Genomic DNA, 57671 nt, shown 5'->3' with positions numbered 1-57671 from the left:
TGGAGAAGCGCATCGACGACATCGCCGAGTTCACCGAGCTCGGCGACTACCTCGCGATGCCGCTGCGCACCTACTCCACGGGTATGCGCGTGCGCCTCGCACTGGGCGTCGTCACCTCGATCGACCCCGAGATCCTCATTCTCGACGAAGGACTCGGCGCGGTCGACGCGTCCTTCATGAACAAGGCCCGCGACCGGCTCAAGGACCTCGTCAAGCGCTCGGGAATCCTCGTGTTCGCCAGCCACTCCGACGAGCTGCTGCTCGAACTGTGCGACCAGGCCATGTGGATGGACGAGGGCAGGGTGCGCCAGCACGGCCGCCTGCGCGAGGTCCTCACCGGCTACAAGGGCAAGGACCCGTTCCAGAACGTCAGCCGCGAGGTGCTGGAACGCCTCGGCCAGGCCAACCCCGAGGACCTCGCCAAGCCCTCCGACGGCGCCGGCAACGGGCAGGCCACCGGCACGTCCGCCGCCACGGCTCCGGCGAACGGCGGCTGACATGGGCGCCCTCCCCGAAGGCGCGGTCGCCGCCGTCGTCGTCACCCGCAACCGCCGAGACCTGCTGGCGGAGTCGCTGAAGGTCGTCGAATCGCAGACGCGGGCCGTCGACCACCTGATCGTCGTCGATAACGGCCCCGAGGAGGAGTCGGCACGCGACGTCGTGGAGGCGTACTCGCGGCCCGTCACGTACCTGCCGTCGTACCGCAACCTCGGCGGCGCGGGTGGGTTCGCGCTGGGCATGCTGCACGCGCTGGCGCTGGGCGCCGAGTGGGTGTGGCTCGCCGACGACGACGGCAGGCCCGCCGACGAGCACGTCCTGGAGACGCTGCTCGGCGAGGCGGAGCGGCGAGAGCTCGCCGAGGTGTCGCCGATGGTCGTCAACATCGACGAACCCGAGAAGCTGGCGTTCCCGTTGCGGCGCGGTCTGACGTGGAAGCGCACCTCCGCCGAGCTCGGCGAGGACTTCCTGCCGGGTATCGCCTCACTGATGAACGGTGCGCTGTTCCGCGCCTCGACCCTCGAGGTGACCGGGGTGCCCGACCTGCGGTTGTTCTTCCGCGGCGACGAGGTGGAGCTGCACCGGCGACTCGCACGGTCGGGGCTGCCGTTCGGCACCTCGCTGCGGGCGGCCTACCTGCACCCGAACGGGTCGGACGAGTTCAAGCCCATGCTCGGGGGCCGGTTCCACGCGCAGGACCCGGAGAACGAGGTCAAGCGCTACTACACCTACCGCAACCGCGGGTTCCTGCTGTCCCAGCCGGGGATGCGCAAGATCGGCGCACTGGAGATCGCCCGGTTCGGCCTGTACTTCGTGGGCGTGAAGCGCGATCCGAAGGCGTTCGTCGAGTGGCTGCGCCTCGTCCGCCAGGGCCGCAAGGAACGCTTCTACCGCTACTGAACGCCCCCAAGGGAACTTTGGTGGCGTTGAACACAGCCACGCGCCAGCGTGCCGTTGAGGGGTGGTGGTCGGGCCGGCGGGCGGGCGCCCCCGATCTTCCCCTCGCGCGGGCCGGCGCCGTCCGTCACCACTCGGCGAAGCCGCCGTCCTCGTGGCGCCAGATCGGGGAGCGCCACCGATGCCCGGTCTCCGCGGCCTTCGCCACGGCGGCCTCGTCGATCTCGACGCCCAGGCCCGGCGCGGTCGGCCGCTGGACGTAGCCGTCGGCGAACGCGAACACCGCCGGATCGGCCAGGTAGTCCAACAGGTCCGAACCCTGGTTGTAGTGAATACCCAGGCTCGTCTCCTGGATGAGCGCGTTCGGGCTCGCGAAGTCGACTTGCAGGCTGGCCGCGAGTGCCACCGGGCCGAGCGGGCAATGCGGTGCGAGCGCGACGCCGTATGCCTCGGCGAACGCCGCGATCCGCCGGCATTCGGAGATGCCGCCCGCGTGCGACAGGTCCGGCTGAACCACGGCGACGCCCTGCGGCAGAACGTCACGGAAGTCCCACCGCGAGAACAGCCGCTCCCCCGTGGCGATGGGAATGGTCGTCGACGCGCAGATCTTTCCGATGTCCGCCGACAGCTCCGGCACCACCGGTTCCTCGACGAACATCGGCTGCAACGGTTCCAGTTCCCGGCACAGTACCCGCGCCACGGCGGGCGAGATCCGGCCGTGGAAGTCGACGGCGACGTCCCGGTCCGGCCCCATGACCTCGCGCACCGCCGCAACCCGGTCGACGGCTGCCTGGATCTGCGCGGTCGTCTCCAACGGCCGCATCCGCCCGGTGGCGTTCATCTTCACGGCGGTCAGACCGGCCTCGACCTGCCTGGCGGCTTCCTCACCGACCTCGGTGGGCTCGTCGCCGCCGATCCAGCAGTAGATCCGCATCGTGTCGCGCACGGCCCCGCCCAGCAGCTCGTGCACCGGCACGTCGAGCGACTTGCCGCGGATGTCCCACAACGCCTGGTCGATGCCCGCTACCGCGCTGGACAGGATCGGGCCACCGCGGTAGAAGCCGCCCTTCGTCAGCACCTGCCAGTGATCCTCGATGCGTGTGGGGTCGGCGCCGATCAGGTAGTCCGACATCTCGTCGACCGCCGCCGCGACGGTGTGCGCGCGGCCCTCGACGACCGGTTCTCCCCAGCCGACGATGCCGTCATCGGTCTCCACTCGCAGGAACAGCCAGCGAGGCTCGATCAGGTACGTCGTGATGCTGGTGATCTTCACGGGCGACTTCTCCTGTTCGGTGGTGGGTAAGAGCGGCCGGATCAGCCGCGGTGGCCATGTCAGCCGCGGTGGCCGAGGTCCGCGGCGATGGCCGTCGCCGCGGCGCCGAGCCGGGGAACCAGCCCACGGAGCGCGTCGACGTCGGGGGACGCCTGGATCGTGGTGATCGAGACGGCCGCATCGACGCCGGACGACCGGGGCACGGGGATACCGATGCAGTGCACGAGTGGTTCGAACTCGCCCAGATCGGTGGCGTAGCCGCGGTCGGCGGTCGCGCGCAGCTCGGCGAGCAGCTCCTCGCGGGTCGTGATGGTCTCGTCGGTGTGCTGTTCGAACCCGCACCGGGCGATCAGCCGGTCCCGTAGCTCGGGCTCGAGGCCGGCGAGGATCGCCTTGCTCACCGACGACGTGTGCAGTGGCACGGCACGCCCGACGCGCGACCACATCCGCATCGTCGCCGGGTGTTCGATCTTGTCGACGTAGACGATCGCGTCGTCGATGAGCTGCGCCAGGTGCACCGTCGCGCCGACGTCCTCGGCCAGTTCCAGCAGGTGGCCGTGCGCCGCGCCGTGCAGATCCACGTTGTCGAGCGCCTGCTGGCCGAGCTCGGCCAGCCGCAGGCCGAGGCGATACTTCCCGTCACCGCCGCGTGCGATCAGCCCGTCGGTGAGCAGCGGCTGGATCATGCGCAACGCCGTGGAGGAGTGCACGCCCACGGCATCGGCGAGCGCGGACAGCGACCGCGGACCGTCGGCCAGCTGGTGCAGCACGAGTACTGCCTTGGCAACCGTTGTCGACATCTCACTCCTTGACCTTCGACCGCGCAGCGTACAGACTGATGCAGAATTTACAAGGCATTTGCATATATTGCAATTCGCGGACTCACCAGAGGTACGGCGATGAGCTCGACGAAGCCCCCGCAGGGCGGGGCCTCTGACAGCAGCGCCGCCGGCAGCACTCCCGAAAGCGGAGCGCTGCTCGGCGACGCCCTGCGGAGCACTCGGATCGTCGCGATCCTGCGCGGACGCTCCGGTGAGCACGTCGACGCGGTCGTGGACACGCTCGTCGACGCCGGCGTGCGCTGTCTGGAGATCACGATGAACACGCCCGGCGCACTCGCCGCCGTCCGTGGCGCCGTGGAGCGGCACGGCACGTCCGCCGAGGTGGGCGTGGGCACGGTGCGCACGCCGGAGCACGTGGATCGTGCCGCCGAGGCAGGCGCGGAGTTCGTCGTCGCACCCGACACCGACGCCGACGTGGCGGCCCGTGTCCGCACGTACGGACTCGGCTACTTTCCCGGCGCGTTCACCGCCACCGAGGTCACCACCGCCGCGAAACTCGGCGCGACGGCCGTCAAGATCTTCCCCGCGAGCCTGACCGGGCCCGGCTACATCCGCGAACTCCGCGCCCCACTCGACGACATCGAGCTGCTGCCCACCGGCGGCGTGACGCTGGATCTCGTGCGCCCGTACCTCGACGCCGGGGCGTGCGGACTCGGCATCGGCGGTCCACTGCTGGGCGATGCCCTCGACGGTGGCGACCTGGGCGAACTGCGCAGGCGCGCCCACGCCTTCCTGGCCGAAACCGGGGCCGCCGCATGAGCGGGCTGGTCACCCTCGGCGAGGCGATGGCCATGCTGACGTCGCCGATCGTCGGACCGCTGCGGCATGCGCCGAACCTGACCCTCGGAGTCGCCGGCGCCGAAGCGACCGTCGCGATCGGCGTGACCCGCCTCGGAAGCCGGGCCACGTGGATCGGGCGCGTCGGCGACGACGAGTTCGGCAGGCTCATCCGCATGACCCTCGCCGGTCAGCAGCTGCCCGCCGAGCACGTGCTGACCGACGACCACGCGCCGACCGCGCTCATGGTCAAGGAGCGGCGGACCGGAACGCGGACTCGCGTCTCCTACTACCGCACCAGCTCCGCAGGGTCCCGGCTGCGGCCCGCCGACGTCGACGAGACCGCGGTCCGCCGGGCAGGCGCACTCCACCTGACCGGCATCACGCCCGCACTGAGCGAGTCCGCCCGCGACGCCGCGTTCGCCGCGGCCGAGACGGCCCGCGACGCCGACGTTCCGATCTCCTTGGACCTCAACTACCGCCGCGCGCTGTGGACTCCCGACGAGGCCACCGCGACGCTGCGCCCCCTGACATCGGCAGCCACCGTCGTGTTCGCCACCGAGGACGAGGCGCGACTGCTCGTCGACGGCTCCGACCCGGCGCAGCTCGCCGGCGCGCTGGCCGAGCTCGGACCGCGCGAGGTCGTGATCAAACGCGGAGGGGACGGCGCGGTGGCCCTGATCGATGGGGAGATCGTCACGGTTGCGCCGCGGCCCACCACCGTCGTCGACCCGGTGGGCGCGGGCGATTCCTTCGCGGCCGCATACCTGGCCGCCCGGCTCCGCGGCGACCGGATACGGCAGCGACTGGACGACGCGGCCGCCGCCGGAGCACTGACCGTCGCGGTCGCAGGCGACTGGGAAGGCCTCCCCGACCGCGGTGAGCTCGCCGCAGACACCAGCGACGTCACCCGCTGACAGACCGCGCCGACCTGCGCGCCCGAGTCCGAACAGCACGGCCGACCGCAGGTGATCACCGACGGCGCACTCGTCGAACCCCGGGCACCCGAATTCACTCAATGTTGAGAAAAGGAAACCGATGGAAGAGATAACACCGGCCTACGGAGTGGGCCCGCTGCTGGCGATCGCGGCCGGCGCCGTCGCACTGCTGCTGTTGCTGATCATCAAGTTCCGGGTGCACGCGCTCATCGCGCTCGTGCTGGTCAGCGTGCTGACCGCGGTGGCCACCCGGATCCCGCTCGACGAGCTCGTCGACACGTTGATGGGCGGTTTCGGTACCACGCTTGCCGAAGTCGGCCTGCTCGTCGGCCTCGGCGCGATGATCGGCCGCCTACTGGAAGTGACCGGAGGCGCGGACGTCCTGGCCAATTCGCTGGTCAACCGGTTCGGCGCGAAACGAGCCCCGCTGGCTCTCGGCGTCGCCGCCCTGTTCTTCGGGTTCCCGATCTTCCTCGACGCCGCGTTCGTGGTGTTCGTCCCGATCATCTTCAGCGTCGCCACCCGCTTCGGCGGTTCGGTGCTGCTCTACGCGCTGCCGCCGCTCGGCGCGTTCGCCGTGATGCACGCGTTCGTCCCGCCGCACCCCGGCCCGGTCTCGGCAGCCGAGTTCCTCGACGCCGACATGGGCCTCGTGCTGCTCGTCGGCCTGGTGATCGCGGTGCCCACCTGGTATCTCGCAGGCTACGTCGGCGGCAAGATGATCGGACGCCGCGTGGACCTGGCCGTGCCGGCCCTCTCCCTCGCCGGTGCGTCAGGAACCAGCTCGGGCACCGGTGACTCGGCCGGCGGGGACTCGGCCGGTGGAGACACGGCAACCGGGGATCTGCCCTATCCGAGGTTCCGCACGGTCATCGCGATCCTCTTGCTGCCGATGGTGTTGATCTTCCTCGACACCGGCCTGAACACCCTCGGCACCGCAGGCGTCATCGACGCCGACGCGACCTGGGTGCAGGCACTGCGGGTTCTCGGCGCAACCCCGATCGCGCTGCTCGTCACGGCACTCGTCAGCCTCGTGGTGCTCGGCCGCGGTCGTTCCCGCGCCTCGGTGGAGAACATCGTCAACGGAGCGCTGGCGCCTGTCTGCGCGATCATCCTGATCACCGGCGCGGGTGGCATGTTCGGTGAGGTGCTCTACGTCAGCGGCATCGGCCAGGCGCTGGCAGAAACGCTCAAGGACCTCGGCATCCCCCTCATCCTCGCGGCGTTCCTGATCTCCACCGGACTGCGCGTGGCCCAGGGTTCGGCCACGGTCGCGCTGACCACCACAGCCGGCCTCATCGCGCCGACCCTCGCCGCGACCGAAGGCGTGACACCGTTGTACCGCGCCCTGCTGGTGATCACGCTCGCCTGTGGCGCCACCGTGCTCTCGCACGTCAACGACTCCGGGTTCTGGCTGGTCGGCCGCTACCTGGGCATGGACGTCAAAACCACACTCAAGACGTGGACGGTGCTGGAGACACTGATCGGCGTCATCGGATTCGGCCTCGTGCTGGTGCTGAGCATCTTCGCTTAGATCAATTCCCGAACAGCACCGAGCGCCGCCCCGTAGCCGGACCGCGCGCGTGGCCCGGCGGTGCGACCGCATCGCCGGGCCACGCGGCTACAAATACGGTTCGAGTTGGGTGTAGAGCTGGGAGACGATGCGGGCGTTGTCGGCGGGTGCGTACGTGGCCCATTTCTGACCGTCCTCGGCGGCGCGTTGCGTGCCGAGGTGCCTGCCGTCCTCGTTGTCGAACCACATCACGGGCTCGAGTTTGACCGGCTTGCCGCCGTCGCCGGGGACGAACGCGGTGATGAACCCGACGCGGTCCATCTTCTTCTCGAACAGGCGGGCCACGGCGCGTTCCTGTGACGCGGTCTGCGACGAGCGGGGCGCCTGGACACCACCGAAGGGGTCGTATCCGTCCGCGGAGCGTGGTGTGCGCGCGGCGGGCACGGGCACCGTGATCGATTGGCCGGGGGCGGGTTTCGTCAGCGGCAGCAGGTCGACCAGTTCCGCGACGAAGTTCGTGGGCCGCACCTCGGTGAACGTCAGCATGTTGGAGTCCTGGCGCACCAGGACGGCGAACTGGCCGTCGGAGACCGCCCGCGCGTAGATCTCCTCGTCGTCGGAGAGCTGCCCGGCCAGCGCCACGCTCAGCGGCGCACGCATGAACGCCTCGAAGACCGTTTCGGCGTCCGGCTCGAGCCTGCCGCTGCGAGCCAGGCCGCGGGCCTCGAGGTCGCGGTACACGGCCTCGCGCACCTGGTTGCGCTGGGTGTGCGTCGTGCCCATGTGCGGGATCTCGAACGGGAACGGCGACCTTCCGAGCTTGTACTGCTCGAGCAGGATGTCCACTGCCACCAGCGACAGTGAGAACGATTGCGCCATCTCTCCCCCGGTTCTACTCCACCTGCGGCGAGCACGTTAGCAGCCCACCCGGCCCTGCGGAGTCACTCCTGAGGAAGCAGTGACCCCCGCCGATCCGCTGTGGGCGAACCGCCTTGCCGAGACCGGCCGGAGGTGGTGAAGGTGGGATATGGCCGAAACCAAGCCCGCACTCGTGCTGCACCTCGTCAGCGGCGGCGAACCACTGGTGTTCCCGCTGCACGCCGACGCCGTGGACGAGGTGACCAGCCAGGTGAACCTGTACCTCGACCACGGGTCGGTGCAGAGCATCCGCGACGCCGACGACCGCACCGTGCACGTCAATTTCGCCCACGTGGCCGCCGCGTACGTCGACGACCTTCAACGTTCCGGCAAGGTGTTCGGCATGCGGTGACGTCGAGCGCGCGGTGACCCCGCGAAGGTCGGACGGTGCAGGCCGAACACCGCGCGTGCGCGGATCAGAGCTCGTAGAGGCGCTTCCAGTTCTCGCGGCTGGTCAGCTCCGGCATAGCGCGCTTGTACTGCGCCTGCACGGCCTGCCCCTCCTTACGGAGGCGGCTGATCACCTGAACGGCCCGCTTGCCGAGGTCCACCATGCGGTCCTTGTCGTAGGACCGCACCCGCACGCCCTCCTGCGAGGCGTCGGTGACGACGGCCGTCTTGAACAGCGCGACGTGCCACCAGTGCGCCTCGTCGGCCGGGATGGCGCCCAGGTTGAACCGGTGCTTGCCGAGCGCACGGTTCAGGATCCGCTTGACCAGCACCGCACGCTGCATGCTCGGCCGCGGCCCGGTGTTGTTGATGACGATGTCGTTCGACGGGATGCCCGGCACGTTCGTCGGGTCGTGCCGCTTCGTCTCCGGGTACTGCGCGCGGATCTCCCGGATCTCCTTCATCGCGGCGACGCCGCCGTCGTGCAGGATCTCCGGGCCTTCGAGGAAGTCCTCGACGGCCTTGATGAGCGTCGCCGTGAGGCCGTACTGCATGCCCAGCAGGTAGCGCACCACCTGCGCCATCAGCACCCGCGAGAGCAGGTTCACGTCGAACGGGCTGTGCAGCGCCGCCGTGATGATGGAGTTACGCAGGTTGAAGTAGCGGTGCCACTCGTCCCAGTCCTTCCAGTGGAAGTCGGCGTGCCACACGCCCGCGCCGGGCAGCGTCACCGTGGGGAACCCGGCGGCGCGGGCGCGGTAGCTGTACTCGGCGTCGTCCCACTGGAAGAAGAACGGCATCGGGTAGCCGATCCGCTGCACGATCTCGGACGGGATGAGGCACGACCACCAGCCGTTGTAGCCCGCGTCCAGCCGGCGTTCCTGGCGGGTCGGCTTGCCGGTCTTCTTGTCGACACCCAGCAGGTCGGCGGTCTCCGGGCTGTGTGGCACCGGCACACCGGGCTGCAGGGCGTTCAGCTGCGCGTACTCGGCACCGACGTGCAGCTGGTTGGGGTGCAGCAGGTTCAGCATCTGGCCGCCGACGATCATCGGGTTGGCGGCCTTGTTGGAGAACGCGGTCAGCCGGATCACGATGTCCGGCTCGAGCAGCACGTCGTCGTCCATGAACAGCACGTTCGCGTGCTCACCCGCGGCCTGTCCCGCCACCTCGTACAGGCCGCGGGTGAAGCCCCCCGCACCACCGAGGTTGGGCTGCTTGACGTACCTGAGCTTGTCGCCCAGTTCGGCGGCGACCTCGGCGAACCCGTCCCGCGAGTCGACCGTGTCCGTGCCCTGGTCGGCGACGTAGATCGCGTCGAGCGTCTCCAGCGCGGGCAGCGAGTCGGCGAGAGTGCGCAGGTTCGACAAACAGTCGTCGGCGCGGTTCATCGTGCAGATCGTGACCGCGGTCGGACGAACGGTCTCGGGCGCGTCGACGGTCCAGCGCACCGCCGAGACCGTGAGCCGCTCCATGGCGTCGGTCTCCAGATCGAGCCACAGCCCGCCGCCGTCGACGAACTTGTCGAGCTTCGCCTCGAGCGTCACCGTGCGCTGCACGACGTCGGTCATGGACTCGGCGGCGACGGTGCGGGTGTCGCCCTCCACGTCCGAGGCGCGCACCCTCAGAGTTCCGGAACCGCTCACGACGGCCTCGACGGTCACCGACCGCACCGTCGTCCAGCGCTGCCAGTACGACGCGGGGAACCGGCCGAAGTACGTGTTGCCCGTGGCCCTGGCCGACGGCTCGAGGGTCACCGTCTCGCGGTCACGCGACGCGACACCCTCGACCACGTCCAGGTACAGGTCCTTGCTGACGATCGCGGACGGCCCCTCGAACAGGCCGCGCTGAGCGAGCAGTCGCCCCGACGCCGGGGTATGGGCCTGCAGCAGCGAGCCGGCCGTCGCCTCGGTCGTCACTGTTGCGTCACCGGACATGAGGGGCGTCCTCCAAGTAGTACAGGGCCACCGGATTTGCGGTTCGTGGTGTTCACATTGCGGAATCGACGCCTCACCGGCGTCACTCCAACGCGCGAACGCCAGTAAGGTACAGGCCGCCCCTCACCGGTTCGCACCAGGCTTCATCAGCTGCGGGATTCACGAAACACGACCCATTTCAACATCACGAAATTGATCACCGTGGCGGTGCCCTGCGCGATGACCCACGCGGCCGCGACGCGCCACCGGAAGTCGTCGGACAGCATCGCGAGCATCAGGGCGTTCGTTCCGACGTTGACGAAGAACGTCGTGGTGTAGAGCGCGGCGAACCCGCCGATCTGGCCCACCCCGCCCTTTTGGGCCGCGGTGAACGTGAAGCGGCGGTTAAGGAAATATGCGGTCGTGGTGCCGGCGACGAAACTGAGCGCCTTCGCCAAATGCACCCAGGTGCCGCCCTGCAGCAACAACCAGTACAGACCGGAGTCGACCAGCGCACAGAACCCGCCGATGAGAACGAACCGGGCGATCTGCGACACCAGACCGGGCGATGCCGACTTCGCCACCTCGCCGGCGGGAGATTCCATCGTTGTCACCGCTGCACCTTTGTTCTGCCGACCTGCCGTGTTCTGCGGACCTGTCGTGTTCTGCCGACCCACTGTTCCACCGGCATGCGTTCTGCCCGCGTTCCGGCCGTGAGTTCTACGGCCGCACCGATTCCGGGTGCGTGGTTATCGAGTGTAGGGATCGGACATTGTGGCACCGGAGACAGGCCATATCTCGAGATGGTTACCCTGGCTCGAGTGAGCACACCCACTCCCGAACGGCACATCGAACGGCGCACCCTGGCCGGGTGGGGCAGGACGGCCCCGACCACGGCGAACGTGCTGGCCACACCCGACGTCGAGGTGATCGCGCGTGCGGTCGCGCAGGCGGGTGAGCGCGGGGTCATCGCGCGCGGCCTCGGCAGGTCGTACGGCGACCCGGCGCAGAACGCGGGCGGCCTCGTCGTCGACATGACCTCCCTGGACCGCATCCACTCGATCGACCCCGACAGCGCGATCGTCGACGTCGACGCGGGCGTCAGCCTCGACGCGCTGATGAAGGCCGCCCTGCCGTACGGCCTGTGGGTACCGGTCCTGCCGGGCACGCGACAGGTGACGATCGGCGGCGCGATCGCCAACGACATCCACGGCAAGAACCACCACAGCGCGGGCAGCTTCGGCAACCACGTCGTGTCGCTCGACCTGGTGGCCGCCGACGGCCGCGTGCGCACCCTCAGCCCTGACGGCCCCGAGGCCGACCTGTTCTGGGCCACCGTCGCTGGCATCGGCCTGACCGGCATCATCGTGCGCGCCCGCGTCCGCATGACGCGCACGGAGACGGCGTACTTCATCGTCGACAACGACCGCACCGACGACCTCGACGGCACGCTCGAGCTGATCAGCGACGGTTCCGACGAGCACTACACGTACTCGTCGGTCTGGTTCGACACGATCTCGAAGGGCCGCCAGCTCGGCCGGGGCGCGTTCGCCCGCGGGTCGCTGGCCAAGCTGGACGACCTCCCGCCGAAACTGCGCAGCGAACCGTTGAAGTTCTCGGCGCCGCAGCTGCTGACCGTGCCGGACGTCTTCCCGAACGGGCTGATGAACAAGCTGTCACTGAGCGCGATCGGCGAGTTCTACTACCGGTCCACGCCGAAGCAGGGCCGCGGCGCGATCCAGAACATCACGGCCTTCTACCACATGCTCGACCTGGTCGGAGAGTGGAACCGCGGCTACGGCAGCAACGGCTTCCTGCAGTACCAGTTCAGCACGCCGCTCGGCGCGAACGACGGGCTGCGGCGGATCGTCGAGAAGGTGGCGCACTCGGGCCATTACTCGGCGTTGAACGTGTTCAAGCGGATGGGCGAGGGCAACCCGGCGCCGTTGTCGTTCCCGCACCCGGGCTGGATGGTGTGCCTCGACTTCCCGATCAAGCCGGGTCTGGCGCAGCTGTGCAACGAGCTCGATGCGATGGTCCTCGAGCTGGGCGGCCGTCTGTACACGGCGAAGGACTCGCGGACCACGGCCGAGACGTTCCACCGCATGTACCCGCGTATCGACGAGTGGAAGAAGTTCCGCCACTCCGTCGACCCCTACGGCATCTTCATCTCCGACATGGCCAGGAGGCTGGAACTGTGATCGACGCGGTGGGTAACCCCCAGTCGCTGCTGCTGCTCGGCGGCACCTCGGACATCGCGCTGGCGATCGCCGAGAAGTACCTGGCCCAACGGCCGCTGCGGGTCGTCCTGGCGGCCCGGCCGTCGCCCCGCCTCGACGAGGCCGCCCAACGCCTGCGCAGCGCGGGCGCCGAGGTCGAAACCGTCGACTTCGACGCCGGCGACACCGACTCGCACCCGCTGGTGATCGACAAGGCGTTCTCGGGCGGCGACATCGACGTGACGGTCGTGGCGTTCGGTCTGCTCGGTGACGCCGAGGAGGCGTGGCAGGACCACGCGCAGGCCGTCGAGATGGCGACCGTCAATTACACGGCCCCGGTTTCCGTCGGAGTGGCCCTGGCCGAACGCCTCAAGCAGCAGGGTCACGGCTCGGTGATCGCGCTGTCGTCGGTCGCAGGCGAGCGGGTGCGCCGGTCCAACTTCGTCTACGGCTCCACGAAGGCCGGGTTCGACGGCTTCTATCTGGGTCTCGGCGAGGCGCTCGCACCGTACGGCGTGCGGGTGACCGTGGTGCGCCCCGGCCAGGTGCGCACGAAGATGACCGAGGGCATGGACAAGGCCCCGCTGGAGCAGACGGCGGAATCGGTGGCCGACATCGCCGTCGACGCCGCACGTCGCGGCAAGGACCTCGTGTGGGCCCCGGGCACGTTCCGCTGGGTCATGTCGGCGCTGCGGCACGTGCCGCGCCCGATCTTCCGCAAACTGCCGATCTGACGACCGGATCGCGATTCGACACAGCAGCGGCTCCGCCACCACGGTGGCGGAGCCGCTGTTTCGATCAGGGCCGTTCGGCTACTGCGTGACCCAGTAGCCGTAGCTGGTGTACTCCGGGTACGGGCTGAGCAACGGCCGGACGGGTTCGAGGGTGATCTCGGCGTCCGGCCTCGTCACGAACTCGCCGGGAATGTCGAACGAGCGGGTGCGCCAGGCGTCGCGGTTCGGGCCGAGATCCCAGACGCCGACCGCACGCCCGTCGACGCGCACGCGCACGAACTGTTCGATGCCGTTGACCATCACCCGGCTGGTCAGCTTCGCGTCCTCGCCGGGTTTCAGGTTGCCGATGCGGAACGTTTCGCCGCCCAGGATGTACCGGCTGCTGTCGATGACGCCTTCCTGCCGCCGCAGGTCGGTGTAGGGCTGCACGCCGGGCTGTTCCATCTGCGGCGCGTAGCCGTGGGCTTCTTCGGAGTCGAGCGATCCGACGTTCACGTGGTCCCGCACGTCCCCGCGGACCGGCGGGGCGTCGCCGGTGCCCGCGAGACTCCAGTTGGCCTTGCGCACGTTCAGCTCGTCGAACGGGACGATGCTCCAGCCGGAACTGTCGCGCGGCACGTTCAGTTCGAACGTCATCTCCGGGTGCGGTGAGAACACGCCGGTGTCGACGAACGAGTGCATCGCCGCGCCCGGCCACTGTTCGTACACGGCGAAGTAGTCGGGCCGCTCCCCCTCAGGCATGGCGCGCAGCTTCTCGTACAGCGCACCGGGCCCGTGGTTGCTGGCTTCGGCGAACCCGTTCGTGGTCAGGCCGATCGTGTCGACGACCTTGCGCTCGCTGTAGTACGCGACCGCGCCGACGTCCTTGACGCCGACGACGGCGTCGGGCGGCAGGTTGCCGCGCAGCCACGCGGCGACGGAGATGTTCGTGTCCCGGATCGTCGCTGCCTCCCAGCCGAACCGCCACGCCCACTGCGGCAGCGCCATCAGGGAGAACAGCAGTGCGACCGCGGGCAGCAGGTGCAGCGCCGCCTGCCGGAACCGGCCGCGCGCGACGAGACGTGACACGGCGTACAGGCCGATGACCGTGACGACGATGTAGATGGGCAGGAACGGCTGGAAGTACCGCAGCTCGTGGATGAGCGCCGTCGACAGCGTCGACACCGACAGCACGATGCCCGCGAACGCCACCGCCAGCGCCACGGCCAGCGAGCGCCACCGGCGGTGTTTGACCAGCAGGTACGCCAGGCCGAGCACGAACACGATCAGCATGCCGGGGAAGGCGTAGTTCTGGCCCGACATGCCGTTGAAGAAGCCGACGGCGCCGCGCAGGTTCTCGGTGGCGCGTTGGACGAAGTCCCCGATGTAGAACGTGGGCCGGTCGGACATCAGCGACTTCGACTGCACGCCGTTTGCGGAGAACGTGCCGGTGGCGATCCAGTAGAACAGGTACTGGGCGATCGGGGCGATCAACGGCAGCAGCGCCCACAGCGCCGCTCGGGGGCGTCGCGTCTCGCCTGCGCGCCTGCCACCCAGCGTGGTCCACAGCATCGCGCCGATCAGCGCGATCGCCAGCACCATCCCTTCCGGGCGCACCAGCGCGAGCAGCACGCCCACGACCGGCGTCCAGCGGAACCGCCCGTCGGGACGCTCCACCACGAACAGGTACACGGCCGCGACGGCGAGCAGGGCGGTGAGTCCGACCTCCATGCCGCTGGCAGCGCCCCACATCAGCGGGCCGGACGCGGCGGTGAGCACGCCTGCCCACACGCCGACCGCGCGTCCCACGAGCCGCCGCCCCAGGTGGTACGTCAAGCCTGTGGCGAACGCGGTGCACGCGATACCGGTGGTGACGGCGTAACCGAGCAGTCCGTTGCCGCTGAAGCCGAGCAACCATCCGACGGCCAGCACGAACGAGTACAGGATGCTGCTGGCGCCCGTGCTGATCGGGTCGCCCGGGTTGAACCGGAACACCTCGCCGCTGCCGAGCTGCTTGCCGTACTGGAGGTGGATGTAGACGTCGTCGAGCGGGGCGATGAACGTGCCCTGGTTCCACACCAGGTCGACCACGACGAACACCACGGCGACGAGCGCCGCGACGGCGCCGAGCAACCAGGCGATCGGGTCCCGTCGGGACAGCACCCGCCGAAGCCGTCCCGCCCCGCTGCCCGCCGCGGCGCGGTCGGTCGAGGCGCCGACCTCCGCGTCGTCGCTGGTCGGGCCGCCGTCGCTCTGCGCGGTCATGGATGCGTCCGCCTCGTGTGTCGTCGTCATCGCTCCTACCCGTTCGGCCAGGGACAAGCTACCGGGTCTGCGCGAAAACGAAACGTCTGCGTCAACGGATGCGCACCAGCGTGAAGTGGCCGACGCCCCTGGCATCGGAATGCACGGTCCAGGTGTCCGGGCCTCGTCCCGGCCCGGAGGAGTACAGCAGCCGGTACTCCGGTGCGAGTGGTTCACGATCGCGGTCGAACCACAGGTAGTTCGCTTCGAGGAGCGCCGAACCGATGGTGCCGGATTCGGACAGGCGCTCCTCCAGCAGTCCAGGGATGCGCCCGCGGTCGGAGAACACGTCGACGATGCGGCACTCGCAGAAGTACGCCAACGTGCCGATCTCGCCGGGTGAGCGCACCGGGGCATCGCCCACGCGGCGCCCCAGTTCGGTGCCGACGCGGGCGTAGTCCTCGGCGCTCGCCCAGTTGCCGAAGATCGTCGGCGACCGCCACGGCACGCCCCGCTGGGCCTGGACCACGGCGGTGGTGGCGACGACGGCGGCGATCACGCCGAGCAGGCCGATCGCGACGACCGGGTTCGCCCGCCTGCCGACATGACGGGCACCGCTCCGCGTTCCGTCGGGACCCGACTCCCGATCACGGCCGTGCTCGCCGTCGGCGGACGCCCCGCGGCGCTGCCCCCACCAGGCACCGAGCGCGAGGACCGCGCACATGGCCAAAGCGGTCAACGGCGGGACGTAGTACCAGTGATACGGCCCGACGCCGAGCAGTACGTAGGCGAGGTAGTACGCCATCCCGCCTGCGCCGAGGGCCGCGGCGGCACCCAGCGCGGGAGGCTCGGGGACGGCGATTCGGGCCGCCACGGCGGCGAGCGACGCGATCACGCCCATCCCGGCAGGCACGACGGCCAACAGGACGGCGACTGTCGCTCCGTCGAGATACATGCCGATGCCGCTGGCGTAGGTCCACGGGTCGAACAGCCCGTCCTGCGACTGCTTGATGACCAGCGTGTCCGGCACCGCCGACCCGAACACGACCCAGCTGAACACGTACCAGGGCAGGGCGACCACGACCATCGCGACCGGCGCCTGCCACCACCGACGTCCCACGGCACGCGCGGTGGCGACCACGAACACGACGACCACGAACACGACGAGGTCGAGACGCACAAGCACCGTCAACCCCGCGAGCACGCCGAACCACACCGGGCGTCGCTCGACCGTCGCCGCGGCGAAGCCGGCCAGCGCCGCAGGGACCAGCAACACCTCGAGGCCGATCGCGGACAGCACGAACGGATTCACCACGACGACGGCTACGCCGAGCAGCGCCACCGACGTCGGGAACCGCAACCGGGCCGACATTCGCGCCCACGCCCAGCCAAGCGCCGCCGTTGCGCCGACCGTCACGAATCCGAGCGCCACGATCGGTTGCGGGTCCCCGAACAGCCCCGTGATCACAATGCCCAGCGCCAGCAGAAGCACGTTCAGGGGCGAGGTGGCCGAGTTGCTCGTGACGTCCGGGATGAGGCCCCATTGGCCGTACTCGGCGAGATTCCTGGCGTAGGTGAGCGTGATGTACGCGTCGTCGGTCAGGCTCGCCCTCGTGAGCAGAAAGGCCGCCAGCCCGGCGACCGCGGACACGGCGACAACCACCGCCGTGCGCTTGCGACCGGCCATGACTTACTTCCACTGTTCGGCGTAATGAACTCCTGATTCTGCAGTACACGGCCATCACTCCGTGGAGTGACACGAGTCTTTACAGTGCGGGTTGTGACCGCATCCACGACCGCGTCCGGCCGCCCCGCTTCGGACGGCATCGTTCGCCGCTCCTCCGCGACGCTGCTGGGGCTGCTGTCGGCGATCGCCTCTCTCGCGTTCGTCCTGGCGCCCGTGGACCACACGGCGACCACATACACGTGGCCGTCCGGCCAGCCCGAGGACACGACGCTCCCACTGCTGCCCTACGCCCCGCAGCGGATGGACGTGACCTTCTCGTGCACCGACGCGGCCTCACTCGGCAACGGCACCCTCCTGTCGACGACGGGACCCGACGGCGTCCAGACCGCCCCGCGCGGCCTGTCCGTGCGCGTGTCGGAGGGGCGGGTCACCGCCACGCTCGGTCAGAGCCGAGTGGCCACTGCATCGCTGACCGATACCTGCCGATGGCGGGTTGTCTCGAACCCGTCGGGAACAACCGTGCACGTCGACGGACACGAACGGGGCCGGACATCGGAACGTCCCGCGATCAACGGCCTGTTCACCGACATCACGACCGCGACCGGGATGGCGGTGAAGGTCACCCCGGACACGCGGTTCACGTCGGATCCGGGAACCCTGAAGATCGCCGCCGGGTTCGTCGCGATCGGGGCGCTCGTCGGAATGCTGATCGCACTTCGGCGTCGTGAACCGCGGCGGCCGCGGTTGCTGCCTCACCGGTGGATCCGCCCACGACCGTTGGACGGTGTGGTGGCGGGAACGCTCGTCGTCTGGGTCGTGATCGGCGCCGCCACAGTGGACGACGGATACATCGTCACGATGATCCTGTCGTCGGCCGACACCGGCTTCGTAGGCAACTACATGCGGTGGTTCAACGCCCCTGAAGCACCGTTCAGCTGGTTCTACGAGCTGTACCGGCCGTGGGTGGAGATCAGCACGACCACGCTGTGGCTTCGCCTGCCTTCGTTGATCGTGTGCCTTGTTTCGTGGTTGTTGATCGACCGCGTGCTGCTTCCACGCTTCATCAAGGGGCGGCTCACAGCAGCACGCTGGGCCGCCGGCGGAGTGTTCCTCCTGTGGACCGTGCAATTCGGAATCGGCCTGCGCCCCGAGCCGTGGGTGATGCTCGGTTCGCTGGCCACGCTGGCACTGGTCGAACGGGGCATCGCGACACGCAGGCTGTCACTCGTCGCCTGCGCTGTCGTCGCCGCGGGTGCGACGACAGCCGTCACGCCGACCGGCCTCGCCGTCTTCCTGCAGCTCCTCGTGGCGCTGCCTGCGGCCTGGCCAACGGTGCGTGCATACGGGTCGCGTGCGGTCGCCGTGCTACTCGCAGCCGGGTTCTCGGTCCTCCTGCTGATGTTCTACGACCAATCGCTCGACGCAGTCGTTCATGCCGTCGGAGTGCGTACGGAGATCGGCCCCAGCTACGGCATCACCGGTGAAGGACAACGTTACGAGTGGCTGTTCGATCCACTCCAGGGCGGCCTGAACCGGCGACTGCCCGTGCTGTTGCTGTGGTTCGGCATGGCGCTTGTGGCGATTCTGGTCGTCCTGCGGCGGACTCCGAGGGTGGCCACGGCACCGACGCGACGTCTTCTGATCGCATCGGTCCTCTACTTCGCCGCACTGGCACTGACCCCCACGAAGTACACCCATCATTTCGGCGTCCTCGCCGGGATTGCGACCTTGCTTGTCGCCGTGGTCGTGCACGCCATCGCACGCAAAGCGTTGCAGCGCAGCTGGCAGTTGTCGTTGGCGTGCGCAGGCCTGGCGATCACCGTGTGGGTCGGCATCGGCGCTCCGTTGCGGTGGTGGTTCCTCGGTGGGCTGAACGTCAAGTGGTCGGACGTCCCGCCCGGTGTGGCCGGCATCGATGCAGCCGACCTGGCGTTGTGCGCCGGGTTGGTGCTGGCCGTCGCTGGACTCGCCGGTGCCTGGCGTTGGCTCCGGACACCTGCATGGTTCGTACCCGTGGTCGCCTTCGGCGTGGTCGTGGTCGAACTCGGCACGATGGCGTATGCGATGGTGCCGCGCGCAGCTACCTACACGACCGGAGCGGCGAATGTCGCCGCGTTGAGTGGCGATCCGTGCGGCATCGAAGAATGGCTTCGTGTCGAACCGGACATCTCGGCAGGCATGCTTCACAGCATCGGGCTCCCTACGGTGAACGGTTTCGCCACGAACGGCTCCTTTCCAAGGCAAGGGCTACCCGAGCCATACGGCAGCGCGGAAGCCCCCGTGTGGCATAGCAATGGGCGCACCGGCAAAGTCACGACGTCCTGGCATCAGCTGACCGACGGCAGCGACTCCCCCGCCGCACCGCCTGTGGTTGTTCCTGTACGAGGCACCGGGGCCGTATCGGCAAGGGTGGAATTCGGCGACAGGACCGGAAAAGTCCTCCGATCTGAGCATGTTCCTCTCGCGCCGGAGTGGGCCGAAGCACGGTTCGACCCACGGAACGCAGCGGTGGTCAGGTTGAGACTCGTCGACGAACGTCCCGGCGACGGCTGGGTCGCAGCCGGCGCACCACGGTTACCGAAGACGGTCCCTTCGACCGATCTCGTGCCCGCATCGGAGCCCGTCATACTCGACTGGGTGGGAGCCTTCACGATGCCGTGCCGCCGCCCACCGTCAGTGGCTGACGGCACCGTCGAACCGGTCCGCTATCGATTCGCGTCCGGACCGTCCATCCGCGACGTCGGCAGCGTTTCCTATATTCCGAGCCAGGGCGGACCCTATGCTCCGCTGATGCAACTCGCAACGGAGACACCGATTCCGACGTACCTTCGCGGCGACAAGCTTTCCGAACCGATCAGCGTGTTCCGACTCGACTATCCTGCGCCGATGCGTGGTCTCCGGATGACGCAGGCGCACCGCTAGAACCGTTTCCGGAACCGCACCGGTTCGCGCGCCGCCTCCGCTTCCGCGACCGACGGCCACGTGTGGGCCCCGAGTTCGGACCGTTCTCACCGCCGGCTTTCGCGCCCGCACGGTCGCCTGCTGCGGCGCCGTCGCACAACTCCACAGGGGGACGGCTGCTATGACGTGCACCGCGCGGTGTCGTGATGTGGAGGGTGCCGTCGGGCTCGACTTCGAAATGCCACCCGGCGGTGTGTTTGACGACGTGGTGGTGTCGGCACAGCCCTATCAGGTTCGCCGCACAAGTCGGTCCGTCGCACCCGTGTGGCGTGACGTGGTCGAGGTCGACGTACGCGGCCGGGCGGTGACAACCGGGAAACCGGCATTCCTTGTCGCGCACCTTCACGTAGTCGGCCACCGCCTTCGTCGGCCGGTACCGCTTACGACCGACCTCGAGAGGTGCACCGTTGAGCGGATCGGTCACCACCCGGCGCCAGGTGGACGTAGGGTCCTCCGCAATCCGGCGGGCGACCGTCGCCGGTATCGGGCCGTGGCCTGCAAGGTGCGCCGGATTGTCGGCAAGCCCCATCAACGTCGGCAGGTCGACATGCACATAAATCTCCGCCCTTGCAGTGCCCGGTCGATCACCGGCACGGCCCACCACACACTCCGCGAGCTTGTCGGCCCGCAGCTGATCCATGGTTCGCGCGTCACCGCGGTTGCGCGCCGATCTGGCCATCCGGTCGAGAGTCGCGTACGTCGCCGACGCCGCTTCTGCTGGCAGCGTCGCCGAGATCGAGGCCATGGCATCTTCGCGATGCACGATCGCGACTTTCCGACGCTCGCGCCGTTGCGCGGCACGTAACGCGGCGCCGTCCGGGTCGACCTTGTGCACAGCTCGATAGGCGATGCGCCGAATCGAACCGGCATCACGTCCCACGAGCTTTCCTGCGACCATCTCGTCGACTCTGTCGGCCTGGTCCCCGGACAGCATGTCTGTCTGATCGACCACCTTCGCAGCCTTCGGCAAGTCGATGTCGCCATCGGCCAAGGCCCGCAGCGTGCGAGGTAGCCGTGTGGTCAATTGTTTCGCCCGGGCAAATTCTCGACGTATGACATGCTCCGACTCCGCCAAAGCCACGGCCAGCTCGGCCGCAACCGGTTCACCACCGGCCACATCCGGGCCATCCGCGACGAGAGCCCCGAGCTCGCGCACATAATCAGCCTGTGCCTGTGCAATACGTCTTCGTGCACGGACTACGACATCGAGATCCATGTATCCCCCTTCGTTCGCGTTGCCCATGAAAGTACATATAGGATCAATGATCAGTCAAACCTGCGTTCGATAACACTATCGGGCTATGGACTCATCGGTTCCGGTTCGGTTGAATCGCACGGACACCGAGCCCCGGACACCGGAACGAGCGCTGCCGGCCAACGGACCACCTGTACAACACACCACCGACAGTCTTGGAACACGAGGAGTTCGAGGCACACCGAGGCAGCCCGATGCGCCGACCGATGCCTACGGCACTGTCTCTCTACAAAGGAGGAATCATGGCGCCCGACAGTGATGTCACCATGCGAAGACCAAAGGCCGCCGGCACAGGCGCCGGACGTCGACGGGAATCCCGCCATCGCCCGGTGCTCCGGACGACCGGCAAGCCTGGGCGCGCCCGACCCAGTCGCCAGCGAGCACCTTCACGCCCGCGAACAAGCGCAAGCACAGGTTTCCGGCAATCCGAAGGACACCCGACCACGACCACGCGACGCCGCCACGCCGCCACGCCGCTACTGGTCAGCGTACGGCGATCACCACGTACGGCCCCACATCGCGCTTCTCGAACCGCGGTGAATCGAACAGCGACGGCTCGAACGTGACCTTACGGCCGAGGGCCGCGGTCTTCCGCGGGAACGTGTCGTACTTGACGGTGTAGAAGTAGTTTCCGTCCTCGCCCTTCTTGAGTACGACCATGGTCGGCGGAATGAAGGGGCCGTCGTGCATTCGCTGGTACAGCTCCTGCGGGTTGTTCGATTCGGCCCAGCTGTCGATCTCCTCCGCGCGTTCGTCGTGCCGCGACAGCGGGTTGGTGTAGTGCGGCCGATGGTCGTGGAACAGCCAGAACGGGCGGAAGACGAGCATGTGGTGCTGTTCGGACAGGACCGTCTCACGCTCCGGCGTGCCCGTGCCGAGCTCGTCGACGGCGGCCAGCAGTTTGCCGCTCCAGATTCCCTCGTCCTCTTCCTCCGAAGGAATGTGGTGCCGACTCTCCGGTGTCCTACCGTTCGGGTAGTAGTCGGACAACGCGGGTTCGAACCCTTCCTGCATCGGGCCGCGCAAGCTGTCCTGCAGAACGCCCACCCCGAGCCCGATCGCCACGACGGCAACGACGGCGGTGATCTGCGTTCGCCATTCGTGCCACCGGCCCAGGCCCCAGTTCAGAAGGTCTGTCGCGGCGAACACCCCCGCGACCGCCAGCGTGACCTTCAGCGTCACGTTGAACCTGAACGCCAACAGCGTGGTGTCGAATGCCAACGCCAACGTGGACAGAACGAACCACAGGTAGACGGCGCCGGCCGTCATCAGTACGACGAGGGCAACCCGATGAGCACGCACCCGCACGACCGCCCATGCCAGCCCGGCCAGGCACAACAGACCGATCGGTCCGTTCGGTTTGAAGGGCGTGGGGAAGTATGCACTCGTCGCCGGGAGGTAGCGCGCCGCCACGTTCTCTGCTCCGAGACCTCCTCCGAACAGATAAGGCGCCCACACGACGAGCATCAGAACTGCCGACAGGACGGCGACGACCGCGACCCTGCCGACCAGGCTGCGGACGACCTCGCCCCGGGATGTCCCGGTGCGCACCCGCAACACCCCGGCGACGACAGCCAACAACACGACCAGCATCGCACCGAAGGCCAGATGCAACGTGTACGTCATCGCGCACACGCCCAGATAGATGCCGGTGAGCACCAGCGGCCAGCGCGGCGTACGCGGGCTTCGCAACGCGTTCCACGTCAGCACCAGTACCGGCAGAAGCCATGCCGTGGTCGGCCACGCGTACGGCTCGCCGACACCCGGCACGTGCAATCCCATGAGCAGCGTGGCCAGGCTCGCGAGCACGGCCATCCGCCGACGCACCACGAACCGCCACAGCACGAACGTCACGGCTGCGACGACGGCTATCGTCGTGATCGAGAATGGCTTGTAGGCCTCCCACCCCTGCAGGTCGAACAAGTTGGCGAAGCGCCCGCCGAGCCAGAACCACCCGGCTGGGTAGAACGGCGGAAGGCCCTCGTAGTTGAAGTCCGCAAGCCCCCAACCGGAGGCCATACGCTCCATGTACCGGAGTCGAAACTCGTTGTCACCGCTCGTCCCGCCCAGGTAGTAGCGGGTCGACAACAACGGCAGCGCGAGCGTCAACGTCGCCAGCGTCGCGAATCCACCGGTCGCGCCTGCGAACTTGACCCACCACGGCGCTGTGGTCACGCAGCGCACGGCGAGGCCGCCGACCAGGCAAACGATGAGCCCCGCGCCGATCAACGACAGTGCGGCGTTGGGGACGTACGTATCCGGGACCAGGTTCGGCGCGCGGCCCACGACGAACTGGAGGAGCAGGCTGACCGCGGAGGCCCCGACGATGGCGATCAGCAGTTCCGCGGTGACGCGGCCAGGGCCGGGAAGTGGCACGGACGGTACGTGGCTCCAGCGCCCCCGGGCCTCGCCTCGAGTGACCTGGGCGTCCGCGTTCGAGGCGGCGTGCTCTGGCTGCGTCACGGTGGCGTCATCCGTCGCGGAAGTCGAGGTGGCTCGGAATTACAGGTAGTACCAGAGGATGAGCATGACCACCCACGTGCCACCGAGGACCTGGAGCACGCGGTCATGGAGGGCGATCTCCTCGGGTTCGCCCGCATTGCCACTGTCGACGTCCACGGCGTAACGCAGCACGGCGACGACGAACGGCACGAGGGAAATGACGCTCCAGACGGAGCCGGGGGCGGCCTGCTGCTGCTCGAACGCCCACAGCGAGTACGACATGATCAGGATCGCCGCCGACGTCGCCCAGACGAACCGCAGGTAGCTCGCCGAGTACTTCTTCAACGAGGAACGGATCTTGGCGCCGGTGCGCTCGTAGAGTTTGATCTCGGCGTAACGCTTGCCCGCCACCATGAACAACGACCCGAAAGCCGTCACGAGCAGGAACCACTGCGACAGGGCGATGCCGGTACCGACACCCCCCGCAATCACGCGCATGAGGAAGCCCGAACCGACGATCGCCAGGTCGACGACCGGCTGATGTTTCAGCCCGAAGCAGTACCCCAACTGCACGGCCATGTAGACGGCCAACACCACGAGCAACTGCCACGAAGCGAGCAGGCTCAACGCACATCCCGCGGCGAAGAACCCGACCGAGGCGATGTAGGCCGCCGGGACGGGCACGATCCCCGCGGCGATGGGGCGCTTGCACTTCGTCGGGTGGGCCCGATCGGCCTCGACATCGATGGCGTCGTTGACCAGGTACACGGCCGACGCGACGAAGGAGAACGCGACGAACGCGATCAGCGCGTCCAGCAGGACGCCACCGGTGACGATTTCACCAGCCGTGAACGGTGCGGCCAGAACGAGAACGTTCTTGACCCACTGCCGCGGCCGCGCGGTTTTCAGCAGTCCGGTGACGATGTTCCCGGAAGCGCCGGCCTCCTGGCCGGTCGTCTGTTCGCTCGACACGGTCGCCTCCGCCTGGCCTGCCTCGGCCTGTCGGGTCGTCTCACTCATCGTGAGCTCCGGTTGCGATTCAGCTTGCGGCGCACGAACCCGCCGACGACGCCGCCGAGAGCGGCACCCGCGAGGACGTCGGTCGGATAATGCACGCCGAGTACGAGCCGCGACGCCAGCATCGGCGGCACGATCGCGGGCACGACATTGCGTCCGACGAGCCCCGAGTAGAGAACGGCCGCGGCCGTTGTCGACGTCGCGTGCGACGACGGGAAACTGAGCCGACTGGGCGTGCCGACACCCACGCGCACATTCGGGTGGTCGGGCCTCGGGCGGCGCACGACCCGCTTGACGGCGATCGAGGCCGCGTGTGCGCCGACGATTCCCGCCGCTGCGCCTACCCAGTCCTTCCGACGCCGCTTGTCGACCGCCGCACCCACCAACGCCAACGCGGACCACCCGGCACTGTGCTCACCGAAGTGGGACATGCCGCGGGCGATCTTCACGGTCGTCGGGTTGACGATGCGGTCCTGCACCGCCGCGAGAACGGCCAACTCACCGTCCGGCGGGGTCGTGACCGTCGCACGGGTGGTGTCGGCAGTGGTGTCCCTGTTGCCGTCAGTGGCGTTGCCCGCTAAGACCGGGTCCTTCTCAAGCATCGATGGAACCGTCCAACGGCGCCCCATCGGTGAGATGGGGGGCGATCTTGTTGTCGAACATCGACAGGGCCGACCCGATCGCCATGTGCATGTCGAGGTACTTGTAGGTGCCGAGCCGGCCCCCGAAGAGCACGTTGCGCTCGGCCGCTTCCTTCTTGGCGAGTTCGCGGTACCGCTCGAGCTTGCCCCGGTCCTCCGACGTGTTGATCGGGTAGTACGGCTCGTCGTCGTCGTTGGCGGCCCGGGAGTACTCCCGCACGATGACCGTCTTGTCCTTCGGGTGCCGGTCCTCGCGCTCGGGGTGGAAGTGCCGGAACTCGTGGATCCGGGTGTAGGGCACTTCCTCGTCGTTGTAGTTCATGACCGACGTGCCCTGGTAGTCACCCGTGGGAACGACCTCCTGCTCGAAGTCCAGCGTGCGCCAGCCGAGGCGCCCCTCGGAGTAACCGAAGTAGAGGTCGAGCGGGCCCGTGTACACGATCGGCGTGCCTTCGGGAATCTGGTCGCGCACGTCGAAGTAGTCGACGTTCAGGCGCACCTCGATGTTGGGGTGCTCGGCCATCTTCTCGAGCCACGCGGTGTAACCGTCGACGGGCAGGCCCTCGTACGTGTCGCTGAAGTACCGGTTGTTGAAGTTGTAGCGCACCGGCAGCCGGCTGATGATGTCGGCGCTGAGCTCCTTCGGGTCCGTCTGCCACTGCTTGGCGGTGTACCCGCGGATGAACGCGTCGTAGAGGGGGCGCCCGATGAGCGAGATGCCCTTCTCCTCGTGATTCTTCGCGTCCTGGGTATCGATCTCGCTGGCCTGTTCGGCGATGAGTGCGCGCGCCTCGTCCGGCGAATGGGACTTCCCGAAGAACTGGTTGATGAGGCCGAGGTTCATCGGCAACGGGTACACCTGGCCCTGGTACTTGCCGAAAACCCGGTGCTGATAGTCGGTGAAGTCGGTGAATTGGTTCACGTAGTCCCACACACGCTTGTTGGAGGTGTGGAAAAGGTGCGCACCGTAGCGGTGCACCTCGATACCGGTCTCCGGCTCGGGTTCGGAGTACGCGTTGCCGCCGATGTGGTGCCTGCGCTCGAGAACGAGGACCCGCTTGTCGAGCTGGCCGGCCACACGCTCGGCCACGGTCAGGCCGAAGAATCCGGAGCCGACAACGACCAGGTCGTATCCGTCGAAACCGGCATTTCCGTTGCTGGGAGTTTCGGTAAGCGCGCTCACGGTGCAAAAGGCTACCGACGTGCTGCGACCCTCGTGCGGCGAGGCTCCCCCGTTCCTTCCGGGACGTCCCCCTGACGGCTCTCACCTGGCCAGCTGTCGACCGCACGAGGGTTCGCGCTCCGACACCCCCGTATGACCACGTGTGATTCGTGTGTGGTCAGCGCCGTACGTCAGAACCGACGGAAGATCGTCAGACCCGGTTCCACGGCGCCGACAATTCACGCGGTTCTCACTCGGTCGAGCGACGACGCGGAGAAACTCCGGAAATCGGGCAGGCGGTTCATTCGGCCGCAGGGCGCTCCTGCAGGCCGGGCAGCACATCGTCGGCGATTTCCTCCAGCACGACTTCGCGTCCCTGGTAGGGGCTGGAGCTGCGCGGCCAGTGCGCCATGATGTCGGTGAATCCCAGGTCGGCGGCGCGGCCCGCGGCGTCGACGAACGCCTCCTTGCTGGTCAGCGAGTACACCGGTGCGGCGTCGAGGCTCAGATGACGCTCCAACGTCGCCGGTTCGCGCCCTGCCGCGGCGAGCTCGTCGTCCAGGCGCGCGGACAGGTCGGCGACGCCCTTCCACCACGACTCGAGTTCGTCGGAGTTTCGTCCCGTGGTCAACCAGGCGTCACCGGTCGTGGCCGCGAACCGGATCGTGCGCGGCCCGTTCGCGGCGATCACGAGCGGCGGACGGGGATGCTGAACCGCGCCGGGCAGGTTCCGCGCGCCCTTGACGGTGTAGTACTCGCCCGAGTGGTCGAACCCGTCGACCCGCAGCAGACCGTCGAGCGCGGTCGTGAACTCGATGAACCGGTCGGCTCGTTGACCTGCCGTCAACTCCGGCTCGTCGAACACGGTCGCGTCGTAGCCGAGACCACCCGCGCCGACACCCACGATGAACCGCCCGTCCGACAGGTCGTCGAGCGTGATCACCTCCCGCATCAACGGCAGCGGGTGCCGAAAGTTGGGCGAGGTGACGAACGTGCCCAGCCGGATGTGCGACGTCACCATCGCGGCGGCGGTCAACGTCGGCACGGCGCCGAACCACGGCCCGTCCACGAGGTTCCGCCACCCGAGGTGGTCGTAGGTCCAGGCGTGGTCGAAGCCGTACTCCTCCGCGGCCCGCCACTTCGGCTCGGCCGCCCACCAGCGGTCCTCGGGAAGGATCACAATGCCAACGCGCACGGCGCCACACGCTATCGGCCTACGGCCTCGCTGTCGTGGGCGCCCGCTCCTCGCGTGGACTCGGGCGTGTCGTGCCCGCTCACAGCGCTGCGACGGCATCCCACGACGCGTCCGCTTCCGGTCGATGTGTCCGAAAGGGTGTCGCATGGAACACGACGGCCCCGCGCGAAAGCTCTGGGAGACTGGAATCGTGGAGAAACCGAGCCTCATCGCATCCGACGTCGACGGCACGCTGCTGACGACGGCCACGCACCTGAGCCCGCGCACGGTCGACGTGGTCGCCAGCGCGGTCGACACGGGCGTGCCGGTGGTGCTCGTGTCGGGCCGCCCGCCGCGGTGGATCCCGGAGGTCGCCGAGCAGGCCGGCCTCGACGGTTACGCCGTGTGCGCCAACGGCGCCGTGCTGTACGACATCGGCGCCGACCGCGTGGTCGACGTCCACGGCCTGATGGACCCCGCGCAGCTCGCCACCGTCGCCGACGCACTCGAACACGCGCTGCCCGGCTGCACGCTCGGCGCGGAACGTGTCGCCACCCACGCCGTCGACGACGACATGCGCAACTTCGTGATCGAAGCCGGCTACCACAACCCGTGGGGCGACGGCGAGGGATCGCACGCCTCCCGCGCCGAAGTGCTCGGCCACGCAGCCGTGAAGCTGCTGGTCAGTCACCCGAAGATGACGTCGGACGCGATGGCCAGAGCCGCCCGCGAAGTCCTCGACGCGCACGTCGACGTCACGTTCTCGTCCGGTGCCGGGCTCATCGAACTGGCCGCGCACGGCGTCACGAAAGCCACCGGTATCGCCGCGGTCGCGCGACGCGCCGGACTGGACGCGGACGGCACCATCGCGTTCGGCGACATGCCCAACGACGTCGAGATGCTGCGGTGGGCGGGGCACGGGGTCGCGGTCGCGAACGCGCACCCGGCCGTGCTCGACGTCGCCGACGAGGTCACCGCACCACACGACGAGGACGGCGTCGCCCAGGTCCTCGAACGCTGGTTCTGACACCCGGGGCGCCGGCCTCGGCACGGCTCGGCGCCGGTCTCAGCAGGGCTCGGCCGTGAACCGCGGATCGGCCGCGAGCCGGTCGGTGAGCAGATCCGCCTGCGGCCTGTGCAGGTACAGCTCCACCCATCGGCCGCCCGTCGTGTCCCCACCTGCTCGGCGGAACGGCACGACCTCGTAGGGGCCCGCGTACTCGGTGCGGATGCTGCACGTCCGACTCGGCAGATATCCCCCGGCCGCGTCGACGACCACGGCCGGCATCCGGTCGCGCACGACGTAGGCGTGGTCCTCGGGATGGCGCGCCAGGTGGGTGTCCGTGGTGCCGCTCGGGTCGACGACGTACAGCCGCGGGCCCGCCGCCGCGGCCAACGCGCCCGCGGGCACGGCGCTGACGACGGTTCCCGCGGTGAGGCGTGCACCCAGCCATTCGCCGATCTCGTCCAACTCGTTCTCGACGGTCCGCAGTTCGTGCATCGCAGGCAGCGCCCTGGTCATCCCGAACGTCACCGACAGCCCGGCCAACACCACGGCGACGACGGCGACGCCCCGACCGGTCGGCATCGCTCCGGAGGAACCGCCCGGCACCGTCTCGGACGACGGACTCGACGGCGCTCCCGGAGCCGGGCCGTGAGCGGTGGCCGACGTCCGCGAGGCGGCCGTGCCCATGGGGAGGGCCGGGTCCGTGGGGAGGGCCGGGTCCGTGGCAGACGCCGTGCCCTTCGCCACGGCCGGCGGCATACCGGCCAGCGCGAAGCCACTCGCCGCGGCGACGGCCAGCAGCACCGGCACGGGCGCGAGCCGCTCCCACGCGGGCAGCGAGCCCCCGCCGATCGCGACGACGTATCCGCTCTCCGCGAGGGCGAGAGCGAACAGCAGCCACACGTACGTCGCGCCGGGCAACCGGCGCCGATAGCTCAGTACGCCGATCGTCACCGCTGTGATCAGCAGGAACGCCTGATAGGTGAGCGCGAAGTCGGTGACGTACGTCCACCCGGCCTCGAAACGGCCGACGAGCGAGTCACTGGCCCGGACGAGGCGCGCCACGACGGCCGTGGGCACGCTGTCGCCGTAGTAGGTCAGGCGCCACGCTACCCACGGCACCAGCGGCACCGCGGCACCCGCCACGTACACGGCGGGCGACGGCCTCGGCATTCGCCTCCGGAGCGCGGCGATCACGAGCCAGCAACCCGCGACCACGGCGACGACCACGCCGTCGAGACGCGTCATCACCGCCAGCGCTGCGACCACACCGGCCAGCACGACATGGCCGGTGACCAGCGTGTACACCAGCGTCAGGACGAGCAGCACGAACAGCGGGGTCGACAGTCCGGACGGTCCGTAGGCGGCGAGCGCACCCGTCGCGGCAGTGACCACGGACGCCGCGACCGCGAACGCAGGCGCCCTGCCGGACCAGCGCAGGATCCGTCCCGTGAGCGTGTAGGCGACGAGCACGCAGCCGAGCGCGCAGGCGATACCGAGGGTGACGGCCACCGGTTCGACGTCCGCCCCGGTGATCGCCCGGACCAGCGCCAGGAGCACGATCCACGCGAAATCGGTGTAGCCCTCGACCGGTTCGCCGGGGTTGAACACCGGCCCGTAGCCCTCGGCGATGTTGCGTGCGTAGCGGAAGCCGATGTGAGCCTCGTCCGGCACGGTGCCGTAGGCGAGCTGGTGCACCAGCGAGGCCGCCAGGGTGACGGCGAGTGTGACGAGCCGCCACCCGCGGTGAGCACTCAGCCGGGGCCACGCCACGACGAGCAGCACCGCGAGGCACACCCACAGCGCCACCACGGCTGTGGCGATCATGGCGACCACCCCATCCCCGCCTCGGCCGATCGACCGGCCGAGCAGACAACGTACCCAGGCCGGACGACCTGTCGGACGGGTACCCGCCCGACAGCGCATGCCGACGGCCGACTGCCGCTACAACTCGAGGCTCGCGAGCATCGTGAACGTCTCGTCGACGAGGTCCTCGAGCGGTTCGCGATACCCGGTGTCGTGCCAGTACTCGATCAGCGCGATGAGGGCGTGCACCATCGAGGACACGAACACCCGCAGGCGCAGGGAGTCGAGTCCGAGGCCGGTGTGGATGGCGAGGATGTCCCGCAGCAGAGCCTCCATCTGGTCGACCTCAGCGCCCATGGCCTTGCGTACCGACGGTTCGGACAGCACGAAGTGGATCCGCGTCCGCAGCAGCGTTTCGTCCGCCGGCAGGTGGTTCCCGAGTTCGCTCAGCACCCGGCGCAGCGCCTCGACGGGCGCGTGGTCGTTGAGCAGGCCGTCGAAGCGCCGCAACAGGTCGGGATCGGCCTCGTCGTAGAGGACGAGCTGTTCCTTGGTGCCGAAATAGCGATACACGGTGCTGGGCGAGACCTCGGCCTCGTCGGCGACCCGCTCGATCGTCACGGACGTGAAGCCGTGCTCGGCGAACAGGCGCAGTGCCGTGTCCTGGATGTGCCGCATCGCCTTGCGCTTCTTCCGCTCACGCAGGCCCGGTTCGCGCCGATACCGGTCCCGGAGCGACTCGACTCCTCCCACCACTCCGCGAGGCTAGCAGCTGCTTTCTTCTGATAGTGACTCCCGAATTTCGGCGCCCGCACCCCTGCGGCCACCGACACCACCGGCCGTTCGCGTGGCCCTCGGTCCACGGTGGCGGACCGGCCGGGCTGCGGACCGGCCAGGAGCCACCCGCGATTGCTGGACTCTGTCGACAGAAAGTCACTTTCAATACGAAGTCACTTGCAGAAGCGCCCGACCCATCCGTACCGTCACTCCCAATTGAAAGTCACTGTCACATGCGAGCCACTCCGGGAGCAACGGATGCGCGGAACCGGCACGACCACCACCGTCGACGTCGCGGGCCTGATCAAGGAGTTCGGCCGATTCCGCGCCCTGGACGGACTCGACCTGACGGTCGAACCCGGCGAGGTCCACGGCTTCCTCGGACCCAACGGAGCGGGCAAGTCGACGACGATCCGCGTCCTGCTCGGCCTGCTGCGGGCAGACGGCGGGCGAGTGAGCCTGTTCGGCGGCGACCCGTGGCACGACGCCGTCACCCTCCATCGCAGGCTCGCCTACGTCCCCGGCGACGTGCACCTCTGGCCGAGCCTCACCGGCGGCGAAGTCATCGACGTGCTGGCCGCCGCCCGTGGCGGCGTCGACGGGCGCAAACGCGCCGCACTGCTCGAACGCTTCGAACTCGACCCCACCAAGAAGGCACGCACCTACTCGAAAGGCAATCGGCAGAAGGTTGCGCTGGTGGCGGCGCTGGCCTCCGACGCCGAACTGCTGGTGCTCGACGAACCGACGTCCGGCCTCGACCCACTGATGGAAGCCGAGTTCCAGGAGTGCGTCACGGAAGTCGCGGCGGAGGGCCGCACCGTCCTGCTCTCCAGTCACATCCTCGCCGAGGTCGAAGCACTGTGCGACCGCGTCAGCATCGTCCGCGCAGGTCGTACCGTCCAAACCGGCACGCTCGACGACCTGCGGCACCTCACGCGCACCACCGTCGACGCCCGCACCCGCCACCCCGCGACCGCGATCCACGACCTGCCCGGCGTACACAACGCGACCCTCGACACCACCACCCCGGACACCGGCGCCGGACACCACGTGCGGTTCGACGTCGACGCCGATCATCTCGACCAGGCCATGCGCACCCTCGCCGAGTTCGGCATCACCGCGTTGACCAGCTCGCCGCCGTCACTCGAAGAGCTGTTCCTCCGCCACTACGGCTCCCCCAACGACGGCACTCACGACCACGACACTCACGACGACGACACCGCGACCACCGGGTCCATCGCCGTGCACACGCCCGACGGCGCCGCCGCGGCGCGCCACTCCCGGGAGGGAGCAGCCCGATGACCCCGCCGACCTTCGCCGCGACGGCACTCCTGGTCCGGGTGACGCTGCGCCGTGACCGCGTCCGGCTTGCGATCTGGTTCGCCGCGCTGCTGGCGTTGCCGCTGGCGGCGGTCTCCGCTTTCGAATCGCTCTACCCGACGCAGGCCTCGCTCGACGGCTACGCCCGCACGGCGGCCAACCCCGCGGCGATCGCGATCGGTGGCCCCGGGCACGGCCTGCACACGCTCGGTGGCGTGATCGTGTTCGAGGTCGGCGGCTTCATCGCCATCGGCATCGCGCTGTGCAACGTCTTCCTCGTGGGCCGGAACACGCGCGCCGAGGAGGAACTCGGGCGGGTCGAGTTGTTGCGGGCGGCGGTCGTCGGACGGCACGCGGCGCTCGCGGCGACGCTGCTGGTGGCGGCCGGGTTCAACGCCGCCGTCGGCGGTGCGGTCGCCGTCGCGCTGGGCACGCAGGGCCTGCCGTGGCCGGGCAGCGTGACGTTCGGGGCGGCGCTCACTGCGATCGGGCTCGTGTTCGCGGCCGTCACGGCGGTGGCCACGCAGGTGGCCGATCATGCGCGCGGGGCTCAGGCGATCGCGGGCGCGGTGTTCGGTGCCGCCTACCTCGCGCGGGCGGCGGGCGACATCGGGGACGGCACGTTGTCGTGGTCGTCCCCGGTCGGCTGGGCGCAGGCGACCCGGCCGTTCGCCGACGAGCGGTGGTGGCCGCTGCTGCTCGTCAGCGGCTTGGCGGCGGCGTGCGTGCTCGGCGCGTTCACGCTGGAGTCGCATCGGGATCTGGGCGAGGGCATGACGTCCCGTAAACCGGGACCGGCGCGGGCGTCCGCCGGGCTGACGACGAGGCTCGGCCTGGTGTGGCGGCTGCAACGGAGCGGGATCGCGGGCTGGGCGGCAGGCGTGCTCGTCGCGGGCGGGGCCATGGGGGCGGCCGCCGACCAGACCGGGGACATGCTCGCCGACAACCCGGATCTGCTGGCAGCGCTCGGCGGTTCGGCCGCCGAGGAGCTGACCGACGTCTTCTTCCGCATGACCGCGTTGCTGCTCGCGCTGGCGGTCAGCGGCTACCTCGTCGCGGCCGTGCTGCGCGGCCGCGGGGAGGAGCGGGCCGGACACGTCGAACCGCTGTTGGCAGGCGCGGTCAGCCGCGCCCGATGGACGTCGGCGCAGCTGGCCGTTCCGGCGGTGGCGAGCGCGGCACTGCTGGTGCTCGGCGGTGCGAGCGCGGGTGCCGTGTACGCCGTCGCCGCGGGAGACGCCGCCCAGTTGCCGCGGATCCTCGGTTCGGCGGTCGCCTACCTGCCCGCGGTGTGGCTGTTCGGCGGACTCGCGGTGGCGCTGTTCGGCATGGCGCCACGGTCGGCCCCTGTGGCGTGGGGCGCGCTCGCGGTGGCCGCCGTCGCGTCGCTGCTCGGACCCGCGTTCCGGTTCCCCGCGTGGGCGGTCGACCTGTCGCCGTTCGAACTCACGCCGCAACTGCCGGGCGGCGAGGTGGCGCTGACGGCACCGGTGGTGATGCTGCTGCTCGCGACGGCGCTGACCGTCGCGGGAACCGCGGGGTTCGCCCGCCGCGACCTCGCCACCACCGCGTGAGGACGCCGGTTCGGGGCCGCTACCGTCGTCGGCCATGCGACGGGTTGTGGTGATCGGCGGCGGGATTCTCGGCCTGGCCGTCGCGCGCGAGCTGACCGTGCGCGGCGACGAGGTGACGCTCCTCGAGAAGGAGGATCGCTGGGCGGCGCATCAGACGGGCAACAACTCGAACGTCGTCCACGCGGGTCTCTACTACAAACCCGGGTCGCACAAGGCCCGGATGTCGGTGGCGGGCAACCGGTCGATTCTGGCGTTCGCCCGCGAACACGGGGTTCCGGCGGAGGTGTGCGGCAAACTCGTCGTGGCCACGCAGCCGTCGGAACGCGCGGCGCTGCACGTCCTTGCCGAACGGGCGGAGGCGAACGGCGTGCCGGCGCGGCTGATCGGCCCCGCCGAGGCGCGGGAGTACGAACCCGAGGTGTCGTGCGTCGAGGCGCTGCGCGTCGAGACCACCGGGATCATCGACTTCCCGGCCGTGTGCGAGACGCTCGCACGGCTGTCGACGTCGGCGGGTGCCGACCTGCGACCGGGCAGCCGTGCGGTGGCGATCCGGCCGCGGCCGGGCGGGGGCGTCGACGTCGCCACGGAGACGTCCTCGGGCGGTTCCGGCCGGGGACGCTCCGCGCGGACGTGCTGGTCAACTGTGCCGGGCTGCACGCCGACCGGGTCGCCGAGCTCGCCGGGGTGCGGCCGCGGGCGCGGATCGTGCCGTTCCGCGGCGAGTACTACGAGCTGAGCCCCGAGAAGCGACATCTCGTGCGCGGGCTGATCTACCCGGTGCCGGATCCGTCGCTGCCGTTCCTCGGCGTGCATCTGACACGGATGCTCGACGGCAGTGTCCACGCCGGACCCAACGCGGTGCTGGCGCTGCGCCGCGAGGGCTACCGGTGGCGGGACGTCTCCCCGCGCGACGTCGCCGACGTGGCCCGGTTCGCCGGGTCGTGGCGGCTGGCCCGCCGGTTCGCGTTCCCCGTGGGATGGGACGAGGTGCGGCGTTCGCTGTCCCGCAAGCGGTTCGCCCGGAGTTTGGCGAGGCTCGTGCCCGTCGTCGGGCCCGACGACATCGTGCGCCACGGCGCGGGCGTGCGCGCGCAGGCGGTGCTGCCGGACGGCGGCCTCGCCGAGGACTTCGTCATCGACCGCGCGCCCGGGCAGGTGCACATCCTCAACGCCCCGTCCCCTGCCGCCACCAGCGCCCTCGAGATCGCCCGCCACATCGCCGACAGCACGCAGGCCTGAGTCCGCGGTCGCAGGTGGCGGTCGGCGAGGTCGCGGCGGGAAAATTCGTCGGAGATTTTTCTGCGCTGTAACGCACCTGCGTCCCGGTGCGGCCCTACCGTGAGATCTGTGTCCGACGACTGCATGATCCGCCCGGTCGAGCCGGCCCCCACGGGCATCGGCCTCGTGGCCCCGTTCGACTTCGCCCTCGACCGGGAACTGTGGCGATGGCTGCCCGCCCACGTCGACCTGTACACCACTCGCCTGCCGTACCTGTCCGATCCGGTGTCGGTACAGCTCGCCACCGCGCTCAGCGATCCCCGTGGTGTCCGCAACGCCACGCGCGACGTCCTCGCGCCGGAACCGAGTGCGGTCGCCTACTCGTGCAGTTCCGGAAGTTTCGTCGACGGCGCCGCAGGCGAGGCCGCGATCGTCGCCGCGATGCTCGACGCGGGCGCGCCCGCCGCCGTCACGACGTCGGGCGCCACGGTCGCCGCGCTCACCGAGGTCGGCGCACAGCGCGTCGCGCTGGTGACCCCGTACGTCGACGCCGTCACCGACAAGCTCGTCGACTTCCTCGCCGCGTTCGACATCACCACGACCGCCCGGTTCGACCTCGGCCTCAGCGGCGGGATCTGGAAGACGTCGTACGCCGACGTCCGAACTGCAGTGTCCACTGTCGACACCATCGGGGCGGACGCGGTGTTCGTCGCGTGCACCAACGTGCCGACGTACGACCTCATCGCGCCGCTCGAAGCGCAACTCGAGGTGCCCGTGCTCACCGCGAACCAGGTCACGATGTGGGCCGCGATGCGCGACGCAGGCGTGATCGGCGTCGACGCGCCCGGATCGCTATTCGCCGACCGGGGAGAGGACCTCACGGCCGCCTAGGAACGGGCGCATCGCTTCCGGCACCCGGACGGAACCGTCGGCGAGCTGGTGGTTCTCCAGGATCGCCACCAGCCACCGCGTCGTCGCGAGGGTGCCGTTGAGCGTGGCCGCGGTCTGCGGCTTGCCGTTTCCGTCCCGGTAGCGCACGCCGAGCCTGCGGGCCTGGAACGTCGTGCAGTTCGACGTCGACGTCAGCTCGCGGTACGTCTCCTGCGTCGGGAGCCACGCCTCGCAGTCGAACTTGCGGGCCGCGCTCGTGCCGAGGTCGCCCGCCGCGGTGTCGATCACGCGGTACGGCACCTCGATCTTGGCGAGCATGTCCTCCTCGAACGCCAGCAGCTTCTCGTGTTCTGCCTCGGCGTCCTCGGGCCTGCAGTAGACGAACATCTCGATCTTGTCGAACTGGTGCACCCGGAGGATGCCGCGCGTGTCCTTGCCGTACGAACCCGCCTCGCGGCGGAAGCACGTCGACCACCCCGCGTAGCGCTTGGCGCCCGCGCCGAGGTCGATGATCTCGTCGGCGTGGTACCCGGCCAGCGGCACCTCCGACGTGCCGACGAGGTACAGGTCGTCGTCGCCGAGGTTGTACACCTCGTCGGCGTGCGCGCCGAGGAAGCCGGTGCCGCCCATGATCTCCGGGCGCACCAGCACCGGCGGCACCATGAGCTCGAACCCGGTGGCGCCCGCCTGCGCGGCGGCCATGTTCAGCAACGCGAGCTGCAGCTGCGCGCCGACCCCGGTCAGGAAGTAGAACCGGGCGCCCGACACCTTCGCGCCCCGCTCCATGTCGATCGCACCGAGGCGCTCGCCGAGGTCGAGGTGGTCGCGCGGGGTGAAGTCGAACTCGCGCGGCGTGCCGACGTGCTTGAGCACCTCGAAGTCGTCCTCGCCGCCCGCGGGCACGCCGTCGATGATCAGGTTGGGCACCACGCGGTGCAGTTGCTCGAACTCGTCGCTCGCGCGGGACTGCTCGGCCTCGGCCTCCTTGACCTGCGCGGCGAGCTCCTTGCCCTTGGCCAGCAGCGCCTCCCGCTCGTCACCGGAGGCCTTGCCGATCTGCTTACCCAGTGCCTTGTGCTCGGCGCGCAGCTGGTCGGCGGTCGCGATCGCGGACCTGCGTTCGCCGTCCAGGGACAGCAACCGGTCGACGACGCCCTGGTCCTCGCCGCGGGCCCGCTGCGAGGCGCGCAGCAGGTCCGGGTCTTCGCGCAGAATCCTGAGGTCGATCACGCCCCTGAGGGTAGACGGCCCGCCCGGCGGCGCTCCGCCGAGGCACGGCCGCGACGACCGATCGCGTCACCTGGCCGGGACGATCCCGCCCCGCAACCCGCAACACGACTCCCCGAAGCCGCATCGCGTGCCCCCGAGACCGCAACACGAGCCCCGCGATGCACAACACGGTCCCCCGAGACCGCAACACGGGCCCCGGGAACTGCAACACGGGCGGGAGGCGCGGGTTACAGGGAGCGGACGAAGCTCGCGATCTCGGCGGCCAGCCGGGGTCCGCCGTCCTCCTGGAGGAAGTGGCCCGCGTCGTTGATGACCGGGTGCTCGCGGCCCTCGGCGCCCGGCAGGCGTTCCAGCACGGGCCGCATACCCGCGGTGATCGGGTCGCTGTCGGAGAACGCGACCAGCATCGGGATCGACAGCTTGCCGAGCGTGGCGCGCGCCGCGCGGTTGGCCGCCGTCGCCGGGTCCTCCGGCGTGGTCGGCACCAGCGACGGCATCGCCCGCGGACCCGCCTTGTACATCTCGTTCGGGAACGGCGCGTCGTAGGCGGCCCGTTCCTCCTCCGTCAGCTCCGTGACGCAGCCGGACTGCACGAACCGGCCGACGTCGAGTACCTGCGCCTTCTCGACGGCGTCGTGGAACGACCACCACACGTCGGGCATGCCCTCGTCGCCCGTCGGCAGTCCCGTGTTGGCGGGCACGACGCCCGCGAACCGCTCGGGGTGCTCGGCGACGAGGCGCAGGCCGATCAGCCCGCCCCAGTCCTGGCCGACGAGCGTGACGTCGCGCAGGTCCAGGGCGTCGAACGCGAACGCGCGCATCCATTCGACGTGCGCCGCATAGGTGTGATCGGCGACATCGGCGGGCTTGTCCGACCGGCCGAAGCCGACGAGGTCCGGTGCGATCGCGCGGATGCCGGCGTCGGCGAGTACCGGCAGCATCTTCCGATACAGATACGACCAGCTGGGCTCGCCGTGCAGGAGCAGCACGACCGGACCGTCGGCGGGGCCCGCCTCGACGTATCCGATGCGGACTATGCCGGTCTCCTCGCTCTCGATCTCGGCGTACCGCTCGGGGAAATCGAAGCCGGGGAGGTTCTCGAAACGATCATCTGGAGTCCGCAATAGCCGCACGCCGCCACCGTAGCGCGTCAGAGGCACCTGACAACCCCGCGAAACGATCACGAGACGGTCGGGTCACGAGAGCGCATCCACGGCCCCGTCGGCGGCGTGCGGCCGGGCGGAGCGACTAGGAGATCGCGACGGCCACGACGAGGCCGAGCGCCAGGTGGGCAGCCGCGACGACGAGGCTCGCCGGGGCGAAACGGTCGCTCTCGATGGTCGAACGGACGTCGATGCGGGTGGCGAACTCGAGCACCCGCACCGCGGCGACCTGCACGACGATGCCGACGAACCCGAACACCAGCGACATGATCAGGCCCTCGGCGAGGTCGCCGGTGGAGGCCCAGATCGCGACGACGACGATGAACGCCATCGACAGCAGCCCGGACGAGGTGACGATCACCGCGTTCGGCAGTCCGCGGCGCACGAGCTCCGACAGCTTGCCCGGTGTGGTGAAGTCGATCGCGTAGAAGCCGATGAACATCAGCAGCAGGCCGACGATCGCGTACAGCGCGATGGCCCCGATGCCCCAGGCGATGTCTCCGAAGAAGCCTTCGGACAGTGCGACGTTCACGTGGAACTCTCCCTTGGTCGAGTATCGGAAAGGTCGGCTCCGGCCGGTGCGGCTCTCCCGGCGCTCGGTCCGCAGGAGACGGGCACCCGCCGGAGGCGGTGTCGATCGGTGGCGGTCACTCGGGGATGCGGTGCGGGACGAACGCGGCGCCGTCGTCGGTGACGAGCCCCGCCGTCTCGCGGATCCCCAGCCCCGCCGCGTTGTCGCCGACGATCCAGGCGCCCAGTGCGGGCCGGAAACCGTCGAACTCGGGCAGCGGGTCGAACGCCTGGAAGGTGTACCCCTCCGCGCCGTAGACGCCCGCGGTCTCGGTTTCGTACCCGGGCGCGACGATCTGCACGTTCGCACCCTCCCTGCCGAGCTTGGGCTTGCGCACGTACTCGGTGAGCAGGCCCGGCTGGTCGTTGAACGCGGGCAGCAGGTTGGGATGCCCGGGATAGTTCTCCCAGAGGATGCCGAGCAGCGCCTTGTTGGACAGCAGGGTCTTCCACAGCGGTTCGACCCACAGCGTCTGCGGCAGCGATTCGGCGGCGTACCGGCCGAACTCCTCCTCGACGATCCATTCCCACGGGTAGTTCTTCACGACCGTGCCCATGGGCGCCTCTTCGAGGTCGACGAACCGCTTCAGCAGCGGATCCCAGCCGATCTCCTCGATGGCGAGCGCGACCGTGTCGAGCCCGGCCTCGGCGGCCGTCTCCTGCAGGTACGTCGTGGTGATGTGGTCCTCACCGCTGGTGTCGGCGCTCGACCACGTGAAGTGGACCTCCTTCGACGGCAACAGCCCGCCGACGTGCTGCCAGCGCTCGACGAGCTGTTCGTGCAGCGAGTTCCACTGGTCGGAGTCGGGAAAGACCTCGGTCTTCCAGTGCCACTGCAGGATCGCCGCCTCGAGCAGCGAACTCGGCGTGTCGGCGTTGTACTCCAGCAGCTTGGCGGGGCCGCGGCCGTCGTAGCGCAGGTCGAACCGGCCGTAGAGGTGCGGGTCCTGCCGTTTCCACGACTCGGCGATGTGTGGCCACAGCCATTCGGGCAGCCCGAACTCGCGGTACCGCTCGGCGGTCACCACGTGGTCCACGGCGTCCAGGCACATCGAGTGGAGCAGCTCGACGTCGGCCTCGAGCGCGAGCACCTCGTCCATCGGGATGACGTAGTGGACCGACTCGTCCCAGTAGGGCCGGGCCTTGCCGTCGCCGTAACGCGCCGGGGTGCCGAACACGAGTCCCTGCTGTTCGACGGTGCGCTGCCAGTCGGCGCGGGGTGCGGAAGTGGATCGCTGCACCGGGTCAGGCTCCGCTCTTGCCGAAGCTGCCGCCGCTGACGCCGAACCCGCCCCGCTGGACGGTCTTGCCCGACCGCGTGGAGATGTTGGCCCCGCCGGGCTTGGTGTACGAACCGCCCTGCACCTGGGTCCCGGGGGTGCCGCTGCCACCGTAGTTGTAGCGGTACTGCTGGTAACCACCGCCCGGCATCGGCAGGAACATGAACCCGCCGCTGGTGTAGCCGCCGTGACTCTCGACGTAGTCCTCGTCGCAGTAGTCGTCGTCGGAGACAACCGTGCCGTCGGCGTCGGTGCAGACCGCGGTGACCTCTTCGGGCTTGACGAGGTACCAGCCCGCGACCAGGCCGACCAGGCCCAGCCCGACACCGCTGCCGATGAACAGCTTGCGCCGGGTGTCCGACTTCTGCTCCGCCGCGATCCGCGCCTGTTCGGCCTGCGCCGCCCGTTCCTGCTCGGCGACCACCGCCTGCTGGCGCGCCCGCTGCTCGGCCAACGTCGGCTCACGCGGCTCCGTGCTCGACGGATCCTGGAACCGCATCTGCCCCTGTGGCCCCTGTGGCTCCGGGCCGCCCGGCGACCCCCCAGCCGTGTTGTTCTCGTCGCTCATTCCCGAAGGCTCCACATGTCGGCACCTTGTCCTGTTGGCGGCGCCGTCGCTGTGACGGCGCCGTCCCGTTGACGGCGTCCCTGTGACGACGTCCTGTTGGCGGCCTTGTCCCTCCGACCCGGTCCGGCCGCCGGCTCCGTTCACCCGACCGCCGGGCCATCACCCGTCCGAGGTCGGTTCCAACCCTAGCGACCCGCGCGCAACCGCTGTCACGAGCAGGCATCATGGAATGGATGTCCGAAGAGCCCCGCCGGTTCCATCCGGAGAAGCCGACGCGCACGAAATCTGCGCGCCGCACCCGTGTCCTGGTCGCGGGTGTGTTCGTGGGCGCCATCGCCGCGATGTCGCTCTCGTGGCTGCTGGGCTGGGGATTCGAGACCGAGGAGGAACGCACCGAGGCCCGCGCGGAGAAGGCCGCGCAGGCCCGCTACGAGGCGTTCAGCTCCCCCGCGGGCACCTGTCTGACCTGGCAGGCCGCCGACGCGGCCGACATCCGCGAGGTCGACTGTTCCCGGCCGCACCTGTTCGAGGTCATCGGCTCGGTCGACATCTCCGACCAGTACGGGCGCAACGCCCCGATTCCCGACGCGGCGACGTGGCGCACGCTCACCACGCAACGCTGCGGCCAGAAGGCCCGCGACTACCTCGACGGGCCGCTGGACCCGGAGGGCAAGCTCAGCCTCGGACTGCTGCAGCCCGACGAGCGCCAGTGGAACTCCGGCGACCGGCGGATGCACTGCGGCCTCCAGCGCACCGCACCAGGCGGTTCCCTGCAGCCCCTCGAGGCGCCCGCCGCCGAGATCGACCAGTCGAACGTGTGGGAGAAGGGCACCTGCCTCGGCATCGAGGACAAGTCACCGGGCGATCCCGTCGACTGCGCCGAGCCGCACTCGTACGAGATGGTCGCTGTCGTCGACCTGGGCGAGGAGTACGAGGCGTTCCCGTCGCAGAAGGAGCAGAACGAGTTCCTCGACAAGCGGTGCAACAAGCTCGCCGACGACTACTCCGGAGACGCCGACCTGCGCAAACAGGGCCTGATCACCGCGTGGGACACCCGCACGAAGGAGAGCTGGCAGGCGGGCTCGAAGCTCGTGAACTGCAAGGTCGGGGCGCTCCTCGAGGACAAGAGCGGACTGGCGTCGATCCGCGGCAGCGTGTCGAAGGACGCCGAGACGACACCCCGACCGTCGCAGGGCGGCGGCGACAACTCGTCACAGGAGTCGGACGGCGAGTCCGGCTCCGACGGCAGCAACGGCGGTGGCTCTGACGGCTCGGGCGACGGCAGCGGGTCCGAGGGCAGCGGGTCCGAGGGCAGCGGCGGCGACACGGGCTCGGGGTCCGACTCCGGTGGAGCGGGTGTCGACATCGGGGGTGACGCCGGCGTCGACATCGGCGGCGACGTGAGCGGCGACGGGAACGGGGGCTGACCGCCCGTGGCCGTCGACATGCCGCTGGAGCGCTTCGAGGAGCTCGTCGCGTCCGCACTCGACCGGGTTCCGGAGCAGTTCGCGAGCGCGATGGACAACGTCGTCGTGCTCGTCGAGGAACACAACGAGGAAGAACCCGACATCCTCGGGCTGTACCACGGCGTCGCGCTCCCCGACCGCGGTCACGACTACGGCGGTGTCCTGCCGGACCGCATCTCGATCTACCGTGGGCCGATCCTGAGCATCTGCGACACCGAGGACGACGTCGTCGAAGAAGTGCTGATCACCGTGGTGCACGAGATCGCGCACCATTTCGGCATCGACGACGCGAAACTGCACGAGCTGGGCTGGGGCTGATCCACCCGGCCCCCTGCGAAAGTCGCGATTCGCTCTGCGACGTTCGCCCGAAAGGGTAGGATTACTGGCGGTTGCCGCCCCGGCACGCTCTGCTCGAACACGATGGCGCACGACTCGACCACAACAGTGACTTCTCCGGCCCCCGCCCGCCGCGGCCTACCCCTGCTGCTGGGCGCCAACCTCGCCGCCAACCTCGGCGACGGTATCGCCAAGGTCGCTTTCCCCCTCCTCGCCGCCACGGTCACGCGCGACCCGGTGTTGATCGCCGGGCTGTCGGCCGCCCAGTTCCTGCCGTGGCTGCTGCTCGCGGTGCTGGCGGGTGCGCTGCTGGACCGCGTCGACCGGCGCAAGGCGATCGTGCTGGCCAACACCGCGCGGGCGGCTGCGATCGGCGGCATGACCGTGCTGGTGCTGACGGACTCGGCGTCGATATGGCTGATCTACGTCGGCGCGCTCGTTGTGGGCGTGGCGGAGGTCGTGGCCGACAGCGCGGCGAACGTGCTGATCCCGTCGGTGGTGGACAGCAACGGCCTGTCGGGTGCCAACAGCAAGCTGCAGGCCACCGAGATCGTGGGGCAGACGTTCGCGGGCGGGCCGCTGGGCAGTCTCACGTTCGCGGTGTTCGCGGCGTTCCCGTTCCTGCTGACGTCGGCGTCGTTCGCGATCGGCGCGGCGCTGCTCCTCGCGTTGGCGGGCAGCTTCCGCCCGCAGCGGTCCTCACCCGAGACGCAGGACCGGCCCACCGCCACGCTGCGCTCCGACCTCGCCGACGGCCTGCGCTGGCTCGTTCGCGACCCGGTCATGTGGCGACTCGTCGTCGCCGCGGGCGGGCTGGCGTTGACCTCGGAGCTCGCGCAGGCCCAGCTGGTGCTGTACGCGCTCGAGGACCTCTCCCTCACCGAGGCGGCCTTCGGCGTGTTCGGCCTCGTGGGCGGCATCGGCGGACTGGCGGGCGCGGCGGTCGCGTCGCGGCTGGTCGACCGGTTCCGCGGTCGCCACGTCCTCGCCTGGTCGATGGCTGCGGCCGGCGGCGCGTTCGTCGCGATGGGCCTGTCGGCCCAGCCCGTCGTCAGTGCCGTGCTGTTCGGGGTCTTCGCGGGCGCCGTCGTCGTCGCCAACGTGCTGCTGGCCACGACGCGCCACCGCCTCGTGCCCGCCGAGCTGCTGGGCAGGGTGCTCGGCGTGTGGCGCGCCGTGGTGTGGGGCATGCTGCCCGTCGGCGCCCTGCTCGGCGGACTGTTGACGACCCTGCTGGGCTCGACGAGCGCGACGTTCGCGTTCTCCGGCGCCTGCCAGATCGCGCTCGGTGTCGTCACGATCACCGCGGTCCTGCTGCTGGACCGCCGAGCGGGCAGCCGGCGCAGCCGGGCCTGAGCAGCCGCGACACGTCCGCCGCACGGCGCACGGCCGCGGGCACCGGCCGCCACCGGCGCCCGCGGGCCGCACCGCCGTCCGTCAGCGGCCGGGCTCGACGGTCGCGACGGTGAGTTGCTGCCCGTCGGGGAACTCGGCGCACCCCGTGCCAGGAGCGCGGACGTACATCGAGTTCGTCTCGTGCGGCGGGTACACCCGGAGGCCGCGGACCGGGGTCGGCTTGCACTCGGCCGGGTCGTAGTTGCGGACCTGCACGAACCCGACGTCGGCGTGCGCGGTGCTGCCCGGCCGGAGCGTCACCGGGTCGCCCTTCGCGCCGGTGCGGTAGGCGGCGGTGCCGACCTGATGACCGTCGTCGCCCGCGACGTACGAGACGCCGGGGAAGCCGTGGATCACACACGGCGAGTCGGACACGTTGGTGAAGCGCAGCGGACGGTAGTGCGTGCCCGCGGTGCCCTCCCCAGCGCCGAGTGCGAGTTCGAGGTCGGCGGCGAGGCAGGTGCCGGCGGATCCGCCCCGGTCACCGGACGGCACCGCCTGTTTCGGCGCGTCCTGGCGAGGAGCGTCACCGCCCGAGTCGTCACTGCGGGAGTCGTCACCGCCCGACCGGTCGCCCGAGCCGCCGCGGGCGCCGGCGTCGGACGTGCCTGCGTCTGCCGTGGTGGACGAGTCTCCGGGGCCGTTCGCGGCGGGTGCGGCCGACGGCGCCTGCTGCCCCTCCCCGGATGCATCGGACGTTCCCGGCGGTCCACCACAACCGGCGAGAACGAGGGCCAGAATCGCCGCCCCCGCGACGAGCGACTTGTGCGAAGCGGTTTCACGAATCTTGTTCATCACGCGCCTCCCTTGCCGGAATCTCGGCTACCCGGAAGACGTTTCACGCACGCTTCGGTTGCGCGGAACTTTCCCGCAGGGGGTCAAGGTGGGATAACAATTAACGGCCGTCGGCAAATGGGGCGACAGCGGTTCCCGGCCACTTCCCCGCAACCTTCCCCCGAACGACGCGGGATGTGTTCAGCAGCACTTTCCCGAACCGCAGCCGTGCCGGTTTCACCCGTTCGATACCGCAGCTTTGCGGTGAGGACACCGTCCGGGAGGCACTCCACACCACCGCGGCGGACCTTTGCGCACCGCCCCAGGCCCGGGCGCGGAAATCAATTCCCGACGGCGATACCCGCCCATTCGGAGCAACGCCAGCCGCCGCTCGCGTCGGCGTCCAACCGGACGACCGCGGTGTTGGGCAGCAGACCGTTGTCGGCGATGTCGGAGGTCACATTCCCCGCCAGCCATTCGGCGCCGAACCGGATCGCACCACCGTGACTCACCACGACGACCGCCTCGTCGGAGCCGTAGTGCCTGCTGCGGAGCCCGCTGATCGCCTCGACGTACCGCTTGCGCACGTCGTCGCCGGTCTCGCCGCCGGGCAACGGCACGTCCAGCCGCCCGTCGAGCCACTGCCGGACGACCTTGCCGTACAGCTCGAGCGCCTCCTGGTCGCCGCGGCCTTCGAGGTCGCCGACGCTGACCTCGTGCACGCCGGGAAGCGGCGTCACGTCGAGCGACAGCGCGTCCGCCAACGGCCGGGCGGTCTGCTGGGCGCGCGTGGCGTGCGAGGCGTACACCGCCGCGATGGGCTCCTCGCCCAGTCGGGCCGCCAGGTCGTGGGCCTGCTGCCTGCCCAGGTCGGTCAGCGGCGGCCCCGGCAACGCGGTGTCGAGGATCTTGCGGACGTTCGCCTCACTCTGGGCGTGCCGCACCAGATACAGCCTCACGCGAGTTCTCCCTTCCTGACGGCCTCCACCCAGGCGTCGGCCGCGGCGAAGTCGTCGTTACCCGCGCCGGGTTCGAGCGTGGCGGCCACACCGTCGGCGCGCGGGTGCGAACCGAGGAACCGCACCTCGGTGGAACGCCTGCGCAGCGCGGCGAGGGCGTCGGCGATGCGCGGCTCGGCGACGTGACCTTCGAAGTCGAAGAAGAACCGGTAGGTGCCGTAGTCGCCCTTGACCGGCCTGGCGTCGAGACGCGTGAGGTTGATACCGCGCATGGCGAGCTCGGCGAGCAGGCCCGCGAGCGAACCGGTGCGGTTGGCCGCGGCCACGACGATCGACGTCCGGTCGGCACCCGTCGGCTCGGGCAGTCCGCCCGGCCTGCGCAACAGGAGGAAGCGGGTGCGCGCGTCGGCCAGGTCGGCGACGTCCGTGGCCAGCACGCGCAGCGGGTAGTGCTCCACGGCGACCGGTGCGACCACCGCGGCGTCGTACCGACCCTCGAGCACGCCCACCGCGGCTCCCGCCGTCGACGACGCCACCCGGTGCTCGGCGCCGGGCAGGTGTTCTTCCAGCCAGCCACGGACCTGCGCCAGCGCGTGAGGGTGGCTGGCGACGGTGCGCGGCGGATCGGGCGCGTCGGCGCGGGTCAGGACACTGAACCGGATCGGGAGCAGCGCCTCGGCGACCGCCACGAGGGGGTCGCCGGTGACGGCGCTGTCGAGTGTCGCCGTGACGGGGCCCTCGACGGAATTCTCGACGGGCACGCACGCGCCCTCGGCCGCGCCGCTGCGAACGGCGTCGAAAGCTGCTGGGATTGTCTCCACCGGGAACAGCTGATCACCGCAGGCGAGATTCCGCGCCGCCTGCTCGGTGAAAGTGCCTTCCGGACCGAAGAACGCTATGCGTACCACAACCGGCAAGGTTACCGATCGCGAAAATGTTCACTCCCACAGCCCGTTACACAACTCGCGAGTATTTGCGATCCTGGACGGGTGACCGCCGAATCAGGCACCCATATAACGTGGAATGGTGTGGCTGACGTGACCGGTGCAGACCGCCGACCGGCCGCACCGGAGGTCGTGCTGTGCGCAGTCGACGAGCCGTTGGCCCGTGCGTGGGAGTCGGTGGCGGGCAAGGTCTCCGGACCGGTGAGCGTCCACCACGGCTCGGTGCTCGACGTCGGTGCGGACGCCGTCGTCAGCCCCGCCAACTCGTACGGCTGGATGCGCGGGGGCATCGACGCGATGTACGCCAAGGCGTTTCCCGGCATCGAACAGCGCGTGCGGAGCGCGGTGCTGGCCTACCACGGTGGAGAGCTGCCCGTCGGCGAAGCGCTCGCCGTGCCGACCGGGGAGCCGATGCCCACGTGGCTGATCAGCGCACCGACCATGCGCGAACCCGGTGAGCAGCTGCCCCCGGACACCGTGCATCCCTACCTCGCGGCGAAGGCCGTGTTCACGCTGTGGGCCGAGGGCACGGCCGACACCACCGAAGGCGCCGACGGGGTCGACCCGGCGGACGAGGCCGGCGGCGGAGCGGTGCCGCTGCGCGCCGTCGTCAGCACGATCGCACTGCCCGGGCTCGGCACCGGCGTCGGCGGGGTCACACCGGAGACGTGCGCGCACCAGGTCGCCGCCGCGTGGGACGAGGTGTTCGGCTGAGGCTCGCCGCGGCCGTTTACATGCAAGTGCCTGCTTGCCTATTGTCGTCGGTGTGGCCGACGTCTTCAAGGCACTCGCCGATCCGACCCGGAGGACGATCCTCGACGAACTGACCGAACGCACCGGCCAGACGTTGTTCGAACTCTGCGGCCGACTGTCGACGAAACACGGGCTCGCCTCGTCCAGGCAGGCGATCTCGCAGCACCTCGACGTCCTCGAGGCCGCCGGCCTGGTCGAGACCCGGCGCGACGGCCGGTACAAGTACCACTACCTGGACACCGCACCGCTCGAACAGATCGCGGTGCGGTGGCTCGACCGGCCCACGGCACCACCGGCCGACCCGTCGGCCGATCCCGCAACCACCGACACGGCCGCCACCGGCACGGCCGCCACCGGCCCGACCGGCGAGCGACCGGCGACCTGACACACCGACCCGACACCGAAACGGAGCCGACCATGCGGATCGAGCTGACGAGCGTCTTCGTCGACGACCAGGAGAAAGCCCACCGCTTCTACACCGACGTCCTGGGCTTCCGCACCAAGCACGACGTGGACATGGGCGGCGGCGCGCGCTGGCTGACCGTCGTGTCGCCGGAGAACCCGAAGGGCACGGAACTGCTCCTCGAACCGTCCGGCCACCCCGCGGTGCAGCCCTACCGGGACGCGCTGCGCGCCGACGGCATCCCGCTCGCCGCGTTCACCGTCGACGACGTGCACGCCGAGTACGCGCGGCTGATCGCACTCGGCGTGGAGTTCACCCAGCCGCCCGTCGAGATGGGCCCGGTGACGACCGCCGTGCTCGACGACACCTGCGGCAACCTGATCCAGATCGCCACCGCGGCCCCGGAACCGGCGTAGGGCCGTCAGCCGGACGTGGCCTGGCCCGCCCGGGTCACCTCGTCGAGGGACTGGACCAGTTCGCTGAGCACCGCACCGAGCCTGCTGATGGCGACGCCCAGTGCAGCGATCGCGTTCGACGCCTGGAAGAACGCCTTCGCGATGCCCTGGATGATCGACTTGACCGCGGCGGGAGCCAGCACGACGGTCGCGGCCTCGATCGCCGCGCTCACCAGGGAACCCGCCAGGCCCGCGAGCAGGTCGCGGACGAACGCGCGGACACCGGACACGACCTGGGCCATCTGCATCGACGCCTTCTCCAGGGCGAACGAGGCTCGGGCCGCTGCGCTCATCTCGGTCAGCGTCTGCGCCAGCTTGACCGTGTAGGCCATCTTGCTCGCGCCGGTCCACTCCGTCGTTTCCTCGGTGAACGCCTGGGCACACTCCGCCTGGTCCCCGGCGAGGGAGTTCCCGATGTTCTGCCACGTCTGCCCGTAGACCTCGACCATGCTCGGCTCGCCGGAGAGCTGGTGCAGGATCAGACGCAACGGCTCGACGTGCTCCAGCATCCAGCCGATCAGCTGACCGGCGACAGCCGCGATGGGGTCACTGATGGCGGCGGCGATGTCGACGCCGAGGCCGATCGTGCTCGTGACGGCGGAAGCCCAGTCACCGCCCTCGATCTGGGTTGCGACGTCGCCGACCGTCTGGAGCGCCGTCCCCTTGGACAGGTTGTACGCGACGTCGCCGGCACTGTCGCCGCCCATGTTGTCGAACTGGCCGGTCGCGGCGCCGATCAGCAGGGAAGCCGGGTTCAGGGGGAGCAGCATCGCCGCCCCACCGATCGCGTTCAGCGGGTTGTCGAAGACGTCGTACTCGTTCCGGAGGTCCGTACCGTCGTCGACGAGCGGGTTGTCCGACGACGCGTCCATGGGTGAGGACATCGGCTCACACTTCCTCTGGCGGGTTCGGCGGCGGCTCGACCGGGTTCGGCATGGGCGCGGGCTGCGGGTTCTGCGGCGAAGGCATCGGATTCGGCATGGGTGCGGGCGGCACGCCACCGTCCGGGCGGTGCGGGGCCGGCATGGGCGCGGGCTGCGGCGTCCCGCCACCCGGGGGCGAGGTCGGCTGCTGCGGTGTCGGCATGGGCGCGGGGCCCGGCGCTCCACCGCCCGGAGGCGGCGTGGGCATCGGTGCGGGTTGCGGCGCACCCGGCGGAGGCGGCGGTGTCGGCATCGACGGGGCACTTCCGCCCGGTGAATCGAACTCGCCCGACCTGCCGAGCTTCTCGAGGACCTCCCGCAACCGGTCGAGCAGTTCCTGCTCCTGCTCGTCGTACTTCTTCGCCGCAGTCGTGATCGACTTCTCCAGCTTGTGCAGTTCCTGCTGCGCATCCTTGATCATCTGGGCGCAGCGGTCCTGCGGGCCTTTGAGGATCTGCGGCAGCATGAACATCTGGCACAGAATCCCGTAGGCGTCGTCGAGGTCGGCCACGTGAGAGGCGGCCTCGGCCGCCGTGCCGACGGACTCGGCCTTCCCCGCGATCGTCGCCGCATGCCGTCGCAGCTGGTCGGTGTCGGTGCCGAAACCGGAATCCGGCGGTGCCATTCGACGTTCCCCTCCTCGTCGGTGTTCGGTCAGCGGAAGACCGAACCGCCGAAGTCCTCGTCATCGTCGTCACGCTCGTCGCGCGCGGGCTGTGAGGTCGGACGCCGCGGCGTGTCCTGTGGTTCCGCGTCGCCGTCGTAGTCGGCCGTCTCGTCCTCGAGCGCCCCGAGGTCGCGCATCCCGCCGTCCGAGGTGCCGGACGATTCGTCCTCGGGGTCCGGGAACTGGTCGCGATACCCGGCGACGATGTCGGCACCGGGACCGTCGTCCCCGACCGTGTCGGCGGTCAGGTCGGCCACCGTGTCGCGCAGCTGCGCCTGCGCCCGCCGCATCGTGTCCATCAGCGCGGCCGACAGCTCCCGCGGTTCGAGTCCGCGGCCACGGTCGGTGATCGTCAGCTCGGTCGGCACTCCCTTCGAGTCGACGGTCACACGCGCCACACCGTCGGGCGACGTCCGCGTCACCGACGTCGCATCGAGGCGGCTCTGCAACTCGCCGTAGCGCTCCGCCTTCTGCTGCAGGCCCTGCGCCCACGCCTTCAGGTCGTCGGCGAGCTTCGTCGGATCGGGCATCGAGTCGGGCGCGGTCATACGGTCGTCTCCCCTGGTAGTGCGATCAGCACTGAAGTTAACAGCATGCGCCGAAACACGGGTGCACAACGTCACAGTCCGTTTTCGGCCGCTACGGCTTACCGTAAGAACTGCGTTACGAAAGTCGCGGGAACGCCGGCCCATCGACGGGCGAGGAGTGAGCGAATGCCACGGGTCCGTGAGCTGAGCCCCTATGTTGAATTGCAGCGTGACCAGTGGCGGGAGCTCCGGCGCTCCACGCCGCTTCCGCTGACGGCGGACGAGCTGGTCAAACTGAGAGGCCTCGGCGAGCAGATCGACCTCACCGAGGTGGCCGAGGTGTATCTGCCGCTGTCGCGGCTGATCAACCTGCAGGTCGCGGCCCGGCAGCGGCTCTACGAAGCCACCACGACGTTCCTCGGCGAGGACACCCGGCCTTCGAAGGTCCCGTTCGTGATCGGTGTCGCGGGCAGCGTCGCGGTCGGCAAGTCGACCACCGCACGGATCCTGCGCACGCTGCTGGCCCGCTGGCCCGACCATCCACGCGTCGACCTCGTCACCACGGACGGGTTCCTCTACCCCCGCGACGAGCTGATGCGCCGTGGCATCATGCACCGCAAGGGGTTCCCGGAGAGTTACGACCGGCGAGCGCTGCTGCGGTTCGTCACCGACGTCAAGTCCGGCGCCTCCGAGGTGCACGCGCCCGTCTACTCGCACCGCGCCTACGACATCCTGCCCGGGGAGCAGCAAACGGTGCAGAGCCCGGACATCCTCATCATCGAGGGGCTGAACGTGCTGCAGCCCGGCCCGAGCCTGACGGTGTCGGACCTGTTCGACTTCTCGCTGTACGTCGACGCCCACACCGCCGACATCGAACGCTGGTACATCGAGCGGTTCCTGGAGCTGCGGCACACCGCGTTCGCCGACCCGAGCTCGCACTTCCACCACTTCGCGGGCCTGTCCGATGAGGACGCCCGGTTCGAGGCGCAGCACCTGTGGAAGACGATCAACGAGCCGAACCTGGTGGAGAACATCCGGCCGACGCGGCCGCGCGCGACGCTCGTGATGCGCAAGGACAGCGACCACTCCATCAACCGCGTTCGCCTGCGCAAGCTCTGACACCCGGCTCCGGCGTCGTACCCGCTGCGACGCCCCGTGACGGCGTCGGGGTGGCAGGCCCGACCCGGCCGACGACGGGCGGTGACAGGTCGCACCACCGAGCGGCCCACGGCCGGTCGACGGCCGTCACACCCGCGGCCGGATCCCGGGCCGTCTCCCTGCCCCGAGGGTCGCCCGCACTCCTCCGAAGGTCGCATCCCCGCCGCGGTTTCCGTCATTCCCACAGCGGAACGGCCCGCGCCCGGCTAGCGTGACCCTCCTGTTCACCCACATGCCGCCCAGGGGTTCCGGTGATCGCGGAGCGCGACGTTCTCTCGTGCTTTCGGTCGATCGGAGGGCGCGGGGTTTAGCCGGTTGGCCGATGGCCGAGGTCCAGTCCAGGCCCGACCCTGGTGAACGGAACGCGAACACCTACGAGGGGGAAGGGACGGTAACCATGCTGGCGACCATCGTGACGTGGATCGGTGCGGTTCTCGGGATCGTCGTACTGCTTGCGATGGCGTGCGGCGCCTTCGTGCTCGACGCCGACGAGTCCCGCCGCGCACAGGAAACCGCGCCCTGATCGAGCCGTTCGGCAACACCGCGCCCGCCACTGGCGGCGCCGCTGTCACTGTCGGACCTGGGGTCGCCGCCCGCGTCGGGTCGCCAGCGCTGGCGGCGTCGGTGCCACTGCCGGCGTCGGTGTCACTGTCGTCGTCGGGTCGGTGGCGTCGTCGGGTCGGTGGCGTCGCCTACTTCCGAGCGGGCTCCTCCGCCGGTTTCGAGACCTGCTTCGGCACCCGCTCCCGTACCTGTTTCGGCGCTTGTTTCGGCAGCGCGATGCGGGCGGCGCGGATCTCGTCCAGCAGGCGGGTCTTGCGGCGGTGCCGCTCGACGAGGGCGGCGAGGTAGCCGGTGAACTCCTGCGGCGTTCCGGCGTCGCGGTGCAACGTCCGCAGCCGCCGCAGGGCCGCCGCGGCCCGCGCGTAGTTCGCCGCGGGGTTGCGGGAGTCCCTGTCGTCGATGAGCGCGTCGATGTGCCTGCGGTACAGCTCGATGACCGCGCCCGCGGGATCGACCGCAGCCCCGTCGCGGTCCGGACCGGTCCCGGCGTCGTCGCCGCGGCCGGACCCGTGGCCGCCGAGCAGGTTCCGCGTGAGGGTCCACGCGTCGTCGTCACGGCCCGCGGCGAGGAGGTCCCCGATCCGCGAGGGGTCGCTGCCCCGAACCCGTGCTGCGTGGGCGAGCGCGTCGGAGTGTCTGCCCACCGTCCGCAGCACCCGGACGATCTTCAAGCTGACCTCGACGTTCGGGAGACGTTTCTCCCAGGCCGCCACCAGTCCGCCGACCTCGCCGGTCAGTTCCGCCAGTTCCTGACCGAGCCGCTCGGCGACCGGCTCCGGATTCTCCACTGTGGACCCGGCAAGGCGTGCATCCACAGTGGATCGAATCCGTGCCAAGCCGCGGTCACCGAGGGCGTCGGCGAACTCGTGCAGCGACAGCAGGCGGTCCTGCTCACCGAACGACATGCCCAGGAACCAGTCGGCGAGCTCACCGGGGTCGGGCGGGTGCGCCGCGCACGCACGGGCGTAGAGCGCGAGCGCCCGGTCGAGCGGCGCCGGGTCCGGGTAGGCGTCGTCGGTCGTGGGCTCACCGGTGAGCCGGTCGACGGCGAGCCGCGCCAGCCGGGCGACATCGGCCGTCGTGCCCGCGTCCAACATCCGCTCGAGGGTGTCGAGTACCGCGGTCACCTGCGCAGGTTCACCGGGTCGACGCATCGGATCATGGTGCCATGACCGCCGGGTCGGTGGTAGCTCTCGGTACCGGTACCCCGGCCTCGCCCACGCCACGCACCTCCGGGCCGGCCGCCCGCACCCGGCCGAGCGGCGTCCCCTCGGCGGCGTCCGCGAGTGCCGCGGCGTCGGCCAGCAGGTACAGCGTGCCGCGGGCACGGCTGGTCGCGGAGGCGAACGCGCGGGTGCGCGCGTGCCAGTCGTCCGAGACGAGGTCGACGAGGACGGCGTCGAACTCCTCGCCGTGCATCGTGCGGGCCGTGCCGATGGCCAGGTCGTAACGGCGTCCCGCCGCCTCGAGCCACTGCGCCGCCGCCGTCCGATGTGGAGCGATGACGGCCGACCCGAGCGGCAGCGAGGCGAGCACGCCCGCATGCCGCACCGGTTCGCCCGCCGTGTCGAGGACGACGACGTGCCCGTCCCGGCGCTCGGACCCGCCCGTACCGGCACGGTCGACGTCGGAGGAACGGTCGAGCGACACCCGGCGGGACGCCGTCAGCACGTAGCACCCGGCGTGGGTCCGGGCGTCGTCGGCGGTGCGGATGCCGCAGTGCGAGAACACCGTCGCCCCGCACCAGCGCCGCACCGCGGCGTCGTCGCGCAGCCCGGGGCCCAGCCACGGCTGCGGCGAGTCGGGGTCGCCCGCGACGACGGCCGTGTGCCGGGCCAGCCCCACCGCGGCGAGCACCTCGGACAACGGCCTGCTGCCCGCGTCGTCGATCAGCACGACGTCGAACCGGACGTTCGGATCCCCGTGCGGCACCGTGTCGCAGCGGTGCACCGGGCCGTCGCCTGCCACGCACGCGCCGTCGCCGAGCCACCAGAGTCGTTCCTCCAGCTGGCCACGGCGAGCCGCCTGCTCGGCCGAGGAACGCATCAGGTCGTCGTACTCGGTCTGCATGTCCGGCAGGCCACGGTGAACGCACTCGGCGTGGAACCGCATGTCCTGCTCGGACGGTTTCGTCGAGCGGAGTTGGGCGATCGTCGCGTGCAGCTTCTGCACCCGGGTGTAGGCGTCCGATTCGTCGCGTGCGGCCTCGTCGAGGCTGCGGTGGGCGTCCGACAGCGCGGCGTCCAGTGCCGACGCCCGCTCCGCCGAGATCGCCTCCTCGCTGACCGCGTCGATGCGCTGGTGCAGCGAGTCGCGCTCACGTTCCGTGCGGTACAGGGCCTTGCGGTCACGGTTCCTGCCCCGGTAGGGGCGCCGGTCGACGCGCAGGTGCAGCCGGGCCAGCTCGGCGTCGACGTCGGCGAGCCGGGCGGTGAGTGCGCGTACCTCGGTCAGCTTGCGCCTGCCGTCGGCGGCGTTCTCCCAGGCCGCGCGGGCGTGACGCAGCGCCTGCCTGGCCTGCGCGAGGTCGGCGGCCGCGACGTCGTAGTCGCGCTGGGCCGTCGTGAGCTGCCCTTCCAGCTCGTCGGCGCGGAGCTGGTCGTCGATGCGGCGCCGCACCGCGTCGTAGGCGGTCCGGTCGAACCCCCGCAGCTGCTCCCGCAGCTCCGGCAGCCGGGATTCGGCCGCGGAGAGATCGGCGAGTTGCTGCTGCACGGTCAGCCGGCCCGGGTCGGGCACACACGTGAGGGCCTGTTCGGCGCGGCTCAGCAGCAGGACACTGTGACCCTGCCGCGCGAGTTCGTCGGCCGCCTCGGTCAGCAGGGTAGTCTTTCCGCTGCCCGGCCCACCGCGGATGAGCCGGACACCGGGCAGGAAGCAGGCGCGCGCCGGGTCGCCGTGGGCGCGGTCGGGCTTGCCTGCGGCGAGCCGGTCGGCGAGAGGTGCGAACCCGAGACCCCGCAGGACGGTCGCCCTGTGGTCGGTGACGGCGATGCGTGCCCAGGCGCGGTCGCATTCGGCGGGCAACGGGCCGGGATCGTCGAGCCACAGCACGCCGTGGCGCAGGCGCACGCCGACCGGGACGGCCGCACCCTCCCGCGGGCCGTCGGGCCCGGCGAGGCGGACGTCGAGCAGCCTGCCGACACGCCTGCACCGCAGGTCCACGACCGGGCCGTCGTCGGAATCGCGCACCGGTCCGAGTTCGTGCCACTCGTCCTCGGCCTGCGGTTCCTCTCCCCCGTTGTGGGCGGTCTCCGTGCCGACCGCCTCGGCAGCGTCGTGCCGCCAGTTCGCCATCTCGTCCCCCTTCACACCTCCCGTCATCCAACCGGTTCGACGGTTCGCCCAGGGGGAATGTCCTTCGAGGGTGTGAGAGGGCCGTGTCGAACGTCCCCGATCGTGGCGCGGCGGTAACGACGAGCGCCGACGGGGCGACGTCGTGTGGTTGAGCGTCGCTCGGCGCCTGCCTACGACCAGGGGGTCCGCGGGCGTTCCTGGAGCACGCCGTCGACGTGGACGTCGACGCGTTCGTCGGCGAAGCAGATCAGTCCCGCGATGCGCTGGCTCTCGGGCAGCGGGCTGGGATACGACCAGGCGATGTCGGTGTGGTCGCCGACGGACCAGTACTCGGCCGCGCCCTTGTACGGGCAGTGCGTGACGGTGTCGGTGCGCGCCAGCCGGTCGAGGCGGACGTGCGGTTTCGGCAGGTAGTAGCGCGTCGGCAGCCCGGTTTCGAACAGCAACCACGGCGAGCCGGACTCGGCGACCGGTTCGCCGTCGATGTCGATGCGCACCTGCCGCGAACTCGGCAGGATGTCGACGCGTTTGTGCGGATCGCGCGGGTGGGTGTGGACCTCCTCGTCCTCCTCGAACCAGTGGTCCATCGCAGGCCAGTCCAGCCGGACGTGGCCTCCGAGCGGGCCGCCGGGGTATTCGACGGCGGCGTCGACGGCCTCGCGGTCGGCCATCCGCACGGTCGACAACTCACCGTAGCCGAGGTGCGAGGCACGGGTCCGTCCACTCGGGACGAGAACGTCCCCGCGGACGTCCTCCCTCGGCACGTAGTACGTCGGGTAGTACGGGTTCTCCCACACCAGCAGCGGGCGGGTCGAGTCGGCGATCACGACGCCCGCGAACACGACCCTCACCCGTTTCGCGGACCGTTCGGTGCGCGGTTCCTCGGCGGCCATGGTCGTGACGGTACGCCCGACGGCGCGGGGTTTCAGCCCGTCGGACCGGCGCCGGCTCTCCGCTCATCGGAGGAAGCAGGCGGGCGCTCGTGGCGAACGGCACCGCGGGCGACGACGTAACCTCGGAGTATGGCCATCCAGGTGCTCCTCGTCGACGATCACGAGGTCGTGCGGCGAGGCCTGCGCGACCTGCTCGGCGACGAACCCGACATCACGGTCGTCGCCGAGGCGAGCAGCGCCGACGAGGCGCTGGCCGTCGCCATGCACGTCGAACCGGACGTGGCCGTCGTCGACATGCGGCTCGGCGGTTCGGAGAGCGACGGCGTGGAGCTGTGCAGGCGGCTGCGGGCGCTGAGCAGCCCGCCGTACTGCCTCGTGCTCACCGCCTTCGAACACGAGGAGGCCATGGTCGGCGCCATCCGCGCGGGTGCGTCGGGGTACCTGTTGAAGCAGGTCCGCGGACAGGACGTCGTCCACGCGGTGCGGGAGGTCGGCGCGGGGCGGTCGCTGCTCGACCCGGTCACCACCGCCCGGCTGCTCGACACGATGCGCGGCGACGCCGAGGCCGACCGCCTGGCCGGGCTGTCCGAACGCGAACGCAGCGTCCTCGATCTCATCGGCCAGGGCCTGTCGAACCGCGAGATCGCACAGCACCTGTTCCTGGCAGAGAAGACCGTCAAGAACTACGTCACGTCGCTGCTCGGCAAACTCGGCATGCAACGCCGCACCCAGGCCGCCGCGTGGGTCGCCCGCCACACCGCGAACCCCGACCGCACCCCCTGACCCGCGTGTCGTGCACTCGGCACCGCGTGTTCTGCGTTCGGCACGCCGCCCGGCCACCCATTCCGTCGTGATGCCCTGGCACGCGGCATCCTCGAACGGCTGACCGTCGACCGCCGCTGGTCGGGCAAGCACCACGCCGGCCACATGGCGATGCTGCTCCGGTTCACCTTCGTCGGGTCCGACCGCGGATCACGCGGTCGATGACAGCAGCTCACGTCGCAGCCGTGCCCGGCCGCCGTAGCTCACCACTCTCGACCTGGCCGCCGAGTACGCGGTTATGGGCGCGACCGGCCCGGTGGCCGGGTACCGCTAGAACGGTGGCCCGCCGTCTAGAACGGTGGTCCGTCGTCGTTCTGGTGACCGGTTCCGCTGGCGTCTCGTGGCGGTTCGGCTCCGGCGGGTTGGCGGCGCGTCTGGGTGTGACGTGTTGGGGCGGTGCGGGCCGGGGCATGGTGTGTCGGTGAAGTGCCACGTGCCGGGGTGGTGCGTGTCCGTGT

The 57671-nt window shown here is 70.0% G+C and carries 50 protein-coding genes and 2 pseudogenes (1 of these 52 running past the window's edge); 23 read left to right on the top strand and 29 right to left on the bottom strand.

Features of this window, described 5'->3' with window-relative positions; all coding sequences use genetic code 11:
* A protein-coding gene (wzt, locus tag LY13_RS21730) for a galactan export ABC transporter ATP-binding subunit Wzt/RfbE (RefSeq protein WP_253830459.1) crosses the window boundary here: on the top strand, nt 1-497 show its 3' portion. 382 nt of this gene lie to the left of the window's left edge; the window shows 497 of its 879 coding nt (coding positions 383-879); its start codon lies beyond the left edge, outside the window; its stop codon occupies nt 495-497.
* Nucleotide 498: 1 nt separating this feature from the next.
* Nucleotides 499-1398: a galactofuranosyltransferase GlfT1 gene (gene glfT1, locus LY13_RS21725; protein ID WP_253830458.1), complete on the top strand. Its 900-nt coding sequence runs from the start codon at nt 499-501 to the stop codon at nt 1396-1398.
* Nucleotides 1399-1522: 124 nt separating this feature from the next.
* On the opposite strand, the gene dgoD is transcribed toward glfT1, so the two are convergent.
* Both dgoD and LY13_RS21715 read right to left on the bottom strand, forming a co-directional pair.
* Nucleotides 1523-2668 carry a galactonate dehydratase gene (gene dgoD, locus LY13_RS21720; RefSeq protein ID WP_253830457.1) on the bottom strand — a complete coding sequence of 382 codons (1146 nt, stop codon included), beginning with the start codon at nt 2666-2668 and terminating at the stop codon, nt 1523-1525.
* 59 nt (nt 2669-2727) lie between these two features.
* Nucleotides 2728-3468 carry an IclR family transcriptional regulator gene (locus LY13_RS21715; RefSeq protein WP_253830456.1) on the bottom strand — a complete coding sequence of 247 codons (741 nt, stop codon included), beginning with the start codon at nt 3466-3468 and terminating at the stop codon, nt 2728-2730.
* Between the two features lie 99 nt (nt 3469-3567).
* On the opposite strand from LY13_RS21715, the gene LY13_RS21710 reads away from it, so the two are divergent.
* The 3 genes from LY13_RS21710 to LY13_RS21700 all read left to right on the top strand — a co-directional run bounded on the left by LY13_RS21710 (nt 3568) and on the right by LY13_RS21700 (nt 6759).
* Nucleotides 3568-4269, top strand: coding sequence for a bifunctional 4-hydroxy-2-oxoglutarate aldolase/2-dehydro-3-deoxy-phosphogluconate aldolase (locus LY13_RS21710; RefSeq protein ID WP_253830455.1), 702 nt, complete (start codon nt 3568-3570; stop codon nt 4267-4269).
* A complete protein-coding gene (locus tag LY13_RS21705) occupies nt 4266-5204 on the top strand; it encodes a sugar kinase (protein WP_253830454.1) in 939 nt (312 codons plus the stop codon). The genes LY13_RS21710 and LY13_RS21705 overlap by 4 nt, the downstream gene beginning before the upstream one ends.
* A gap of 121 nt (nt 5205-5325) precedes the next feature.
* A complete protein-coding gene (locus LY13_RS21700; protein WP_253830453.1) occupies nt 5326-6759 on the top strand; it encodes a GntP family permease in 1434 nt (477 codons plus the stop codon).
* An 87-nt stretch (nt 6760-6846) separates the two neighbouring features.
* Here the strand turns inward: LY13_RS21700 and LY13_RS21695 are convergent, their stop codons facing one another.
* Nucleotides 6847-7617, bottom strand: coding sequence for an ESX secretion-associated protein EspG (locus LY13_RS21695; RefSeq protein WP_253830452.1), 771 nt, complete (start codon nt 7615-7617; stop codon nt 6847-6849).
* 148 nt (nt 7618-7765) lie between these two features.
* On the opposite strand from LY13_RS21695, the gene LY13_RS21690 reads away from it, so the two are divergent.
* On the top strand, nt 7766-8008 hold the full coding sequence (locus LY13_RS21690; RefSeq protein ID WP_253830451.1) for a hypothetical protein: 243 nt from the start codon (nt 7766-7768) through the stop codon (nt 8006-8008).
* Nucleotides 8009-8072: 64 nt separating this feature from the next.
* On the opposite strand, the gene LY13_RS21685 is transcribed toward LY13_RS21690, so the two are convergent.
* Together LY13_RS21685 and LY13_RS21680 are read right to left on the bottom strand one after the other, a co-directional pair.
* Nucleotides 8073-9980 (bottom strand): glycosyltransferase, encoded by a 1908-nt coding sequence (locus LY13_RS21685; RefSeq protein ID WP_253830450.1) that lies wholly within the window; start codon nt 9978-9980, stop codon nt 8073-8075.
* Between the two features lie 146 nt (nt 9981-10126).
* Nucleotides 10127-10564, bottom strand: coding sequence for a GtrA family protein (locus tag LY13_RS21680; RefSeq protein ID WP_253830470.1), 438 nt, complete (start codon nt 10562-10564; stop codon nt 10127-10129).
* A gap of 198 nt (nt 10565-10762) precedes the next feature.
* Between LY13_RS21680 and dprE1 the strand changes: the two genes are divergently transcribed.
* Nucleotides 10763-12160 carry a decaprenylphosphoryl-beta-D-ribose oxidase gene (gene dprE1 / locus LY13_RS21675; protein ID WP_253830449.1) on the top strand — a complete coding sequence of 466 codons (1398 nt, stop codon included), beginning with the start codon at nt 10763-10765 and terminating at the stop codon, nt 12158-12160.
* Complete coding sequence (gene dprE2 / locus LY13_RS21670) at nt 12157-12912, top strand: decaprenylphospho-beta-D-erythro-pentofuranosid-2-ulose 2-reductase (RefSeq protein ID WP_253830448.1); 756 nt, start codon at nt 12157-12159, stop codon at nt 12910-12912. Before dprE1 ends, dprE2 begins: the two co-directional genes overlap by 4 nt.
* 78 nt (nt 12913-12990) lie before the next feature.
* Here dprE2 and LY13_RS21665 read toward each other — a convergent pair whose 3' ends face one another.
* Together LY13_RS21665 and LY13_RS21660 are read right to left on the bottom strand one after the other, a co-directional pair.
* Nucleotides 12991-15186, bottom strand: coding sequence for an ArnT family glycosyltransferase (locus LY13_RS21665; RefSeq protein ID WP_253830447.1), 2196 nt, complete (start codon nt 15184-15186; stop codon nt 12991-12993).
* A gap of 61 nt (nt 15187-15247) precedes the next feature.
* A complete protein-coding gene (locus LY13_RS21660; protein ID WP_253830446.1) occupies nt 15248-16822 on the bottom strand; it encodes a hypothetical protein in 1575 nt (524 codons plus the stop codon).
* 66 nt (nt 16823-16888) lie between these two features.
* Here LY13_RS21660 and LY13_RS21655 point away from each other — a divergent pair, with 66 nt between their 5' ends.
* Complete coding sequence (locus LY13_RS21655; protein WP_308216381.1) at nt 16889-19744, top strand: arabinosyltransferase domain-containing protein; 2856 nt, start codon at nt 16889-16891, stop codon at nt 19742-19744.
* Here the strand turns inward: LY13_RS21655 and LY13_RS21650 are convergent.
* The 6 genes from LY13_RS21650 to LY13_RS21625 all read right to left on the bottom strand — a co-directional run bounded on the left by LY13_RS21650 (nt 19677) and on the right by LY13_RS21625 (nt 27495).
* Nucleotides 19677-21026 carry an HNH endonuclease signature motif containing protein gene (locus tag LY13_RS21650; RefSeq protein WP_253830445.1) on the bottom strand — a complete coding sequence of 450 codons (1350 nt, stop codon included), beginning with the start codon at nt 21024-21026 and terminating at the stop codon, nt 19677-19679. The genes LY13_RS21655 and LY13_RS21650 overlap by 68 nt on opposite strands.
* 495 nt (nt 21027-21521) lie before the next feature.
* The gene (locus tag LY13_RS21645) at nt 21522-23501 is read right to left on the bottom strand and encodes an arabinofuranosyltransferase (protein ID WP_253830444.1); all 1980 of its coding nucleotides are present in this window, start codon (nt 23499-23501) and stop codon (nt 21522-21524) included.
* 39 nt (nt 23502-23540) lie between these two features.
* Nucleotides 23541-24500 carry a decaprenyl-phosphate phosphoribosyltransferase gene (locus LY13_RS21640; RefSeq protein ID WP_253830443.1) on the bottom strand — a complete coding sequence of 320 codons (960 nt, stop codon included), beginning with the start codon at nt 24498-24500 and terminating at the stop codon, nt 23541-23543.
* Nucleotides 24497-24994: a phosphatase PAP2 family protein gene (locus LY13_RS21635; RefSeq protein WP_253830468.1), complete on the bottom strand. Its 498-nt coding sequence runs from the start codon at nt 24992-24994 to the stop codon at nt 24497-24499. The genes LY13_RS21640 and LY13_RS21635 overlap by 4 nt, the downstream gene beginning before the upstream one ends.
* A gap of 97 nt (nt 24995-25091) precedes the next feature.
* A complete protein-coding gene (gene glf, locus LY13_RS21630; protein WP_253830442.1) occupies nt 25092-26321 on the bottom strand; it encodes a UDP-galactopyranose mutase in 1230 nt (409 codons plus the stop codon).
* A gap of 280 nt (nt 26322-26601) precedes the next feature.
* Complete coding sequence (locus tag LY13_RS21625) at nt 26602-27495, bottom strand: LLM class flavin-dependent oxidoreductase (RefSeq protein ID WP_253830441.1); 894 nt, start codon at nt 27493-27495, stop codon at nt 26602-26604.
* Between the two features lie 190 nt (nt 27496-27685).
* Here LY13_RS21625 and LY13_RS21620 point away from each other — a divergent pair, with 190 nt between their 5' ends.
* Complete coding sequence (locus tag LY13_RS21620) at nt 27686-28501, top strand: HAD family hydrolase (RefSeq protein WP_253830440.1); 816 nt, start codon at nt 27686-27688, stop codon at nt 28499-28501.
* 39 nt (nt 28502-28540) lie between these two features.
* Here LY13_RS21620 and LY13_RS21615 read toward each other — a convergent pair whose 3' ends face one another.
* Together LY13_RS21615 and LY13_RS21610 are read right to left on the bottom strand one after the other, a co-directional pair.
* Complete coding sequence (locus LY13_RS21615; protein ID WP_253830439.1) at nt 28541-30307, bottom strand: DUF8728 domain-containing protein; 1767 nt, start codon at nt 30305-30307, stop codon at nt 28541-28543.
* 117 nt (nt 30308-30424) lie between these two features.
* Nucleotides 30425-31042, bottom strand: coding sequence for a TetR/AcrR family transcriptional regulator (locus LY13_RS21610; protein ID WP_253830438.1), 618 nt, complete (start codon nt 31040-31042; stop codon nt 30425-30427).
* A gap of 279 nt (nt 31043-31321) precedes the next feature.
* Between LY13_RS21610 and LY13_RS21605 the strand changes: the two genes are divergently transcribed.
* The 4 genes and pseudogenes from LY13_RS21605 (at nt 31322) to LY13_RS21590 (ending at nt 36066) form a co-directional block, all read left to right on the top strand.
* Nucleotides 31322-32365: an ABC transporter ATP-binding protein gene (locus LY13_RS21605; protein ID WP_253830437.1), complete on the top strand. Its 1044-nt coding sequence runs from the start codon at nt 31322-31324 to the stop codon at nt 32363-32365.
* On the top strand, nt 32362-33957 hold the full coding sequence (locus LY13_RS21600) for an ABC transporter permease (protein ID WP_253830436.1): 1596 nt from the start codon (nt 32362-32364) through the stop codon (nt 33955-33957). Before LY13_RS21605 ends, LY13_RS21600 begins: the two co-directional genes overlap by 4 nt.
* 34 nt (nt 33958-33991) lie before the next feature.
* Nucleotides 33992-35196, top strand: a pseudogene (lhgD, locus tag LY13_RS21595) (L-2-hydroxyglutarate dehydrogenase).
* 123 nt (nt 35197-35319) lie between these two features.
* Complete coding sequence (locus tag LY13_RS21590) at nt 35320-36066, top strand: maleate cis-trans isomerase family protein (protein WP_253830467.1); 747 nt, start codon at nt 35320-35322, stop codon at nt 36064-36066.
* On the opposite strand, the gene serS is transcribed toward LY13_RS21590, so the two are convergent.
* The 5 genes from serS to LY13_RS21565 form a co-directional block, all read right to left on the bottom strand.
* Nucleotides 36028-37296: a serine--tRNA ligase gene (gene serS, locus LY13_RS21585; RefSeq protein ID WP_253830435.1), complete on the bottom strand. Its 1269-nt coding sequence runs from the start codon at nt 37294-37296 to the stop codon at nt 36028-36030. The two genes, LY13_RS21590 and serS, sit on opposite strands and share 39 nt — an antisense overlap.
* A 227-nt stretch (nt 37297-37523) precedes the next feature.
* On the bottom strand, nt 37524-38429 hold the full coding sequence (locus LY13_RS21580) for a haloalkane dehalogenase (protein WP_253830434.1): 906 nt from the start codon (nt 38427-38429) through the stop codon (nt 37524-37526).
* Between the two features lie 115 nt (nt 38430-38544).
* The gene (locus LY13_RS21575; protein ID WP_183647049.1) at nt 38545-38991 is read right to left on the bottom strand and encodes a DUF350 domain-containing protein; all 447 of its coding nucleotides are present in this window, start codon (nt 38989-38991) and stop codon (nt 38545-38547) included.
* A gap of 115 nt (nt 38992-39106) precedes the next feature.
* Nucleotides 39107-40270 (bottom strand): glutathionylspermidine synthase family protein, encoded by a 1164-nt coding sequence (locus LY13_RS21570; protein ID WP_253830433.1) that lies wholly within the window; start codon nt 40268-40270, stop codon nt 39107-39109.
* Nucleotides 40271-40274: 4 nt separating this feature from the next.
* Nucleotides 40275-40877, bottom strand: coding sequence for a hypothetical protein (locus LY13_RS21565; protein ID WP_253830432.1), 603 nt, complete (start codon nt 40875-40877; stop codon nt 40275-40277).
* Nucleotides 40878-41110: 233 nt separating this feature from the next.
* Here LY13_RS21565 and LY13_RS21560 point away from each other — a divergent pair, with 233 nt between their 5' ends.
* The 3 genes from LY13_RS21560 to LY13_RS21550 all read left to right on the top strand — a co-directional run bounded on the left by LY13_RS21560 (nt 41111) and on the right by LY13_RS21550 (nt 44035).
* The gene (locus LY13_RS21560) at nt 41111-42304 is read left to right on the top strand and encodes a septum formation family protein (protein WP_253830431.1); all 1194 of its coding nucleotides are present in this window, start codon (nt 41111-41113) and stop codon (nt 42302-42304) included.
* Nucleotides 42305-42322: 18 nt separating this feature from the next.
* Nucleotides 42323-42661 (top strand): metallopeptidase family protein, encoded by a 339-nt coding sequence (locus LY13_RS21555; RefSeq protein WP_301299474.1) that lies wholly within the window; start codon nt 42323-42325, stop codon nt 42659-42661.
* Between the two features lie 102 nt (nt 42662-42763).
* Nucleotides 42764-44035, top strand: a complete 1272-nt coding sequence (locus LY13_RS21550; protein ID WP_253830429.1) for an MFS transporter — start codon at nt 42764-42766, stop codon at nt 44033-44035.
* Between the two features lie 81 nt (nt 44036-44116).
* Here the strand turns inward: LY13_RS21550 and LY13_RS21545 are convergent, their stop codons facing one another.
* The 3 genes from LY13_RS21545 to pheA form a co-directional block, all read right to left on the bottom strand.
* On the bottom strand, nt 44117-44869 hold the full coding sequence (locus LY13_RS21545) for a DUF4232 domain-containing protein (RefSeq protein ID WP_253830428.1): 753 nt from the start codon (nt 44867-44869) through the stop codon (nt 44117-44119).
* A gap of 320 nt (nt 44870-45189) precedes the next feature.
* Nucleotides 45190-45807 (bottom strand): histidine phosphatase family protein, encoded by a 618-nt coding sequence (locus LY13_RS21540; protein ID WP_253830427.1) that lies wholly within the window; start codon nt 45805-45807, stop codon nt 45190-45192.
* Complete coding sequence (pheA, locus tag LY13_RS21535; protein WP_253830426.1) at nt 45804-46715, bottom strand: prephenate dehydratase; 912 nt, start codon at nt 46713-46715, stop codon at nt 45804-45806. Before pheA ends, LY13_RS21540 begins: the two co-directional genes overlap by 4 nt.
* A gap of 81 nt (nt 46716-46796) precedes the next feature.
* Here pheA and LY13_RS21530 point away from each other — a divergent pair, with 81 nt between their 5' ends.
* The 3 genes and pseudogenes from LY13_RS21530 to LY13_RS21520 all read left to right on the top strand — a co-directional run bounded on the left by LY13_RS21530 (nt 46797) and on the right by LY13_RS21520 (nt 48323).
* On the top strand, nt 46797-47465 hold the full coding sequence (locus LY13_RS21530) for a macro domain-containing protein (RefSeq protein WP_253830425.1): 669 nt from the start codon (nt 46797-46799) through the stop codon (nt 47463-47465).
* 52 nt (nt 47466-47517) lie between these two features.
* Nucleotides 47518-47790, top strand: a pseudogene (locus LY13_RS21525) (ArsR/SmtB family transcription factor); the annotation flags it as partial.
* A 131-nt stretch (nt 47791-47921) separates the two neighbouring features.
* The gene (locus tag LY13_RS21520; protein ID WP_253830424.1) at nt 47922-48323 is read left to right on the top strand and encodes a VOC family protein; all 402 of its coding nucleotides are present in this window, start codon (nt 47922-47924) and stop codon (nt 48321-48323) included.
* Nucleotides 48324-48328: 5 nt separating this feature from the next.
* On the opposite strand, the gene LY13_RS21515 is transcribed toward LY13_RS21520, so the two are convergent.
* From LY13_RS21515 to LY13_RS21505, 3 genes are read right to left on the bottom strand one after another with little or no spacing between them, the layout of a single operon-like run.
* On the bottom strand, nt 48329-49246 hold the full coding sequence (locus tag LY13_RS21515) for a hypothetical protein (RefSeq protein WP_253830423.1): 918 nt from the start codon (nt 49244-49246) through the stop codon (nt 48329-48331).
* Between the two features lie 4 nt (nt 49247-49250).
* A complete protein-coding gene (locus LY13_RS21510; RefSeq protein WP_253830422.1) occupies nt 49251-49910 on the bottom strand; it encodes a type VII secretion target in 660 nt (219 codons plus the stop codon).
* A 29-nt stretch (nt 49911-49939) separates the two neighbouring features.
* Nucleotides 49940-50500 (bottom strand): YbaB/EbfC family nucleoid-associated protein, encoded by a 561-nt coding sequence (locus LY13_RS21505; protein WP_253830421.1) that lies wholly within the window; start codon nt 50498-50500, stop codon nt 49940-49942.
* Between the two features lie 165 nt (nt 50501-50665).
* Here LY13_RS21505 and coaA point away from each other — a divergent pair, with 165 nt between their 5' ends.
* Both coaA and LY13_RS25770 read left to right on the top strand, forming a co-directional pair.
* The gene (gene coaA / locus LY13_RS21500) at nt 50666-51598 is read left to right on the top strand and encodes a type I pantothenate kinase (protein WP_183647078.1); all 933 of its coding nucleotides are present in this window, start codon (nt 50666-50668) and stop codon (nt 51596-51598) included.
* Between the two features lie 436 nt (nt 51599-52034).
* Nucleotides 52035-52160: a hypothetical protein gene (locus tag LY13_RS25770; RefSeq protein ID WP_301299469.1), complete on the top strand. Its 126-nt coding sequence runs from the start codon at nt 52035-52037 to the stop codon at nt 52158-52160.
* A 169-nt stretch (nt 52161-52329) separates the two neighbouring features.
* Here the strand turns inward: LY13_RS25770 and LY13_RS21495 are convergent, their stop codons facing one another.
* The 3 genes from LY13_RS21495 to LY13_RS21485 all read right to left on the bottom strand — a co-directional run bounded on the left by LY13_RS21495 (nt 52330) and on the right by LY13_RS21485 (nt 56391).
* Nucleotides 52330-53328 (bottom strand): hypothetical protein, encoded by a 999-nt coding sequence (locus tag LY13_RS21495; protein WP_253830420.1) that lies wholly within the window; start codon nt 53326-53328, stop codon nt 52330-52332.
* A 31-nt stretch (nt 53329-53359) separates the two neighbouring features.
* Entirely contained in the window at nt 53360-55525 is a 2166-nt protein-coding gene (locus LY13_RS21490) for a coiled-coil domain-containing protein (RefSeq protein ID WP_253830419.1), read from the bottom strand.
* 143 nt (nt 55526-55668) lie between these two features.
* The gene (locus LY13_RS21485) at nt 55669-56391 is read right to left on the bottom strand and encodes a DUF427 domain-containing protein (RefSeq protein WP_253830418.1); all 723 of its coding nucleotides are present in this window, start codon (nt 56389-56391) and stop codon (nt 55669-55671) included.
* Nucleotides 56392-56520: 129 nt separating this feature from the next.
* Here LY13_RS21485 and LY13_RS21480 point away from each other — a divergent pair, with 129 nt between their 5' ends.
* Nucleotides 56521-57174 carry a response regulator gene (locus tag LY13_RS21480; RefSeq protein WP_253830417.1) on the top strand — a complete coding sequence of 218 codons (654 nt, stop codon included), beginning with the start codon at nt 56521-56523 and terminating at the stop codon, nt 57172-57174.
* Nucleotides 57175-57671 lie beyond the last annotated feature (497 nt).

The organism is Prauserella aidingensis (assembly GCF_024171865.1).
Classification (GTDB): domain Bacteria; phylum Actinomycetota; class Actinomycetes; order Mycobacteriales; family Pseudonocardiaceae; genus Prauserella; species Prauserella aidingensis.
This window is presented reverse-complemented; position numbering and strand designations above follow the sequence as displayed.

Excerpts from the sequence above, each read along its gene's own strand:
- glfT1 (WP_253830458.1), top strand. The coding sequence starts at position 499 with ATGGGCGCCCTCCCCGAAGGCGCGGTCGCCGCCGTCGTCGTCACCCGC.
- LY13_RS21715 (WP_253830456.1), bottom strand. The coding sequence starts at position 3,468 with ATGTCGACAACGGTTGCCAAGGCAGTACTCGTGCTGCACCAGCTGGCC.
- LY13_RS21710 (WP_253830455.1), top strand. The coding sequence starts at position 3,568 with ATGAGCTCGACGAAGCCCCCGCAGGGCGGGGCCTCTGACAGCAGCGCC.
- LY13_RS21705 (WP_253830454.1), top strand. The coding sequence starts at position 4,266 with ATGAGCGGGCTGGTCACCCTCGGCGAGGCGATGGCCATGCTGACGTCG.
- LY13_RS21700 (WP_253830453.1), top strand. The coding sequence starts at position 5,326 with ATGGAAGAGATAACACCGGCCTACGGAGTGGGCCCGCTGCTGGCGATC.
- LY13_RS21695 (WP_253830452.1), bottom strand. The coding sequence starts at position 7,617 with ATGGCGCAATCGTTCTCACTGTCGCTGGTGGCAGTGGACATCCTGCTC.
- LY13_RS21690 (WP_253830451.1), top strand. The coding sequence starts at position 7,766 with ATGGCCGAAACCAAGCCCGCACTCGTGCTGCACCTCGTCAGCGGCGGC.
- LY13_RS21685 (WP_253830450.1), bottom strand. The coding sequence starts at position 9,980 with ATGTCCGGTGACGCAACAGTGACGACCGAGGCGACGGCCGGCTCGCTG.
- LY13_RS21680 (WP_253830470.1), bottom strand. The coding sequence starts at position 10,564 with ATGGAATCTCCCGCCGGCGAGGTGGCGAAGTCGGCATCGCCCGGTCTG.
- dprE1 (WP_253830449.1), top strand. The coding sequence starts at position 10,763 with ATGGTTACCCTGGCTCGAGTGAGCACACCCACTCCCGAACGGCACATC.
- LY13_RS21665 (WP_253830447.1), bottom strand. The coding sequence starts at position 15,186 with ATGACGACGACACACGAGGCGGACGCATCCATGACCGCGCAGAGCGAC.
- LY13_RS21660 (WP_253830446.1), bottom strand. The coding sequence starts at position 16,822 with ATGGCCGGTCGCAAGCGCACGGCGGTGGTTGTCGCCGTGTCCGCGGTC.
- LY13_RS21650 (WP_253830445.1), bottom strand. The coding sequence starts at position 21,026 with ATGGGCAACGCGAACGAAGGGGGATACATGGATCTCGATGTCGTAGTC.
- LY13_RS21640 (WP_253830443.1), bottom strand. The coding sequence starts at position 24,500 with ATGAGTGAGACGACCCGACAGGCCGAGGCAGGCCAGGCGGAGGCGACC.
- LY13_RS21615 (WP_253830439.1), bottom strand. The coding sequence starts at position 30,307 with ATGATCGCCACAGCCGTGGTGGCGCTGTGGGTGTGCCTCGCGGTGCTG.
- LY13_RS21605 (WP_253830437.1), top strand. The coding sequence starts at position 31,322 with ATGCGCGGAACCGGCACGACCACCACCGTCGACGTCGCGGGCCTGATC.
- LY13_RS21600 (WP_253830436.1), top strand. The coding sequence starts at position 32,362 with ATGACCCCGCCGACCTTCGCCGCGACGGCACTCCTGGTCCGGGTGACG.
- LY13_RS21590 (WP_253830467.1), top strand. The coding sequence starts at position 35,320 with ATGATCCGCCCGGTCGAGCCGGCCCCCACGGGCATCGGCCTCGTGGCC.
- LY13_RS21565 (WP_253830432.1), bottom strand. The coding sequence starts at position 40,877 with ATGAGCGACGAGAACAACACGGCTGGGGGGTCGCCGGGCGGCCCGGAG.
- LY13_RS21560 (WP_253830431.1), top strand. The coding sequence starts at position 41,111 with ATGTCCGAAGAGCCCCGCCGGTTCCATCCGGAGAAGCCGACGCGCACG.
- LY13_RS21555 (WP_301299474.1), top strand. The coding sequence starts at position 42,323 with ATGCCGCTGGAGCGCTTCGAGGAGCTCGTCGCGTCCGCACTCGACCGG.
- LY13_RS21550 (WP_253830429.1), top strand. The coding sequence starts at position 42,764 with ATGGCGCACGACTCGACCACAACAGTGACTTCTCCGGCCCCCGCCCGC.
- LY13_RS21545 (WP_253830428.1), bottom strand. The coding sequence starts at position 44,869 with ATGAACAAGATTCGTGAAACCGCTTCGCACAAGTCGCTCGTCGCGGGG.
- LY13_RS21520 (WP_253830424.1), top strand. The coding sequence starts at position 47,922 with ATGCGGATCGAGCTGACGAGCGTCTTCGTCGACGACCAGGAGAAAGCC.
- LY13_RS21515 (WP_253830423.1), bottom strand. The coding sequence starts at position 49,246 with ATGTCCTCACCCATGGACGCGTCGTCGGACAACCCGCTCGTCGACGAC.
- LY13_RS21510 (WP_253830422.1), bottom strand. The coding sequence starts at position 49,910 with ATGGCACCGCCGGATTCCGGTTTCGGCACCGACACCGACCAGCTGCGA.
- LY13_RS21505 (WP_253830421.1), bottom strand. The coding sequence starts at position 50,500 with ATGACCGCGCCCGACTCGATGCCCGATCCGACGAAGCTCGCCGACGAC.
- coaA (WP_183647078.1), top strand. The coding sequence starts at position 50,666 with ATGCCACGGGTCCGTGAGCTGAGCCCCTATGTTGAATTGCAGCGTGAC.
- LY13_RS25770 (WP_301299469.1), top strand. The coding sequence starts at position 52,035 with ATGCTGGCGACCATCGTGACGTGGATCGGTGCGGTTCTCGGGATCGTC.
- LY13_RS21490 (WP_253830419.1), bottom strand. The coding sequence starts at position 55,525 with ATGACGGGAGGTGTGAAGGGGGACGAGATGGCGAACTGGCGGCACGAC.
- LY13_RS21485 (WP_253830418.1), bottom strand. The coding sequence starts at position 56,391 with ATGGCCGCCGAGGAACCGCGCACCGAACGGTCCGCGAAACGGGTGAGG.
- LY13_RS21480 (WP_253830417.1), top strand. The coding sequence starts at position 56,521 with ATGGCCATCCAGGTGCTCCTCGTCGACGATCACGAGGTCGTGCGGCGA.